The 54988-nt window shown below is 66.4% G+C and carries 60 protein-coding genes, 2 tRNA genes and 1 pseudogene (2 of these 63 only partly in view); 32 read left to right on the top strand and 31 right to left on the bottom strand.

Annotation, left to right across the window (positions count from 1 at the left end):
- The 4 genes from ATO6_RS15740 to ATO6_RS15725 form a co-directional block, all read left to right on the top strand.
- A protein-coding gene (locus tag ATO6_RS15740; protein WP_088624979.1) for a heme lyase CcmF/NrfE family subunit crosses the window boundary here: on the top strand, positions 1–1111 show its 3' portion. 860 nt of this gene lie to the left of the window's left edge; 1111 of the gene's 1971 nt are visible here — the last part of the coding sequence; the start codon falls outside the window, past its left edge; the stop codon is at positions 1109–1111.
- Positions 1108–1620, top strand: a complete 513-nt coding sequence (locus ATO6_RS15735) for a cytochrome c-type biogenesis protein (protein WP_254919175.1) — start codon at positions 1108–1110, stop codon at positions 1618–1620. Before ATO6_RS15740 ends, ATO6_RS15735 begins: the two co-directional genes overlap by 4 nt.
- An 87-nt stretch (positions 1621–1707) precedes the next feature.
- Positions 1708–2484: an enoyl-CoA hydratase-related protein gene (locus tag ATO6_RS15730; RefSeq protein ID WP_088624978.1), complete on the top strand. Its 777-nt coding sequence runs from the start codon at positions 1708–1710 to the stop codon at positions 2482–2484.
- 127 nt (positions 2485–2611) lie between these two features.
- Positions 2612–3772 (top strand): Hint domain-containing protein, encoded by a 1161-nt coding sequence (locus tag ATO6_RS15725; protein WP_141102021.1) that lies wholly within the window; start codon positions 2612–2614, stop codon positions 3770–3772.
- Positions 3773–3788: 16 nt separating this feature from the next.
- Here the strand turns inward: ATO6_RS15725 and ATO6_RS15720 are convergent, their stop codons facing one another.
- From ATO6_RS15720 to gltX, 3 genes are all read right to left on the bottom strand, one after another.
- Positions 3789–4628, bottom strand: coding sequence for a calcium-binding protein (locus tag ATO6_RS15720; protein ID WP_088624976.1), 840 nt, complete (start codon positions 4626–4628; stop codon positions 3789–3791).
- Positions 4629–4774: 146 nt separating this feature from the next.
- Positions 4775–6070 carry a citrate synthase gene (locus ATO6_RS15715; RefSeq protein ID WP_088624975.1) on the bottom strand — a complete coding sequence of 432 codons (1296 nt, stop codon included), beginning with the start codon at positions 6068–6070 and terminating at the stop codon, positions 4775–4777.
- Between the two features lie 84 nt (positions 6071–6154).
- Positions 6155–7555 (bottom strand): glutamate--tRNA ligase, encoded by a 1401-nt coding sequence (gene gltX, locus ATO6_RS15710; protein ID WP_088624974.1) that lies wholly within the window; start codon positions 7553–7555, stop codon positions 6155–6157.
- A 100-nt stretch (positions 7556–7655) separates the two neighbouring features.
- Between gltX and ATO6_RS15705 the strand changes: the two genes are divergently transcribed.
- Positions 7656–9641, top strand: coding sequence for a ComEC/Rec2 family competence protein (locus ATO6_RS15705; RefSeq protein ID WP_088624973.1), 1986 nt, complete (start codon positions 7656–7658; stop codon positions 9639–9641).
- 18 nt (positions 9642–9659) lie between these two features.
- On the opposite strand, the gene lexA is transcribed toward ATO6_RS15705, so the two are convergent.
- Positions 9660–10358 (bottom strand): transcriptional repressor LexA, encoded by a 699-nt coding sequence (lexA, locus tag ATO6_RS15700; protein WP_088624972.1) that lies wholly within the window; start codon positions 10356–10358, stop codon positions 9660–9662.
- Positions 10359–10549: 191 nt separating this feature from the next.
- Here lexA and ATO6_RS15695 point away from each other — a divergent pair, with 191 nt between their 5' ends.
- A complete protein-coding gene (locus ATO6_RS15695) occupies positions 10550–11968 on the top strand; it encodes a TrkH family potassium uptake protein (RefSeq protein ID WP_088624971.1) in 1419 nt (472 codons plus the stop codon).
- Between the two features lie 26 nt (positions 11969–11994).
- Here the strand turns inward: ATO6_RS15695 and glp are convergent, their stop codons facing one another.
- Genes glp through trpD form a run of 5 tightly spaced genes read right to left on the bottom strand, consistent with a single transcriptional unit; the run spans position 11995 to position 16162 of the window.
- Positions 11995–13170, bottom strand: a complete 1176-nt coding sequence (gene glp / locus ATO6_RS15690; protein WP_088624970.1) for a gephyrin-like molybdotransferase Glp — start codon at positions 13168–13170, stop codon at positions 11995–11997.
- The gene (gene moaC / locus ATO6_RS15685) at positions 13167–13643 is read right to left on the bottom strand and encodes a cyclic pyranopterin monophosphate synthase MoaC (protein WP_088624969.1); all 477 of its coding nucleotides are present in this window, start codon (positions 13641–13643) and stop codon (positions 13167–13169) included. The genes glp and moaC overlap by 4 nt, the downstream gene beginning before the upstream one ends.
- Positions 13643–14467, bottom strand: a complete 825-nt coding sequence (gene trpC / locus ATO6_RS15680; RefSeq protein ID WP_088624968.1) for an indole-3-glycerol phosphate synthase TrpC — start codon at positions 14465–14467, stop codon at positions 13643–13645. The genes moaC and trpC overlap by 1 nt, the downstream gene beginning before the upstream one ends.
- 6 nt (positions 14468–14473) lie before the next feature.
- Positions 14474–15139 carry a uracil-DNA glycosylase gene (locus tag ATO6_RS15675; protein WP_088624967.1) on the bottom strand — a complete coding sequence of 222 codons (666 nt, stop codon included), beginning with the start codon at positions 15137–15139 and terminating at the stop codon, positions 14474–14476.
- 3 nt (positions 15140–15142) lie between these two features.
- Positions 15143–16162 (bottom strand): anthranilate phosphoribosyltransferase, encoded by a 1020-nt coding sequence (trpD, locus tag ATO6_RS15670; protein ID WP_088624966.1) that lies wholly within the window; start codon positions 16160–16162, stop codon positions 15143–15145.
- 249 nt (positions 16163–16411) lie between these two features.
- Here trpD and ATO6_RS15665 point away from each other — a divergent pair, with 249 nt between their 5' ends.
- Entirely contained in the window at positions 16412–18175 is a 1764-nt protein-coding gene (locus ATO6_RS15665) for a divergent polysaccharide deacteylase family protein (protein ID WP_088624965.1), read from the top strand.
- Between the two features lie 275 nt (positions 18176–18450).
- On the opposite strand, the gene ATO6_RS15660 is transcribed toward ATO6_RS15665, so the two are convergent.
- From ATO6_RS15660 to ATO6_RS15650, 3 genes are all read right to left on the bottom strand, one after another.
- The gene (locus tag ATO6_RS15660; protein WP_088624964.1) at positions 18451–20289 is read right to left on the bottom strand and encodes a SurA N-terminal domain-containing protein; all 1839 of its coding nucleotides are present in this window, start codon (positions 20287–20289) and stop codon (positions 18451–18453) included.
- 118 nt (positions 20290–20407) lie between these two features.
- Positions 20408–21580 (bottom strand): aminotransferase, encoded by a 1173-nt coding sequence (locus ATO6_RS15655; RefSeq protein ID WP_088624963.1) that lies wholly within the window; start codon positions 21578–21580, stop codon positions 20408–20410.
- Between the two features lie 176 nt (positions 21581–21756).
- Positions 21757–22338, bottom strand: coding sequence for a TetR/AcrR family transcriptional regulator (locus ATO6_RS15650; protein WP_088624962.1), 582 nt, complete (start codon positions 22336–22338; stop codon positions 21757–21759).
- A gap of 51 nt (positions 22339–22389) precedes the next feature.
- On the opposite strand from ATO6_RS15650, the gene ATO6_RS15645 reads away from it, so the two are divergent.
- On the top strand, positions 22390–22836 hold the full coding sequence (locus ATO6_RS15645) for a VOC family protein (RefSeq protein WP_088624961.1): 447 nt from the start codon (positions 22390–22392) through the stop codon (positions 22834–22836).
- Positions 22837–22979: 143 nt separating this feature from the next.
- Here the strand turns inward: ATO6_RS15645 and gpt are convergent, their stop codons facing one another.
- The 3 genes from gpt to fabI all read right to left on the bottom strand — a co-directional run bounded on the left by gpt (position 22980) and on the right by fabI (position 25014).
- Positions 22980–23486, bottom strand: a complete 507-nt coding sequence (gpt, locus tag ATO6_RS15640) for a xanthine phosphoribosyltransferase (protein ID WP_088624960.1) — start codon at positions 23484–23486, stop codon at positions 22980–22982.
- Positions 23487–23591: 105 nt separating this feature from the next.
- The gene (locus ATO6_RS15635) at positions 23592–24191 is read right to left on the bottom strand and encodes a LysE family translocator (protein WP_088624959.1); all 600 of its coding nucleotides are present in this window, start codon (positions 24189–24191) and stop codon (positions 23592–23594) included.
- A 4-nt stretch (positions 24192–24195) separates the two neighbouring features.
- On the bottom strand, positions 24196–25014 hold the full coding sequence (gene fabI / locus ATO6_RS15630) for an enoyl-ACP reductase FabI (protein WP_088625186.1): 819 nt from the start codon (positions 25012–25014) through the stop codon (positions 24196–24198).
- Between the two features lie 98 nt (positions 25015–25112).
- Here fabI and pdxH point away from each other — a divergent pair, with 98 nt between their 5' ends.
- The 7 genes and pseudogenes from pdxH to ATO6_RS25610 all read left to right on the top strand — a co-directional run.
- Positions 25113–25718, top strand: a complete 606-nt coding sequence (gene pdxH, locus ATO6_RS15625; protein WP_088624958.1) for a pyridoxamine 5'-phosphate oxidase — start codon at positions 25113–25115, stop codon at positions 25716–25718.
- A gap of 48 nt (positions 25719–25766) precedes the next feature.
- Positions 25767–26303 carry a cold-shock protein gene (locus ATO6_RS15620; RefSeq protein WP_088624957.1) on the top strand — a complete coding sequence of 179 codons (537 nt, stop codon included), beginning with the start codon at positions 25767–25769 and terminating at the stop codon, positions 26301–26303.
- A 6-nt stretch (positions 26304–26309) separates the two neighbouring features.
- A complete protein-coding gene (locus tag ATO6_RS15615) occupies positions 26310–26777 on the top strand; it encodes a DUF192 domain-containing protein (RefSeq protein ID WP_088624956.1) in 468 nt (155 codons plus the stop codon).
- Positions 26778–26820: 43 nt separating this feature from the next.
- A tRNA-Pro gene (locus ATO6_RS15610) sits at positions 26821–26897 on the top strand.
- 121 nt (positions 26898–27018) lie between these two features.
- On the top strand, positions 27019–27831 hold the full coding sequence (locus ATO6_RS15605) for a TauD/TfdA family dioxygenase (RefSeq protein ID WP_088624955.1): 813 nt from the start codon (positions 27019–27021) through the stop codon (positions 27829–27831).
- Between the two features lie 551 nt (positions 27832–28382).
- Complete coding sequence (locus ATO6_RS15600) at positions 28383–32063, top strand: vitamin B12-dependent ribonucleotide reductase (RefSeq protein ID WP_088624954.1); 3681 nt, start codon at positions 28383–28385, stop codon at positions 32061–32063.
- A gap of 563 nt (positions 32064–32626) precedes the next feature.
- Positions 32627–33532 (top strand): annotated as a pseudogene (locus tag ATO6_RS25610) (Hint domain-containing protein); the annotation flags it as partial.
- Positions 33533–33712: 180 nt separating this feature from the next.
- Here ATO6_RS25610 and ATO6_RS15590 read toward each other — a convergent pair.
- Positions 33713–34177, bottom strand: a complete 465-nt coding sequence (locus ATO6_RS15590; RefSeq protein WP_088624952.1) for a disulfide bond formation protein B — start codon at positions 34175–34177, stop codon at positions 33713–33715.
- Positions 34174–34752 (bottom strand): YqaA family protein, encoded by a 579-nt coding sequence (locus tag ATO6_RS15585; RefSeq protein ID WP_088624951.1) that lies wholly within the window; start codon positions 34750–34752, stop codon positions 34174–34176. Before ATO6_RS15585 ends, ATO6_RS15590 begins: the two co-directional genes overlap by 4 nt.
- 139 nt (positions 34753–34891) lie before the next feature.
- Here ATO6_RS15585 and ATO6_RS15580 point away from each other — a divergent pair.
- Positions 34892–34977: transfer RNA gene (locus ATO6_RS15580), tRNA-Leu, on the top strand.
- A gap of 75 nt (positions 34978–35052) precedes the next feature.
- On the opposite strand, the gene ATO6_RS15575 is transcribed toward ATO6_RS15580, so the two are convergent.
- The 14 genes from ATO6_RS15575 to ATO6_RS15515 all read right to left on the bottom strand — a co-directional run bounded on the left by ATO6_RS15575 (position 35053) and on the right by ATO6_RS15515 (position 42816).
- Positions 35053–36144: a tyrosine-type recombinase/integrase gene (locus tag ATO6_RS15575; RefSeq protein ID WP_254919174.1), complete on the bottom strand. Its 1092-nt coding sequence runs from the start codon at positions 36142–36144 to the stop codon at positions 35053–35055.
- Positions 36145–36314: 170 nt separating this feature from the next.
- The gene (locus ATO6_RS15570; RefSeq protein WP_088624950.1) at positions 36315–36665 is read right to left on the bottom strand and encodes a DUF4326 domain-containing protein; all 351 of its coding nucleotides are present in this window, start codon (positions 36663–36665) and stop codon (positions 36315–36317) included.
- The gene (locus ATO6_RS15565) at positions 36662–36847 is read right to left on the bottom strand and encodes a hypothetical protein (protein ID WP_141102020.1); all 186 of its coding nucleotides are present in this window, start codon (positions 36845–36847) and stop codon (positions 36662–36664) included. The genes ATO6_RS15570 and ATO6_RS15565 overlap by 4 nt, the downstream gene beginning before the upstream one ends.
- Positions 36848–36902: 55 nt before the next feature.
- The gene (locus ATO6_RS24860) at positions 36903–37115 is read right to left on the bottom strand and encodes a hypothetical protein (protein ID WP_141102019.1); all 213 of its coding nucleotides are present in this window, start codon (positions 37113–37115) and stop codon (positions 36903–36905) included.
- A 236-nt stretch (positions 37116–37351) separates the two neighbouring features.
- Positions 37352–37732 carry a hypothetical protein gene (locus tag ATO6_RS15555; protein WP_088624947.1) on the bottom strand — a complete coding sequence of 127 codons (381 nt, stop codon included), beginning with the start codon at positions 37730–37732 and terminating at the stop codon, positions 37352–37354.
- Positions 37733–37793: 61 nt separating this feature from the next.
- A complete protein-coding gene (locus tag ATO6_RS15550) occupies positions 37794–38615 on the bottom strand; it encodes a DUF2303 family protein (protein WP_088624946.1) in 822 nt (273 codons plus the stop codon).
- A 339-nt stretch (positions 38616–38954) separates the two neighbouring features.
- Complete coding sequence (locus tag ATO6_RS15545; protein ID WP_088624945.1) at positions 38955–39278, bottom strand: hypothetical protein; 324 nt, start codon at positions 39276–39278, stop codon at positions 38955–38957.
- Positions 39279–39299: 21 nt separating this feature from the next.
- Positions 39300–39518 carry a hypothetical protein gene (locus ATO6_RS15540; RefSeq protein ID WP_088624944.1) on the bottom strand — a complete coding sequence of 73 codons (219 nt, stop codon included), beginning with the start codon at positions 39516–39518 and terminating at the stop codon, positions 39300–39302.
- A 10-nt stretch (positions 39519–39528) separates the two neighbouring features.
- Positions 39529–39663 (bottom strand): hypothetical protein, encoded by a 135-nt coding sequence (locus ATO6_RS25475; protein ID WP_254919173.1) that lies wholly within the window; start codon positions 39661–39663, stop codon positions 39529–39531.
- The gene (locus ATO6_RS15535) at positions 39660–39944 is read right to left on the bottom strand and encodes a hypothetical protein (protein WP_088624943.1); all 285 of its coding nucleotides are present in this window, start codon (positions 39942–39944) and stop codon (positions 39660–39662) included. The genes ATO6_RS25475 and ATO6_RS15535 overlap by 4 nt, the downstream gene beginning before the upstream one ends.
- Positions 39941–40258, bottom strand: a complete 318-nt coding sequence (locus tag ATO6_RS15530; protein WP_088624942.1) for a hypothetical protein — start codon at positions 40256–40258, stop codon at positions 39941–39943. Before ATO6_RS15530 ends, ATO6_RS15535 begins: the two co-directional genes overlap by 4 nt.
- Positions 40259–40598: 340 nt before the next feature.
- Positions 40599–40961: a helix-turn-helix transcriptional regulator gene (locus ATO6_RS15525; protein WP_088624941.1), complete on the bottom strand. Its 363-nt coding sequence runs from the start codon at positions 40959–40961 to the stop codon at positions 40599–40601.
- A 278-nt stretch (positions 40962–41239) separates the two neighbouring features.
- Positions 41240–42280, bottom strand: coding sequence for a hypothetical protein (locus ATO6_RS15520; RefSeq protein ID WP_088624940.1), 1041 nt, complete (start codon positions 42278–42280; stop codon positions 41240–41242).
- 80 nt (positions 42281–42360) lie between these two features.
- Positions 42361–42816 (bottom strand): hypothetical protein, encoded by a 456-nt coding sequence (locus ATO6_RS15515; protein ID WP_088624939.1) that lies wholly within the window; start codon positions 42814–42816, stop codon positions 42361–42363.
- A gap of 169 nt (positions 42817–42985) precedes the next feature.
- On the opposite strand from ATO6_RS15515, the gene ATO6_RS15510 reads away from it, so the two are divergent.
- The 16 genes from ATO6_RS15510 to ATO6_RS15435 all read left to right on the top strand — a co-directional run.
- The gene (locus tag ATO6_RS15510) at positions 42986–43399 is read left to right on the top strand and encodes a hypothetical protein (protein WP_088624938.1); all 414 of its coding nucleotides are present in this window, start codon (positions 42986–42988) and stop codon (positions 43397–43399) included.
- Between the two features lie 349 nt (positions 43400–43748).
- Positions 43749–44054 (top strand): hypothetical protein, encoded by a 306-nt coding sequence (locus tag ATO6_RS15505; RefSeq protein ID WP_088624937.1) that lies wholly within the window; start codon positions 43749–43751, stop codon positions 44052–44054.
- Positions 44051–44779 (top strand): hypothetical protein, encoded by a 729-nt coding sequence (locus tag ATO6_RS15500; RefSeq protein WP_176440966.1) that lies wholly within the window; start codon positions 44051–44053, stop codon positions 44777–44779. The genes ATO6_RS15505 and ATO6_RS15500 overlap by 4 nt, the downstream gene beginning before the upstream one ends.
- A gap of 123 nt (positions 44780–44902) precedes the next feature.
- On the top strand, positions 44903–45694 hold the full coding sequence (locus ATO6_RS15495) for a helix-turn-helix domain-containing protein (RefSeq protein ID WP_141102018.1): 792 nt from the start codon (positions 44903–44905) through the stop codon (positions 45692–45694).
- The gene (locus tag ATO6_RS15490; protein ID WP_088624935.1) at positions 45691–46308 is read left to right on the top strand and encodes a hypothetical protein; all 618 of its coding nucleotides are present in this window, start codon (positions 45691–45693) and stop codon (positions 46306–46308) included. Before ATO6_RS15495 ends, ATO6_RS15490 begins: the two co-directional genes overlap by 4 nt.
- On the top strand, positions 46305–47102 hold the full coding sequence (locus ATO6_RS15485) for a hypothetical protein (protein WP_088624934.1): 798 nt from the start codon (positions 46305–46307) through the stop codon (positions 47100–47102). The genes ATO6_RS15490 and ATO6_RS15485 overlap by 4 nt, the downstream gene beginning before the upstream one ends.
- 102 nt (positions 47103–47204) lie before the next feature.
- A complete protein-coding gene (locus tag ATO6_RS15480; RefSeq protein ID WP_088624933.1) occupies positions 47205–47549 on the top strand; it encodes an HNH endonuclease in 345 nt (114 codons plus the stop codon).
- 94 nt (positions 47550–47643) lie between these two features.
- Complete coding sequence (locus ATO6_RS15475; RefSeq protein WP_217899017.1) at positions 47644–48165, top strand: hypothetical protein; 522 nt, start codon at positions 47644–47646, stop codon at positions 48163–48165.
- Between the two features lie 3 nt (positions 48166–48168).
- Entirely contained in the window at positions 48169–49878 is a 1710-nt protein-coding gene (locus ATO6_RS15470) for a terminase large subunit (protein ID WP_088624932.1), read from the top strand.
- Positions 49879–49974: 96 nt separating this feature from the next.
- Positions 49975–51135 (top strand): phage portal protein, encoded by a 1161-nt coding sequence (locus ATO6_RS15465; protein WP_254919172.1) that lies wholly within the window; start codon positions 49975–49977, stop codon positions 51133–51135.
- Complete coding sequence (locus tag ATO6_RS15460) at positions 51113–51955, top strand: head maturation protease, ClpP-related (RefSeq protein ID WP_088624930.1); 843 nt, start codon at positions 51113–51115, stop codon at positions 51953–51955. The genes ATO6_RS15465 and ATO6_RS15460 overlap by 23 nt, the downstream gene beginning before the upstream one ends.
- Before the next feature lie 11 nt (positions 51956–51966).
- On the top strand, positions 51967–53244 hold the full coding sequence (locus tag ATO6_RS15455) for a phage major capsid protein (RefSeq protein WP_088624929.1): 1278 nt from the start codon (positions 51967–51969) through the stop codon (positions 53242–53244).
- An 80-nt stretch (positions 53245–53324) separates the two neighbouring features.
- Positions 53325–53711: a hypothetical protein gene (locus ATO6_RS15450; RefSeq protein WP_088624928.1), complete on the top strand. Its 387-nt coding sequence runs from the start codon at positions 53325–53327 to the stop codon at positions 53709–53711.
- 4 nt (positions 53712–53715) lie between these two features.
- The gene (locus tag ATO6_RS15445) at positions 53716–54303 is read left to right on the top strand and encodes a head-tail connector protein (RefSeq protein WP_088624927.1); all 588 of its coding nucleotides are present in this window, start codon (positions 53716–53718) and stop codon (positions 54301–54303) included.
- On the top strand, positions 54300–54653 hold the full coding sequence (locus ATO6_RS15440) for a head-tail adaptor protein (RefSeq protein WP_088624926.1): 354 nt from the start codon (positions 54300–54302) through the stop codon (positions 54651–54653). Before ATO6_RS15445 ends, ATO6_RS15440 begins: the two co-directional genes overlap by 4 nt.
- Positions 54650–54988 carry the 5' portion of a hypothetical protein gene (locus tag ATO6_RS15435; protein WP_088624925.1) on the top strand. It continues 24 nt past the right edge of the window, so 339 of the gene's 363 nt are visible here — the first part of the coding sequence; it begins with the start codon at positions 54650–54652; its stop codon lies off the right edge, out of view. The genes ATO6_RS15440 and ATO6_RS15435 overlap by 4 nt, the downstream gene beginning before the upstream one ends.

Here is a 54988-nt window from a genome sequence, read left to right as displayed (position 1 = left end):
GGTCGGGGCGTTCATCACGCGCTCAGGCGTCCTGACCTCGGTCCACGCATTCGCCAACGACCCGGAACGCGGGGTCTTCCTGCTGGCGATTCTCGCGGTCTTCATGGGCGGGGCGCTGACGCTCTTCGCATGGCGGGCCGAGGCGCTGGTGTCGCGCGGGGTTTTCGGGCTGGTCAGCCGCGAAAGCGGGCTAGTGCTGAACAACATCCTGTTGGGTGTCGCCGCCTTCGTCGTCTTCATCGGCACCATCTGGCCGCTAGTGGCCGAGCTGCTGTTCGACCGCAAGCTGTCGGTGGGTGAGCCGTTCTTCAACATGGCCTTCACACCCTTCATGATCCTGATCGGCCTCACCCTGCCGTTCGGGTCGATGCTGCCGTGGAAGCGCGCCAAGCTGGGCCGCGTGACGCGCGCCCTCGTCCCCGCCGCCGTGCTGGCCGTCGCCGTGCTGGCGCTGAGCTGGGCGATGCAGACCGGGCGTTCGGCGCTCGGACCCGTCGGTCTGATGCTGGGCACGTGGCTGGTCGCCGGTGCGGTCGTCGACCTGTGGTCGCGGACCGGGCGCGGGGCCAACCGCCTTGGCCGCCTGACGCGTCTGCCGCGCGCCGACTGGGGCAAGTCGGTGGCCCATGCCGGGCTGGGGGTCACCATGGCTGGTGTGGCCGCGATGCTGGCCTGGCAGGCGGAGGACATCCGCGTCGTCCAGCTGGGCGACACGGTCGATATCGCGGGCTACCGGATTTCGCTGGATCAGGTGCGCCGGGTCGAAGGGCCGAACTACATCTCGACCACCGGCGACGTGACCCTGTCGCGCGCGGGCGCCGAGATCGCGCGTCTGCATCCCGAGAAACGCTTCTATCCCGTCGCCCGGATGCCCACGACCGAAGCCGCGATCGACATCGGTTTCTGGCGCGACATCTACGTCGTGATCGGTGACCCGCAGGATGGCGGTGGCTGGGCGATGCGGACCTACTACAAACCGCTGGCCAACTGGATCTGGGGGGGCGCGATCCTGATGGCGCTCGGCGGGTTCCTGTCGCTGTCCGACCGCCGCTTCCGCGTCGCCGCAGGTGCGCGCAAGGTCGCGGCGGGCGACGGAGTGCCGGCGGAATGATGTGGCTGGGACGGATCGGACGGGCGGTGCGTGCGAGCACGCACCCTACAGGATGGATCGGCGGGCTGTGCCTTGCGCTGGCCGTGCTCGGGTCGCCGGCGTGGGCCGTGCAGCCGGACGAGATACTCGATGACCCGGCGCTCGAGGCGCGGGCACGGGAGATCTCCAAGGGCCTGCGCTGCCTCGTCTGCCGGAACGAGAATATCGACGACAGCAATGCCGAACTGGCCCGCGACCTGCGGCTGCTGGTGCGCGAACGGCTGGTGGCGGGGGATACGGATCAAGAGGCCGTCGACTACATCACCGACCGCTACGGGGAATACGTCCTGCTGAAACCGACGATGGGCGGGGCGAACTGGCTGCTCTGGGCGGCCGGGCCTTTGCTGCTGGTGACGGGGCTGGGGATCGGCGCGGTCTATGTCCGCCGCCGCGCCACGGCCAGCGCGGCGGGCGAGGGCGATCTGTCCGAAGCCGAGCGCAAGCGGCTGGACGAGATACTAGGCGAGTGAATGACGGGCTGACGCCCGGTCGCTCTTCCACATCCTGCGGAATTGGGTTTCACTGCGCGGCAACCACGCCGAGGCAGGGAGGCTTTCATGGACTACCAGACCATCACGCTCGACATCACCGACGGCGTCGCCGTCATCCGGCTGAGCCGGGCCGAAGTGATGAACGCCCTCAACGGGCAGATGCGGGCCGAGATCACCCATGCCGTCGGCGAAGCGGGCCGCACTGCGCGCGTCGTGGTGCTGACGGGCGAGGGGCGCGCCTTCTGCTCCGGTCAGGACCTGAGCGACCGGTCCTCGGTCGCCAACCCGGATCTGGAGCGGACGCTGCGCGACGAATACCAGCCGATGCTGATGGCCATCGTGAACTGCCCGGTGCCCACGATCTGCGCCGTGAACGGCGCGGCGGCGGGGGCGGGGGCGAACCTCGCGCTGGCGGCGGACGTGGTGATCGCGACGGAAAGCGCCTATTTCATGCAGGCCTTCACCCGGATCGGCCTGATCCCGGACGCGGGCGGCACATGGACGCTGCCGCGCACGATGGGAATGGCCAAGGCCATGGGCGCCGCGCTGTTCGCCGATCGCATCACCGCGAAACAGGCCGACGACTGGGGCCTGATCTGGGAACACGCCCCGGATGCCGAGTTCGAGGCGACATGGAAGGCGCGTGCCGCGCATCTCGCCAAGGGGCCGACGCTGGCCTATCGCCACGTCAAGACGATCATCCGCGCCTCGTTCGAGAACGATCTGGAAACCCAGCTGACCGCCGAGGGCAAGGCGCAGGGCGCCTGCGGCCAGTCCCGCGACTTCAAGGAGGGCGTCGTCGCCTTCATGGAGAAGCGCCCGGCGCGGTTCGAGGGGCGCTGATCGCTGTCGCCGAACTGAAGACAATCTGGCGGCGCGGATGATATTCAGCGCCGTTTAACGCTATTTCCATACTTTTGCCCCAATTCTGCCGCATACAGCGAACCGCTTGCAGGTGTGGGTATGTGCCGTGGCACTTAATGTAACGATTTCCGTCCTTTATCTGGGCAATCTGGCCGATCTGGATACGAATGAATCCACCCTGGCCATGGAGACGCCCGGACTGCTGATCGGCACCTACGGGTCGGCCTCTGACCCGCTTTACAAACAGCGGACCTATATCGAAACGGACAGTCCGATCGGGGACGGGCCGGGGGATGCCGGTGATCAGGACGATGACGGGTCGGTCTCCAGCAACAACACGGATCTGGGCAGTCCGGACACGCTGACCTACGACATCGGCGCGGGCACCGTGACGACCCGGATCGACTCGATGGCGGCGGTCAATGGGACGATCACCTTCTGGGACGGCACCACCTACACCGCGACCTTCGCGGTCTTTCAGGACACCAACGGCGAACTGTTCCTTGCCATCAGCGACAGCCAGACCACGCTGGACGACAAGGCCGTCCGCAGTTTCCAGATCACCAGTGTCGTCAAGCACGACTACACCGGTCTGGATCAGGCCAGCCGGAACGATCTGCACTTCGTGGCCTGCTTCACGGACGATGCGGCCCTGCTGACCCCCGATGGTGAACGGCCCATCACGGAGCTGAAGGCCGGCGACCTGCTGATGACGCGGGATCACGGGGCCCAGCCTATCCGCTGGATCGGCGCGGCGACGGTCGAACTGGACCGGTTGCAGCGGCACCCGTCACTGCGGCCCTATCGCGTGGCATCGGGAACCTTCGGACCCGGCCTGCCGACACGGGATCTTGTCCTGTCACCGCAGCACCGCCTGCTGACCACCGGCAAGATCGTGGAACGTCAGACCGGCCAGCGCGAGGCATTGGCGGCGGTAAGGCACTTCCTGCCTCTGCCGGGGATCGAGCGGTTGTGGATGAACCGTGCGATCACATACCGGCATGTCCTGCTCGACCGGCACGAGGTGATCTTTGCCAACGGCCTGCCGACGGAAAGCCTGTTTCTCGGCCCCGGCGCGTTCATGGCGATGGATGCCGGGCAGAAGTCTGAGATCGCCATGATATTTCCGGACCTCACACCGGGGGCCATGTCCCTGCATCCGGCCGTTCCGCTGGCCTCGGGCCGCGACATGCGCGGGATCGTCCGCCGCCTTGAACGGCGTGGTGCGCGCGGGCAGGCGGCCAGCCCCAGCTTGATCCTGGCCTGACCCGCCCGCGGCCGCGTCAGTAGCCCGCCATCGCGATCTCGCTCAGCTGAAGCCTGGCCGCGCCGGGCGCGTTCTGCACCTGAAGGATCAGCCGGCCGTCGGCAAAGAGGTTCGAAACTCCCTCAGCGTCGTCATGTTCCAGCGACAGGATCGGGGCAGGGCCCGAGGCATCGTATTCGAACATCAGGATGTCGCCCGAGGTCGTGGCGTCGCGCAGATCGGTCACAACCGCGTGGCCCGCATCGGTGTTCATCCAGTCGCCGACGATGACCAGATCCTCGCCCTCGCCGCTGGTGCCGGTGTCGTTGGCGCCAAGGATCAGCGCATCCTCGCCCGCACCGCCGAGCAGCAGGTCCGCCTCGCCGAAATCGCGGGTTGCGACGACGTATTTGTCGGAATCCAGCAGGTCGCTGACGTCCTGCGTCTGCTGCGCCGCGATGATGTCGTTGGCCAGGTCGATGTCGCGGATCCCGTCGGACCCTACCAGGAGGTCGTCCCCCGCACCGCCGTCCAGCGTGTCCTCGCCACGGCCGCCGACCAGAACGTCGTCGCCAGTGACGCCCTGCAGCAGGTCGTCGCCCTTGCCGCCAAGGATGGCGTCGCCACCGGCATTGCCGTCCAGCTGATCGTCGCCTTCGAGACCCAGCAGGACGTCGTCGCCGCCGAGACCGGTCAGCAGGTCGATCCCCGAGGTGCCGACGAGGATGTCGTTGTCCTCGGTGCCTTCGACCTTTTCGGCGACTTCGGTATCGTCGTCACCGCCGCTGTCGTTGCCGATGAAAATGAATGCGCTCAGCCCGATAAGCGCGAGAAAGGCGATGATCATGGTGCCACCCAGAAGGAAAACCTGGCCCATTTAGAAATGAATTCATCCGCCGCCAAATAGCATCGTGATGGAATTGTTGCGTCTAAGGAGACAGTGATTTTCCGGACGCGCAATTGGTGCCGAAGGAATGAAAAAAGGCGCCCTGAGGCGCCTTTTTCGTTGCGTATCGGCGTCGATCAGCGGTTTTCGACTTCGACGTATTTCCGCTGCGACGGGCCGGTATAGAGCTGGCGCGGACGGCCGATCTTCATTGCCGGATCCTCGATCATTTCCTTCCACTGGGTGATCCAGCCGACGGTCCGCGACACGGCGAAGATCGGCGTGAACATGGAGGTCGGGAAGCCCATGGCCTCCAGAATGATGCCCGAATAGAAATCGACGTTCGGGAACAGCTTGCGGTCGATGAAGTACTGATCTTCCAGCGCGCGCTTCTCGACTTCCTTCGCGACGGCGAGGATCGGGTTGTTCTCGACCCCCAGCAGGTCCAGCACTTCGTCGCAGGACTGTTTCATCACGCGGGCGCGCGGGTCGAAGTTCTTGTAGACCCGGTGGCCGAAGCCCATCAGACGGAACGGATCGTCCTTGTCCTTGGCGCGGGCGAGGTATTCGTCGATCCGGTCGACGGTCCCGATTTCCTTGAGGCTTTCCAGCGCCGCCTGGTTCGCGCCGCCGTGTGCCGGGCCCCAGAGGCAGGCGATGCCGGCCGCGATGCAGGCGAACGGGTTCGCGCCAGAGGAGGACGCCAGACGCACCGTCGAGGTCGAGGCGTTCTGTTCGTGATCCGCGTGCAGGGTGAAGATCCGGTCCATCGCGCGGCTCAGGATCGGGTTCACCTGGTATTCGGCCGCCGGAACGGCAAAGCACATGCGCAGGAAGTTGGACGCGAAGTCCAGATCGTTGCGCGGATACACGAAAGGCTGGCCGATCGAGTACTTGTAGGCCATCGCCGCGATGGTCGGCATCTTGGCGATCAGGCGGATCGAGGCGACCTCGCGGTGCCACGGATCGTGGATGTCCAGAGAGTCGTGGTAGAACGCGGACATCGCGCCGACCACGCCGGTCATGATCGCCATCGGGTGCGCGTCACGACGGAAGCCGGTGAAGAACCGGTGCATCTGTTCATGCACCATGGTGTGGTTGGTCACCCGGCTCTCGAAATCCTCGAGCTGCGCGGCGGTCGGCAGTTCCCCGTAGAGCAGGAGGTAGCAGACCTCGAGGAAATGCGATTTCTCGGCCAGTTCGTCGATCGAGTAGCCGCGGTGCAGCAGGATGCCTTCGTCGCCGTCGATGAAGGTGATCGCGCTGTCGCAGGACGCGGTCGAGGTGAAGCCGGGATCGTAGGTGAACACGTCGGCCTGACCGTAGAGCTTGCGCACGTCAATGACGTCCGGGCCCTCGGTCGGGGACAGGATCGGAAGATCGTAGCTCTCGTTGCCGATCGTCAGCGTTGCTTTCTTGTTCGTATCCGCCATTCTCTTCCTTCCTCTGTTGCCTGCCGGGTGTCCCGGCCTCGTATCTGTCGCGCCTTGCGCGTCGGTTAATTCCGCGCTGCCATGTCAGGCGGCGGCGTCGGAGATGCGGGCGAGGGTTTCATCCTTGCCCAGTACAATCATCATGTCGAAAACGCTGGGGGTGGCGGAACGTCCTGCCAGAGCGGCACGCAGAGGGGCCGCCAGTTTGCCGAATTTGGTTTCCCTGTCCTGGGCAAACCCATTCAGTACGTCCTCCAGCTTGTCTTTCGACCAGCTAGCATCTCGCAGGTGCGGCGTCAATTCCGAGAGCCATGTGCGTGCCTGCACATCCAATGCACTTGCCGATTTTTCATCCGGTTCTATCGGGCGCTCGGTCGTTGCGAAATGCGCCTTTTCAAGCAGTTCCGGCAGGGTCTTCGCCCGTTCTTTGAGGAAGGGCATCGCTTCACGCACCCGGTCGCGCGCCGCGCCGGTCAGGGCGGGCTGGCCGGTGACGGCCAGAAACGCCTCGAGTTCGTCCATCAGCGCACCGTCTTCGGTCGCCGCGATGTGCTGGCCGCACAGATGCTCCAGCTTCTTGAAATCGAACCGCGCTGCGCCCTTGCCGATGCCGTCCAGATCGAACCACTCCATCGCCTGCGCATCGGTGAAATATTCATCGTCGCCGTGGCTCCAGCCGAGGCGGGCGAGGTAGTTGCGCATTCCCGCGGCCGGATAGCCCATGTCGCGGTATTCCTCGACGCCGAGCGCGCCATGCCGCTTGGACAGCTTCTTGCCGTCGGGCCCGTGGATCAGGGGAATGTGGGCATAGACCGGCAGGGGCCAGTCCATGGCGCGGTAAATCTGCATCTGGCGCGCGGCGTTGTTGAGGTGGTCGTCACCCCGTATCACGTGCGTCACCCCCATGTCGTGATCGTCCACCACGACCGCAAGCATGTAGACGGGATTGCCGTCGGACCGCAGCAGGATCATGTCGTCCAGCTGGTCGTTGCGGATCGTCACGTCGCCCTGCACGCGGTCCGCGATCACCGTCGCGCCCTCCTGCGGGGCCTTCAGGCGCACCACGTGGGGCAGGTCGGGATGGGTGGCGGGATCGGCGTCGCGCCACGGGCTGCGGTAGAGGGTCGACTTGCCCTCGGCCTTGGCCTGATCGCGGAACGCCTGGATTTCCTCCTGCGTGGCGAAGCACTTGTAGGCATGTCCTCCGGCCAGCATCTGCAGCGCGACCTCGCGGTGGCGGTCGGCGCGTTCGAACTGGCTGACGGGTTCACCATCGTGGTCGAGGCCGAGCCACGCCAGCCCGTCGAGGATCGCCTGCGTCGCCTCGGGGGTCGAGCGGGTGCGGTCCGTGTCCTCGATCCGCAACAGGAATTTCCCGCCCCGGCCACGGGCATAGAGCCAGTTGAACAGCGCCGTCCGGGCACCGCCGATGTGCAGGTAGCCGGTCGGAGAGGGGGCGAAACGGGTGACGATCTGGTCGGTCATGCGGGGGGATCGAGGCTCCTCGGCGGGCGGATTAACCACTTGCTAACCGTGAGCGGGCTAGCGTCGGGGTCTGTCTACCGACGCCGCCGGGGGGAGACAAGTGCCGGGCCTTCTCAGCGTTCCGGGCGCCGTGCTGACGGCGCAGCGGGGTCACCTGTTCCCCTGGGCGCCCGTCGCCTATGGCGCGGGCATCGCCGGGTATTTCGCGCTGCCGTCCGAACCGGGGTCTGCTGTCGTGGCGGGGCTGGTTTGCGGGGCGGTGTGCCTTGGATGGCTGGCCCTCCGCGCGGGGGCGGCGGGCGGGCCGGTGCTCTGGGCCGCGGCGCTGGCGCTGGCGGGCGTGGCGGTCGGCGCGGGACGCACGGCGTTCGTCGCCGGGCCGGTGCTGGGCTTCCGCTATTATGGCCCGGTCGAGGGGCGCGTGGTGGACATCGACCGCTCGGCCTCGGACGCGCTGCGGCTGACGCTGGACCGGGTGCGGCTGCTGGACTTCGGCGCGGACGAGGTGCCGCGCCGGGTGCGCATCTCGCTCCATGGCGACCAGCGGTGGCTGGTGCCCGCGCCGGGGATCACGGTCGTCGCCACGGCCCATCTGTCGCCGCCGGGCGGGCCGGTGGAGCCGGGCGGCTTCGATTTCCGCCGTCACGCATGGTTCGAACGGCTCGGGGCGGTCGGCTACACCCGGACGCCGGTGCTGGAGTACGCACCCGCCGTCGCCGGTGAAGACCGCGTTTTCCGCTGGCGCATGGCGCTGGCCGACCGCATCCGCGAAGGGCTGCCGGGCGAACGGGGCGCCGTGGCAGCGGCGCTGATCGCGGGCGACCGGTCGGCGATGCGCGAAGAGACGGTGGTGGCGCTCCGCGCGGCGAACCTCGCGCATCTGCTGGCCATTTCGGGCCTGCACATGGGGCTGGTGGCGGGGTTCGTCTTCGGCACGGTGCGGCTGGCGCTGGCGGCGGTGCCGTGGGTCGCGCTGCGCTGGCCGCTGCACAAGATCGCAGCCGTCGCGGCGCTGACCGCATCGGGCGGTTACCTGATCCTTTCGGGCGGCAATGTCGCCACCGAACGGGCCTTTGTCATGGTCGCCGTCGCGCTGGCGGCGCTGATGGCCGACCGACGGGCATTGAGCCTGCGGGCGGTGGCCGTCGCGGCGCTCATCGTGTTGACGCTCCGGCCCGAGGCTTTGCTGGGGCCGGGCTTCCAGATGTCCTTTTCCGCCACCGTCGCGCTGGTCGCGGCCTTCGGATTGCTGCGCGACCGGGGTGGCGGGCGGCTGCCGCGCTGGATCGCGCCGGTGCTGGCGGTCTTCCTGTCGTCCTTCGTCGCGGGGCTGGCGACGGCCCCGGTCGCGGCGGCGCATTTCAACCAGATTGCCCGGTTCGGGCTGGTGGCGAACCTGCTGGCGGTGCCGGTCATGGGCGTGCTGGTGATGCCCGCCGGGGTGACGGCCGCCCTGCTGATGACGGTCGGGGCCGAGGGTCCCGCGCTGTGGATCATGGGGCAGGGGATCGGATGGATCCTGACCGTCGCGACACGCGTCGCCGATCTGCCCGGCGCGTTGAGCCATGTGCCCACGCCGGATGCGCCGGTGCTGCCGCTCTTCGCGCTCGGCCTGCTGATGCTGTGCCTGTGGCAGGGGCGGCTGCGGGCCGCAGGGATGGTGCCGCTGGCGCTGGCCGGGTTGCTCTGGTGGGGCACGGAGCGGCCGGAGGTCCTCGTGGCCGAGGGCGGGGCGCTGGTCGGCGTGATGACAGAGGAAGGGCGGGCGCTGTCGCGGGCGCGGGGCGGCGGGTTCGTCGCGGGGACGTGGCTGGAGAACGACGGCGACCCGGTCCCGCAGGAGGAGGCGGCGGCACGCTGGCGGCTGGTGCCGGAGGGCCTGGCCCGGCATGTCACCGGGCGTGTCCGGGTGTCGGAACTCACCGAGTGCGGGGCCGGGATCCTCGTGGCGAACGCGAAGGCCCCGCCGCTGGAGGGCTGTCTGATCTTCGACGCCGCGACGCCCTCGGCCGCTCTGACCCGCAGCCCGGACGGCTGGATCGTTACCCGCGCAAACGAAAAGGGGCGCCCCTGGACGCCCCCCTGAAACCGCTCCGCCGGATGCTCAGTAGGTCCGGATCAGCCCGACCAGACGGCCCTGCACCTTGACCATGTGCGAGGGCAGCACCCGCGTCTCGTAGGCAGGGTTCGCGGCCACCAGTTCGATCTGGTCGCCCCGGCGGAAGAAACGCTTCAGCGTCGCCTCCTGATCCTGCACCAGCGCCACGACGATGTCGCCGTTGTCTGCCGTCGACTGTTCGCGGATCACCACGACGTCGCCGTCATTGATCCCCGCGTCGATCATCGAGTCGCCCCGCACCTCAAGCGCGTAATGCTCGCCCCGGCCCGAGATCATCGCGCCGGGCACCGCGACATGGTGCGACACGTGGTTGATCGCCTCGATCGGGACACCGGCGGCGATACGGCCCATGACCGGCAGTTCCAGCGCGTCGACGGCCACGGCCTGCGCGGCAGAGGGACGGTCGGCCGGGTCGGGCGCACCGCCCTCGATCACCTTGGGCGTGAAGGTCCTGGCCTCGCCCCCCAGCGTTTCGGGCAGGCGCACGATCTCGATCGCGCGGGCCCGGTGCGCGAGGCGGCGGATAAAGCCGCGTTCCTCGAGGGCGGTGATGAGCCGGTGGATGCCGGACTTGGAGCGCAGGTCGAGCGCCTCCTTCATCTCGTCGAACGAAGGCGGAACGCCGTCGCGCTGCATCCTTTTGTGAATGAATTCAAGCAGGTCGAGCTGCTTCTTGGTCAACATGGCCCACGCCCCTTGAGGTTGTTCATCTGCTTTGTTCTACACCTGTTCACTATTTGTGTCAACGCGCTGTTCCGCCTTGGGCTTTGACTCGGCTGCGAAATCCGGCGGCGCGGTAATTTTGACGCGCCCCCCTGTCCAATCCCGCCGGGTTGCGCCATGTAGTGCGCCTGAGCCAATACGGCGGGCGGGACATGCCATTCGTCCTTTTCATCAACGGGGCCCTTCTGGGCGTCATGGCGCTGGCCATGGCCCTGATCGCGGCGCTGTTCCCGGAAACCCGGCCGGAGTTTCTGGAAGGTGCCATGCTGGCCGGTCTCCTCGGGGCGGCCATCTGCCTGTCGGTCGTGAACCGCCTTGGGCCACCGCGCCGGGTGCATGCCTTCCTGCTGACCGCGAGCGTCTGGATCACCGGAGCGACGGCGGGCGCGTTTCCCCTGTGGATCTGGTATCTCAGCCCCACCGACGCGTTCTTCGAGGCGATGTCTGGCATCACCACCACCGGGGCCACGATCCTGTCCGGCCTCGACACGATGGAGCCGGGGGTGCTGATCTGGCGGGCCCTGCTGCAGTGGATCGGGGGGATCGGCTTCATCGTCACCGGCATCGCCTTCCTGCCGATCCTGCGGGCCGGGGGGATGCAGCTGTTCCGCACCGAAAGCTCGGAAACCGGGGACAAGGAACTGGCCAGCGCCGCGCGGTTCGCGGGCGCGACGGTCTGGGTCTACCTCGGGCTGACGGGGGCCTGCGCCTTTGCCTACGAGCTGGGCGGGATGACCCCGTTCGAGGCGGCGGCCCATGCGCTGGCGACGGTTTCGACGGGGGGCTATTCGACCTCGGACGCGTCGTTCGGGCATTTCGACAGCGCGTTCCTGCAGTGGTCGGCGGTGGTCTTCATGCTGGCGGGCGGGCTGCCCTTCGCGTGGTACATCCGCCTGATCTATGGCCGCCGCGCGGTCAGCGAACAGGTGCGGGCGATCCTGATCTTCTTTGCCGTCGTGATCCTGTCGATGTCGATCTGGCTGTCCCTGTCGCACCGGATCCCGCCGTTCGAGGCGCTGCGGCTGGTGGCGTTCAACGTCGTCTCGGTCGTCACCACGACGGGCTTCGCAACGACGGACTACACGCTCTGGGGGCCGTTCGCGGTGGCCGTCTTCTTCTTCCTCACCGCGCTCGGCGGCTGCACCGGCTCGACCTCGGGCGGGGCCAAGGCGATGCGGTGGATCATCCTCGCCCGGTCGGTGCGCCACTACGTCCGCATGATCCGCGCGCCGCACCGGGTCGACGCGATCCGCTACGAGGGCCGGGCGGTGGCGCCCGATGTCGTGCAGGGCGTGCTGGTGTTCTTCACGCTCTACACCGCGACGATCGGGGCGCTGGCGGCGGTGCTGGCGCTCTACGGGCTGGACATGGACACAGCGATCAGCGGGGCGCTGACCAGCGTGGCGAACGTGGGGCCGGGGGTCGGCGGGGTCATCGGGCCGGCGGGGAACTACGCGCCGCTGCCGGACGGTGCGAAATGGGCGCTGGCACTGGGCATGTATGCCGGGCGGCTGGAGCTGATGACGGTTTTCGTGCTGTTCATGCCCGCGTTCTGGCGCGAGGTGTTCTGAGGGGTTCGCCCGGACCGGGCGACCACCTAGCGCGCCAGGAGGTAGGGCACCGTCGCACCCGCCTCGAGCGCCGGGGCGTTCGGTTCGCGGATCAGGAAGCAGTCGGCACGTGCCAGCACGGACAGCAGCGCGCTGTCCTGACGGTCGAAGGCGCGGATGCCGTCCGGGGTCATCTCGGCCCGCATGTAATGCGTGCGCGGCCCGTTCGCGGCGACGGGGGCGGCGAGGCGGGTGTGCTCCGGCGCGAGGCCGGCGGCAGGCAGTCCGAGCATCGCGCGGATGACGGGGCGCAGGAAGACATGGCCGCAGAGCATGGCCGAGACCGGGTTGCCGGGCAGACCGATCATCGGCGTGCCGTTCAGCCGTCCCGCCATCAGCGGCTTGCCCGGGCGCATCGCCACTTTCCAGAACTGCCGGTCGAGGCCCATGTCGGACGCCACCTTGCCGACGAGGTCGTGATCGCCGACCGACGCGCCGCCGATGGTGACGATCAGGTCCGCGCTTTCGGCCAGCGCGAAAGCGTGGCGCAGGCTGGGTTCGTTGTCGCGGGCGGCGGGCAGCAGACGCGCCTCGGCCCCCTCGGTCTCCAGCAGCGCCTTCAGGCCGAAGCTGTTCGAGGCGACGATCTGGTCCGGCCCCGGTTCCTCGCCCGGCATGACCAGCTCGTCGCCGGTGGCGATCAGGGCCACCGCAGGGCGGCGGGTCACGGTCAGGGCGGGGTGGTTCATCGCGGCGGCCAGCGCGATGTCGGCGGGGGTCAGGCGACGGGGCGCGGCGATCCGGTCGCCGATGCGGAAGTCGCCGCCTGCGGCGCGGACATGGGGGCCTTCGTCCAGCGCGTCGGTCAGGCGGATCGTGTCGCCGTCGCGCTCCGTATCCTCCTGGATCACCACGCGGTCCGCGCCCTCGGGCATCGGCGCGCCGGTGAAGATGCGGACGGCCTCGCCCGGCCCGACCTTGCCTGCGTGGCGGGCGCCGGCGGCGGCCTCGCCGATCACGCGGAAGGTGGCGCCCGGCACCGCCTCGGCGGCGATCACGGCGTATCCGTCCATGGCGGAGGCGGCGAAGGGCGGCTGGTCGCGGCGGGCGACGATGTCTTCGGCCAGAACGCGGCCCGAGGCGCGGGTGAGGGGCACCGTTTCGGACCCCAGCGGGGTGACGAGGCCGAAGAGACCGGCCAGCGCCTCCTCGACCGAGATCACCGTGCGGCCTCGTAGCGGCCGGACTTGCCGCCGTCCTTCAGCAGGACGTGGATGCCGCCGATCTCCATCCCCCGGTCCACGGCCTTGGCCATGTCGTAGACGGTCAGCAGCGCCGTCGAGACCGAGGTCAGCGCCTCCATCTCCACCCCGGTCTGGCCGGTGGTCTTGACGGTCGCCTCGGCGCGGACGCCGGGCAGGTCGGGGTCGAGTGTCAGTTCCACCGCGACCTTGGTGATCGGCAGGGGATGGCAGAGCGGGATCAGGTCCGCCGTCCGCTTGGCCCCCATGATCCCCGCCAGCCGCGCGACGGACAGGACGTCGCCCTTCTTGGCGCGGCCTTCAGCAATGATCTCAAAGGTCTCGGGCAGCATCCTGATCCATCCACCGGCGACGGCGACCCGGTCCGTTACCGCCTTGTCGGTGACGTCGACCATGTGGGCGTCGCCCTTGCCGTCGAAATGGGTCAGCGGCATCAGAGACCGCCTCCCATCCCCGGATTGGCGGGGGGCACGTCGAGCAGCGCCTTGGTGGCGGTGGCCACGTCGTCCTGCCGCATCAGGCTTTCTCCGATCAGGAAGCAGCGCGCGCCGTAGCGGGCGAGATCGGCGAGGTCGGCGGGGGTGGAGAGCCCGCTTTCGGCGACGATGATCCGGTCCTCGGGCACCATCCGCGCCAGCCGCCGCGTGGTGTCGAGCGTGGTCTCGAACGTGCGCAGGTCGCGGTTGTTGATGCCGATCAGGCGCGACTTCAGCAGCGCCGCGCGTTCGAGTTCCTTGTCGTCATGGACCTCGATCAGAACGTCCATGTCCCACGCGAAGGCCGCCGCCTCCAGCTCCGCCGCCTGCGCATCGCTGACCGAGGCCATGATGATCAGGATGCAGTCCGCCCCGAGCGCGCGCGCCTCGGCCACCTGGTAGGTGTCGTACATGAAATCCTTGCGCAGCGCCGGCAGGTCGCAGGCTTCGCGTGCGGCGGTCAGGAAGCTCTTGTCGCCCTGGAAGGAGGGCGTGTCGGTCAGCACCGACAGGCAGGCCGCGCCGCCCTCGGCATAGGCGCGGGCCAGGGCTGGCGGGTCGAAATCGGGACGGATCAGGCCCTTGGAGGGCGAAGCCTTCTTGATCTCGGCGATCAGGCCATAGCCCTGCCGCGACGCCTCGTGCAGCGCGTCGGCAAAGCCGCGCACGGGCGAGGCCTCGCGCGCCTCGGCCTCGACGGCTTCCAGCGGCTTGGCGGCCTTGTCCGCCGCGATCTCGTCCAGCTTGTAGGCCTTGATCCGGTCCAGCACGGTTTCGGTCATGATACCTCACGCCCCGTCGGGGTCGGTCCAGTTGATGTCTTTTTCGCCCCTTGCTGTAAGCCACTTGTTCACCGATGAAAATGGCCGCGACCCGAAAAAGCCGCGCCGGGCGGAGAGCGGCGAGGGGTGGGCGCTGGCGAGGATCAGGTGATCGTCGCCGGTGATCGCATCCCGGAACTTCTGCGCGTGGCCGCCCCACAGGACGAAGGCGCGGGGGCGGTCGGACAGGCGCTGGAGGACCTGCCGGGTCAGCCGGTCCCAGCCGAGCTTCGCATGGCCGCCGGCCTCGCCCGCAGGGACGGAGAGGGCGGTGTTCAGCAACAGCACACCCTGCCTTGCCCAGAACCTGAGATCGCCGTTCGGCGGGGCCGCGCCGAGATCGTCCTGCATCTCGCGGTAAATGTTGCCAAGCGACCGGGGCAGGGGGCGCACGTCCGGTTCGGCGGAGAAGGCAAGGCCATGCGCATGGCCGGGCGTGGGGTAGGGATCCTGCCCGAGGATGACGGCCCGCACCGCGTCGGGCTGCGCGGCCTCCAGCGCGGCAAAGCGCTGGTGGTCGGGCGGCAGGATGACGCGCGTCTCGGCGGCGAGGCGGTCGCGGATCGCGGGCAAGTCACGGGCGAAGAACGGCAGGTCGGACCACGCGCCGAGGGTCGGGGGCAGGTCCGGCACGGCCTATTTGCCCGAGGTGACCCGCGCCAGCCCCTCGACCTTTTCGCGGGCGCGACCGCTGTCGATGCTCTCGCGCGCCATCGCGACGCCCTCGCGCAGGTCGGCTGCCGCCTCGGCGACCACCAGTGCTGCCGCGGAATTGAGCAGCACGGCGTCGCGATAGGCGGAGGCCGCCCCGTCCAGCAGGGCGCGGAACGCGCGGCCGTTCTGTTCGGGCGTGCCGCCGACGATGTCCTCGAACGGATGCACCGGCAGGCCCGCGTCCTCGGGGTGCAGTTCGACCTCGCGGACCGAGCCGTCGCGTTCCAGCGCGGCGACCCAGCTGATGCCGGTGATAGTCAACTCGTCCGTCCCGTCCGAGCCGTGGACAAGCCACGCGTGTTCGGACCCGAGCGCGCCCAGCGTCTCGGCCATTGGCCGGATGATCGCGCGGGAGAACGCGCCGGTCAGCTGGCGCTTGACGCCCGCGGGGTTGGTCAGCGGGCCGAGGATGTTGAAGATCGTCCGGGTTGCCAGCTCGGTCCGGGTGGGCATGACATGGCCCATGGCCGGGTGGTGCATGGGCGCCATCATGAAGGCGATACCGACCTCTTTCAGCGCCCTTTCAACGACATTCGGGCCGACCATCACGTCGATTCCCATCTGGGTCAGGGCGTCCGCCGCGCCGGATTTCGACGACAGGTTGCGGTTGCCGTGCTTGGCAACCGGCACGCCCGCGCCCGCCACGACGAAGGCGGCGGCGGTCGAGATGTTCAGCGTGCCCTTGCCGTCGCCGCCGGTGCCGACGATGTCCATCGCGCCTTCGGGCGCGGTCACGGCGTTGCACTTCGCGCGCATCGCGGCGGCGGCGGCGGCGATCTCGTCCACGGTCTCGCCCCGCGTCCTGAGCGCCATCAGCAGGCCGCCGATCTGGCTGGGTGTCGCTTCGCCTGCGAACAGGATGTCGAACGCGGCGCGGGCCTCTTTCCGGGTCAGCGAGCGTTCGGCGGCGGCGGCGATCATCGGCTTGATGGCGTCACTCATGTGCGGTCTGGTCCCCTGGCCGGTAAAATGCCGGTCTTTTGATTGGCCGTGGGCACTGTGCAGTCGCCCATCTTGTGGTAAGCTGCGCCGAATACGCAAGCCCCGGTGAGCAGCCTGTCGCGGGTGCGGCAGGTGCGGGGCGGGACATACATGCTCCGACCCCGTGCGGGCCGTCAAGGCCGGACCGGGGTGGTGCTGGGGAATATCGCCGGGCGGCGGAACGCCCGCAGAGCAAGAGGCGCAGCGCACGTGAACCGGGGATTCATTTCGGGACTATTCTGGGGAGTCATCATCTCCTTCCTCCTGCTGGCGGTGGTGTCGCTGAACGGAACGCTGCCGGGCGACGCGCCCCCCGCGACCGGGCAGGCGGATGTCCCGCCGGGATCCCAGTTCCACCAGTCGCGCGAGGACGCGCCGGCGGCCCTTCCCGGCGCGCAGGCTGTCAGCAAGCCGCCCGAGGCCGCAAGCCCCGCCGCGCCCGAGCCGGACGGCACCGAAGCGGTCGGCAGCGCCGCCAAGGCCCCCGGCGTCCGGCCCGAGACCGGGGCCCCCGAGAGCACCCTGACTGCTACTCCGCCCGCCGCCGGTGACAGTGGTGCGCCCGAAGCGCCTGCAGTGGCCGAGGCGCCGGTTCAGGCCGTGCCGGCCGATGGCGCACCGGACGCGCCCGCGGGCGAGACGGAACCGGTGCTTGTCACCGAATCCGCCGCGCCGCCGTCCCCGCCCGCCGCAAGCGCCGAAGCGCCGGTCGCACAGGCGGTCCCAACCGCCGAGGATCCCTCCGCCGGCTTCCCGATGGGCGACCTGGTCGCCGCCGCCGAAGCGCCGCTGGCCGTGCCGGGAACCGATGGCACGCCGCAGCCGCCCGCCGCGGGGCAGGACATGCCCGCGATGCCGGGCGAAGTGACGGCCGAAGCCGCGCCCGACGTGCCCGCCACGGTCGAAACGCCGGTCGCCGAGGAGGCCCGCGCCGCCGTCGAAACCGCGCCGGAAGCGCCGCGGCCCGAGGCCACGCCCGACGCCAGCCCTGCGCCGGAGGCCGCGCCCGCCCCCGAACCTGCCGCAGTGGCCGAGGCGCCCGCCGACGGGCAGGACGCCGCGGAACAGGACAGTGCGCCGGTCGATACCGCCGCGGCGGAGGCCACGCAGGGCGATGCGTCGGCCCAGGGCGCGATCCCCGGCCGTCCTGCCGGGCGCCTGACCGAACGGGGCGGCGACACCCGGCGCGGATCGCTGCCGTCGATCGGGCAAGACCAGCCCGCCGGAACCGAGACGGCCGCACCTGCCGAAGCGATGCCCGCGGCAGACGACCCGAGCCTGCCGCCGATCCGGCGCTATGCCGCCGCGTTCAGCAATCCCGAGGACAAGCCGCTGATGTCGATCGTCCTGATGGACGACGGCACATCGGCGACCGATGCGACGGTGCTGTCGGGCTTTCCCTATCCCCTGACCATCGCCGTCGACGCGGCATGGGACGGCGCGCCCGAGGCGCTCGCCGCCTACCGGGCCGCCGGGTTCGAAACCGCTCTGCTCGGATCGCTGCCTGAGGGCGCGCAGCCACGGGACGTGGAGACCTCGCTGGAATCGTGGTTCAGCGCGCTGCCCGAAGTGACCGCGGTGGTCGAGAAACCCGGTCTGGGCCTGCAGAAATCGACCTCGGTGTCGACGCAGCTCGCCTCGGCGCTGATGCAGTCGGGCCGGGGGCTGGTGCTGTTTCCCAACGGGTTTGACACGGCGCGCAAGCTGGCCGTGAAGGTGGGCGTGCCCGCCGCGACCGTGTTCCGGGATTTCGATTCGGACGGGCAGGACGCCGACGTGATCCGCCGTTTCCTCGACCATGCCGCGTTCCGCGCGGGGCAGGAGGGGGGCGTCATCATGATCGGCCGCCTGCGCCCCGAAACGATCCAGGCGCTGCTGGTCTGGGGGCTTCAGGACCGGGCCAGCCGGGTCGCGCTCGCGCCGATCTCGGCGCTGCTGCTGGACGGGGCCGGGGCGGACGGCGGCGACGGCTGAGCGCCCGGAGGTGGTTGTGAGACAGGCGGCGGAGAGGGGGACCTGTCCGCCGTTTCTTTTTGTGCCTTCGATGAACACGGCAGGACCGCGCGAGGCGTGTCCTTGCCGCGAACGCTGCGGCGGCCGTTGGCGTGCCTTCCCCGTATCGGAAGCTGACCCGCTACTCAGGCACAACGCGGTTCGGGGATCGTGAGGGCAGGGCGGCAGGCAAAGAAAAACGGCGGAAGGGTGATCCCCTCCGCCGTTTTCTCGTTCTGCCGGTGTCCGTGCCGATGTCAGCGGAAGTTCGCGTGGACCGCGTTGAGCGCCGACTGGTCGATGTTCACGCCCAGCCGGGTGCGGATATCGGATGCGACGGCGCGGAACAGGTCCTGCCCGACGCTCTGCGAGGCCGCGTCGGTGATACCGCCGGTCAGCTCCGCGACCTGCGGGTCGTCCTCGGAGGGCGGCAGGATTTCGTCCAGACGGAACAGCTGCACCCCGCCGAAGCCCTCGGTCGTGGCAACCTCGCCCGGTTGCATGGTGAAGAGCTGTTCCACCATGGCCCGTGGCGCGCCGAGCGCGGAACCCGCGCGGGTCAGCTCCTCGGTCTGCGGCTCCAGCCCAAGGGATTCGAAGGTGGCGGCCTCCTGCAGCTGTGCACGCAGGGTTTCCGCCCTGGTCCGCAGCCGGGCCATGGTTTCACGGTTCTCCCACCCCGCGCGGACGCGGCTGGCTTCTTCCTCGTAGGGCGAAGGTTCGGCATCCAGCGTGCCGTCCAGCCGCATGGCGACGAGGCTGCCATCATCAAGCTGCTGCAGTTCGGGATAGGCGCCGTCCTCGAGTGCGGCGGCAGCGGTGTCGAAGCCGTCATAGGCCGCGACGCCTTCGCCAAGCCCTTCGTACCAGTCGATGGTGCCGAGCTGCATGCCGGATTCCTGCGCCAGGTCCTCCAGCGTCGCGCCACCGGCCAGCAGGTCCTCGATCGCCTCGCGCTGGCTGTCCACCTGACGGCGGGCCCGGTCGGCGACCAGATCGTCGCGCACGATGGCGATGGCGTCCTCATGGGCGGTGGTCTGGGCCGGGAAGATGCCGTTGATGCGGAACAGCGCGGGCCCGAGGTCGCTGGGCAGCGGGCCCACGACCTGACCGCTTTCGGCGGCAAAGATTTCGGCCCCGGCGGAACCGAGTTCGGGTTCCGTCACATCGCCAAGGTCGACATCCGACAGCGACAGGCCGCGTTCCTCGACCAGCGTGTCGAAATCCACCTCGCCCGAGTCCAGCCGGTCGCGCGCGGCCTGCGCGGTGGCCTCGTCGGAAAAGATCAGCCGTTCGACCAGACGCCGCGCCGGACGTTCGAATTCGGCGCGCCGGTCCTCGTAGGCGCGGCGCAGCGTGTCCTCGTCGATCTCGACCGCGTCCAGCACCATTTCGGGCGAGAGCAGCGCATAGGTGATCTGTTTGCGTTCGGGGATCATGTAGCGGTCGAGGTTTTCGTCGTAGAAGGCGCGCAGCTCTTCCTCGGTCGGTTCGGGCAGCGGCGCGTCGAGGCTGTCCTGATCCAGTTTGACCCAGCTGACTTTGCGCTTTTCCGTCACGTAGTTCAGGATCGTCGCGGAATAGGCGGCGGGCATCTGGATACCGGAAACGACGGCGCTCTGCAGGATGGTGCGCGCGGTTTCCTCGCGCAGGCGGTCCTCGAACTTGCCGTCGGACATGCCGATCCGGTCCAGCGCGGCGGCATAGGCGTCACGGTCGAAATTGCCGTCCAGCCCCTGGAACGCGGGGATCTGGCGCAGCTGTTCGGCCAGCGTAGCGTCGCCCACCGAAATGCCGAGGCGTTCGTTCTCCGCATCGAAGGCGCGGTTGGTGATGACCTGCGACAGCGTCGCCTCGACCAGACCCATCTGTTCGGCATCCTCGAAGGACAGCCGCTGGCCGGTCTGCGCCTCGATCGCGCGCAGTTCCTCCTGCAGGGCGCGGGCATAGGCATCGACGTCGATGTCCTTGCCGCCGACCGAACCGATCGAGGTGATCTGGCCCGAGAAGTTGGTCACGCCGAAGCCTCCCAGCCCGACGATGAGTAGCGCAATGACTATCCACAGCGCTGCCTGTCCCGCCTTCTTCGCCGCCATTGCGTGCTCCCCTTGCTGTCCTGCCTGTTCCGGTTGGCGATGTCTAATGCGCGCGGGCCCGTGTCACAAGCCTGCGTCGCCGCCGGGCCCGAAGTTGACGGTGGTCAATTCCGCGCGATCAGGGGGCGAAACCCGCCAGCCGGTCGATCAGCCGCCCGATCCCCGCGACGTCGACGTTGGCGAAGGCGATGCGCAGTTGCCTTGCGCCTGCCGGATCGCCGGGCGGCGTGAACATGGTGCCGGGCAGCAGCAGCACGCCCGCCTCGGCCACCAGCCGCTTGGCCAAGACGTCCGAGGGGAGGTCGAACGGATGCTCGACATAGGCGAAATAGGCGCCGCAACCGAGCAGGCGCCAGCCTTGTGCCGCGAGAGGGGCGAAACCGGATTCGACAGCGGCGCGGCGGGAGAGGGTCTCTTGCCGTTCGCCTGCCAGCCATTGCGAGAGGTTGCGCATCCCCCAGAGCGCCGCGAACTGGCCGATCTGGGCGGGGCAGATGGTGACGGTGTCGAGGAATTTCTCGACCTCGGCCAGCCGCTCGGCGGATGTCACCATCGCGCCGACGCGGTGGCCGGTCAGGCGGTAGGCCTTGGAGAATGAATAGAGCTGGATCAGCGTGTCCGACCAGTCGGGGTCGGTGAACAGGTCGTGCGGGGCCTGCGGCGAGGAGTGGAAGTCGCGGTAGGTCTCGTCGAGGATCAGCGCGATGCCCGCATCGCGGCAGAGGTCGTAGAATCCGCGCAGCACCGCGGGCGGGTATTCGACTCCGCCGGGGTTGTTGGGGCTGACCAGCGCGATGGCGCGGGTGCGGGGCGTGATCAGTGCGCGGGCGGCGGCCGGATCGGGGATCAGGCTGTCGTCCGTGGGCAGCGCGACGGCCACGGCGCCGGCCATGTCGAGCCACATCTTGTGGTTGAAATACCATGGGGTTGGGAGAATGACCTCGTCCCCTTCGGCGGTCAGCGTCTCGATTGTCGCGCAGAACGCTTCGTTGCAGCCCGAGGTGATGGCCACCTGTCCCGGCGTGACCGCGCCGCCATATGCGTCGGACCATTGCGACGCGATTTCGCTGCGCAACTCCGGCAGTCCCAGGACGGGGCCATAAAGGTGCGCCTGCGGTTCCTCCATCACCAGCCGCGCCATTTCGCGGCGGAGCGGTTCGGGGGGGACTTCCACCGGGGCGGCCTGGCTCACGTTGATGAGCGGGCGGTCGTTCGTGAAGGTCACGCCCTCGAGCCAGCGGCGCGCCTCCATCACCGGGGGCGGGAAGGTGGTGGCGGTGCGGGCGGTCATCGGCGTCTCCGGATGGGCATCGGTCCTGCGTCGGTCTTACGTCGGTATCATGGCGGTGCCAATGTCGGTGTTGCGACGGGCGGGGCCCGTCGCGCGGGTTGCGCCGCTTTCGGGCATCGAGCCCGAACGCGGCGGCCTCCGGCGGGAGTTTTCCCGGCCAGATGAAGCGGGTGGGGTCAGCGCGACGGGAAGATGCGCGCGGTGACCGTCTCGGCCAGCGTCGCGTCGAGCGGCTGGTGTCCGGCGAGCAGGCGGAAGAAGACCGGGCCGTAGATCATGTCGAGCAGCGTCTCCATGTCGTCCTGCGGCGGCAGGAGGCCGGTGGCGATGGCGCGGGTCAGGATGGCGCGGCCGGCCTCGCGGCTTTCGAAGATCACGCGGTTGCGGAAGGCGCGGGTGAATTCGCTGTCGGGATCGGCGGCGGCGAGGGCCTGCGCGATCTGGCGACCGCGGGTCGAGGCGAAGGCCGCGCAGATCCGGGTCAGCTGATCGGTCAGGGCGCGGTCCGGGGGCAGGTCCGGTTCGGGCGCGGGATCCGGGGCCTCGTCGATCAGGGCGGCGAGTGCGAGGTCCTGCGCGTTGGCCCAGTTGCGGTAGATGGTGGGTTTGCCGACCCCCGAGGCCTGAGCGACCTTTTCCATGGTCAGGCGGCCAAAGCCGTCCTGCAGCAGGATGGCGCGCGCGGCGGAAAGCGCCTTGCGGCGGGCAGCGGCCGAGGGCGGGCGGCCGCGACGGGGTTTCTCCGGGTCTTGACTCATTTTCTTTACTGATCGTAACGTAAATAAAATTCACCGGCAAGGAGGATCGGCATGGACCGTGACCAGACCCTTACCCCGTATCTTGTCGCGCGCGGCGCGGCGGAGGCGATCGGTTTCTACGTTGCCGCCTTCGGCGCGCGGGAGCTGTTCCGGATGACCGATCCCGGCGACGGGCGGATCGGCCATGCGGAGGTGGAAATCGGCGGATCGGTCTTCTATCTTGCCGACGAATACCCCGATTTCGGCGCGATCGCCCCGGACACGCTGGGCGGGACGGCGGTGTCGTTGCATCTGCGGGTCGGGGATTGCGACGCGGCGACGGCGCGGGCCGAGGCGGCCGGGGCACTGGTGCTGAGGCGGCCCAAGACGCAGAGTTTCGGGGATCGCAACGCGGTGGTGCAGGATCCGTTCGGTCACCGGTGGTTCCTCGGGCAGGTGGTCGAGGACCTGCCGCCGGAGGAGATGCAGCGTCGGTGGGAGGCGGAGACGGGCGGCTGACGCCCGTGATCGCGGTCAGCGGGGAGGGGGGCTGTCTGCCCCCCATCGGCCCGTGCCGGGCCGATTCCCCCCGAAAGTATTTCAGACCAGAAGAAGCAGGGGACCTGCGCGAAATGACTTAGGCCGGGCGGGTGAGGCGGGGGTCAGTCGGATCCGCGATAGGGTTTGACGTATTGCATCGCCATGTCCCAGGGGAAGAAGATCCACGTGTCCTGGCTGACCTCGGTGATGAAGGTGTCGACCTGCGGACGGCCCTGCGGCTTGGCGTAGACTGTCGCGAAATGCGCCTTGGGGTAGAGGCGGCGGATCAGTTCCAGCGTCTTGCCGCTGTCGACGAGGTCGTCGACGATCAGGATGCCGGTGCCGTCGCCCATCATTTCCGCGTCCGGCGCCTTGAGGACCTTGGCGTCCATCTGGGCCTGGTGGTTGTAGCTTTTCACCGAGATCGTGTCGACGATGCGGATGTCGAGTTCGCGGGCCACGATCATCGCGGGGGCCATGCCGCCGCGCGTTACGGCGACCACTGCCCGCCATGCGCCGTCGTCGGGGCCGTGCCCGTCCAGCCGCCATGCCAGCGCGCGGCTGTCGCGGTGGATCTGGTCCCAGCTGACGTGAAAGCCCTTTTCGTGCGGCAGTAGGGTCTCGGGCATGGGTCTGTCTCTCCTGTCCCTATGCAGTGCTTGCGCCGGGTACGGTCCGGCGGATGGCGGGTCTGATAGCCCGTGCGGGGCGGTCCTGTCGAGTGAATGCGTGCCTCATGCGGCGACCTTGACGGCAAGGAGGCCCAGGACCCCGGCCGTAATCCGGTCGATCCGCGGCTTGAGCGCGAGGTAACGGCGGGCGACGGCGCCCGAACTCATCACCAGCACGATGGCGGGCTGGACAACCAGCTCGACCACGAACTGGTTCAGCGCGATGAGCGCCTTGTCCGCGGCGGAGAGGTCGGGCGGGAAGATGACCACGATCACGGCGGCGGCGAAAAGGACCGACTTCGGATTGCCGAGATTGACCAGCAGCCCGTTGAGGAAGGCGCTGCGGGTGGAGGGGCCGCCGGCGGGGCTGACCGGATCGGCGGCGTGTTTCCATGTCTGCCAGGCGAGACGGATCAGGTAGGCCGCGCCGAAGAGCTTAAGCGCGAGGAAGAGGGCGGGGAACAGGCGGAACAGCGCGTCAAGGCCGAGAAGCGCGGCCACCGTCCAGAGCACCGCCATGACGACGAGGCCCATGGCGGTGGCAAGGCCGGTGCGGCGGCCATGCACCAGCGTGGTGCGGATCGAGTAGAGCAGCGAAGGGCCGGGGCTGGCTATGGCCGCCAGCAGGGTGAGGTTGAACGCGATCAGGTGCGCCGCGTCCAAGAGGTCAGTCCCCCTGGCCGCCCTTGTGGATGTCGGGAGCGTCGACGGCCTTCATGCCGACGACGTGATAGCCCGCGTCGACATGCAGGTTCTCGCCCGTGGTGCCCGAGCCGAGGTCCGACAGCAGGTAGAGCGCGGCCTTGCCGACCTCTTCCTGCGTGACGTTGCGGCGCAGGGGCGAGTTCAGCTCGTTCCACTTCAGGATATAGCGGAAGTCGCCGATGCCCGAGGCCGCGAGCGTCTTGATCGGTCCGGCCGAGATCGCGTTGACGCGGATGCCGTCCTTGCCCAGATCCTCGGCCAGATACTTGACCGACGCCTCGAGCGCGGCCTTGGCGACGCCCATGACGTTGTAATGCGGCATCACCTGTTCGGCGCCGTAATAGGTCAGCGTCACCATGGAACCACCCGGCTTCATGAGCTTTTCCGCCCGCGCCGCGACGGCGGTGAAGCTGTAGACCGAAACGTCCATCGTCATGACGAAATTGGCGCGGCTGGTGTCGACATAGCGGCCGCGCAGTTCGTTCTTGTCCGAGAAGCCGATGGCATGAACGAGGAAGTCGAGCCCGCCCCATGCCTCGTCGATCCCGCGGAAGCAGGCGTCGATCGACTCTTCGTCCGAGACGTCGCAGTCGAACAGCTGCGTGACGCCCAGTTGCGCCGCAAGCGGTTCGACCCGTTTGCGGAACGCGTCGCCCATATAGGAGAACGCCAGTTCTGCCCCGGCATCGGCGCAGGCCTGCGCAATGCCCCAGGCGATGGACTTGTCATTGGCCAGGCCCATGATCAGCCCGCGCTTTCCTGCCATCAGGTTGTTTGACATCGGACGCACCCCGCCTGATCTTTGCTTTCGTGCAAATCCTTTAGGCGATTGGCATCAGGTCATCAAGGCCGGGCTGGTCCCGGCGGCACGGAGGTCACATGGCAGACAGGGACGGGATATTCGCCGGGGAGGATCCGTTCGCGATCGCCCGCCGGTGGCTGGCAGAGGCCGAGAAGACAGAGGTGAATGACCCCAATGCCATTGCTCTTGCAACAGTAGACAAGGCGGGTTTGCCCAATGTCCGTATGGTTTTGTTGAAAGAAATTGAAGCTGAGGCTTTCGTTTTCTATACGAATTACGCTAGCGTAAAGGCGCAGGAGATCGAAGGCACGGGGATGGCCGCTTTCGTGATGCACTGGAAAAGTTTGCGCAGGCAGATCCGGGTGCGTGGCACGATCACGCGCGAGGAAGGTACCCAGGCAGATGACTATTATTCTTCGAGATCGCTCAAGTCGCGGCTCGGAGCCTGGGCATCGAAGCAGTCCCGACCGCTTTCTTCGCGGGGGGCACTTATGGCCGAGGTCGCAAAGGTGACCGCGGCCCATGGGCCCGATCCTGCGCGTCCCCCGTTCTGGGGCGGGTTCCGGCTGTCGCCGGTTGAAATTGAGTTCTGGGCCGACGGTGCATTCCGGTTGCACGACAGGTTCCGTTGGGTAAAGCGGGAGGAAACAATGGGTTGGGACGTGGAAAGGCTCTACCCGTAATGTGGCTCTTTCATTAGACCGGTCGATAACACAGGGCTGGGTGAATACGTGTTCGACAAGAAGGGCGTTACGAGGGTCAGGGGTGTTGTGAAATGGTTTGATGTGGGCCGTGGGTTTGGGTTCGTCGTCGGTGATGATGGCGGGCCTGATATCCTGTTGCACATCAACGTGCTCCGGAACTTCGGGCAGAGTTCGATCGCCGACGGCGCAAAGGTGGACATTACCGCGCAGCGCACCGACCGCGGTGTGCAGGCGCTCGAGATCCACGCGATCGACGCGCCGCGTCCCGCCGGGCCCGCGACGCTGGCGGATTTTCAGGAAATCGACGAGTCTCAGCTCCGCGCGCTTCCACTGGAGCCCGCGCGCGTTAAATGGTTCGACAAGGGCAAGGGCTTCGGCTTTGCCAATGTGTTCGGGAGTTCGGACGACGTGTTTCTGCATATCGAGGTTCTGAGGGCCTCCGGCCTTGCCGACCTGTCGCCGGGCGAGGCGATCGCGATCCGCCAGATGGACGGTCGCCGGGGCAAGATGGCGATGGAAGTCCGCCAGTGGGAAGCCGCGCTCGAACCCGAGCCGGAGGTTTGAGGCGCGATGCGGACCCTGTTTGCCTCGGTGCTGTTCCTGTTCGGGCTGGTTTCCGCCACCGCAGCCGCCTGTCGCCCTGACGTGGTTGAGCTGCGCGGCGACTGGGGCAACGCCCGTTTCCGTGTGGAACTGGCTGAAACGGCGGGGGAACGGTCGCAGGGCCTGATGTACCGCGAAGAGATGGCCATGGGGGCGGGCATGCTGTTCGTCTATCCCGCGCCGCAGGCCCGGATCGCGTTCTGGATGCGCAACACGCTGATCCCGCTGGACATGCTTTTCTTTGACGCCACCGGCACCCTGCAGAAAATCCATGTCAACGCCGTTCCCGGTGACGAGACCATGATAGATGGCGGGACGGACATCCAGTACGTGCTCGAGATCAACGGCGGCGTCGCCCGCGATCTGGGCATTACGGTCGGCAGCCTGTTGCGCAGCCCCTCCATTCCCGCCGAGTCCGCCGCCTGGGCATGTTAGGCCTTTTCAACCGGGCGCACTGGCGGTAAGCACCGCCTCGGTCCGGGGCGTGGCGCAGTCTGGTAGCGCACCTGTTTTGGGTACAGGGGGTCGTGAGTTCGAATCTCGCCGCCCCGACCATCCTCCTTTCCATTTGCACCCATTCATCACGCGCGATCACGTCGCCGTGATATTTGCGGTTCCCTCAACGCGATCCGTGATCTAGACTGTTCAGTATAGTTCTGATGTGGAGACGGTTTTCATGTCTCAATTTGATCTCGATACAGCCCTTTTGAACGGGGTTCTGGCCGGAGATGCCGAAGACCGGGCGCGGTTCGCGCAGGACGTGACGGCACGGATCGCTGCAGATGATTTCTTCGTCCTGCCACTGGCCCGGCATTGTGATGGATACGAGAGCTTCAAGGCGGCCTGCATGGCCATCGCCGAAAGTCTTGGCCAGCCGATGGTCCAGAACGAGGCGGGGGATCGCGTGATCGAGGTCTACGACCGCAACGTCGGCCGGATCGAGGATGGCGCGCGGTATCACCAGACGCGGCAGGGTGGCGACATCCACACCGACAGCGTCAACCGGCCCGAGCCGATGCGCTTCCTGATTCTCGCCTGTGCCTCGCCCGCCTTTCTGGGCGGCGAGTCGATCCTGATCCGCGGCGACGAGATACTGGCGGCCATGCGGCGCATCCCCGGCGTGTTGGAAACACTTTCACAGCCCTTCTTCTTCGAAGGGCGCGGCATGACAGCGGAGCCGGAGCTGTTCCGCATGCCGGTCCTGAGCGAGACCACCGATGGGCCGTCCTTTCGCTACCTGCGTCCATATATAGAGAGCGCACATCGCCGGGCGGGCCAACCGGTCACGCCGGAGCAGACCTATGCCTTTGACGTGCTCGACGCGCACCTGGAGCTGTCCGAGCTGCAGCACCGGGTGACGCTCGAGCAGGGGGACCTGCTGATCGCGGATGACACGCGTGTGTTCCACGGGCGCACCAGCTTCATCGACGGGACAATTCCGGGTGGCTGGACCAGCGGGCGCTGCATGCTGCGGTATTGGATCGAGTGATCCCCGGGCGCTATCCGATGCCTGTGGACGAATCCTGAGCCACTACATCTAGGGCGTTAACCTTCGCGTAACACACATTGTGGGGTCAAAAAGCAGGCAATCGGCGTTCTTCGGGTGCTGGAAAGCGCCTCCGGAGGAGGCATGCAAAGGGTCTGCCGGAATGCGGGAACGGCGTTGCAGGAATCGCTGGTTCGCAGAAAACGATGACAAAACAAACGGTTTCGCGCGGACGCCTGACCGGACTCGGGCGGGGGTCTACAACAGGCAGCGCGTCAAGAAGATTTTGCTACAAAATGTTGTTGACCCTCACCGGTGATTTACCTCAGATTGTGATGGTCGACGGGGGCTACCACCAAATCTAGTGGCCCAAGAGAGCGGCAGGGGACAGTAACGAAACTCACCACTTCGGACCGGTTTCACCGGGCTTCGGCGACCACCACCGCCGGGGGACAGACCTTGCACGCCCTCGCGTCGGCACGAAACACTCCGGTCCGGCAAAACGCCGGAACAGGCGCGGACCGGGAGAGCGACAAGATCATGGGGCCGTTTCAATGAAGATCGAACGCAAATTCACCAAAGCCGGGCAGGATGCTTACGCGGCGCTGGACTTTGTCACCACCACCTCGGAAATCCGCAATCCGGACGGGACCATCGTGTTCCGCAACGAGGCCGTCGAGGTTCCCGCCAAGTGGAGCCAGGTCGCATCCGATGTGATCGCACAGAAATACTTCCGCAAGGCGGGCGTTCCGGCCGAGCTGAAGCGCGTGAAGGAAGAGGGCGTGCCCGAGTTCCTGTGGCGCTCGGTCCCGGCTTCGGCCAAGACGGAAATGGGCGGCGAAACCTCGTCCAAGCAGGTCTTTGATCGCCTTGCCGGCGCTTGGGCCTACTGGGGCTGGAAGGGCGGCTACTTCACCACCGAAGAAGACGCGCGCGCCTATTACGACGAAATGCGCTACATGCTGGCGGCCCAGATCGCGGCCCCGAACAGCCCGCAGTGGTTCAACACCGGCCTGCACTGGGCCTACGGCATCGACGGCCCGTCGCAGGGTCACTACTACGTGGATTACAAGACCGGTGAGCTGACCAAGTCGGCCTCGGCCTACGAACACCCCCAGCCCCACGCCTGCTTCATCCAGTCCGTCGCGGACGACCTGGTGGGCGACGGCGGCATCATGGACCTGTGGGTGCGCGAGGCGCGGCTCTTCAAGTATGGCTCGGGCACCGGCACGAACTTCTCCTCGCTCCGTGCGGAGGGTGAGAAGCTGTCGGGCGGCGGCAAGTCGTCTGGTCTGATGGGCTTCCTGAAGATCGGCGACAGGGCGGCGGGCGCGATCAAGTCGGGCGGGACGACCCGGCGGGCCGCTAAGATGGTGATCGTGGACGCCGACCACCCCGATATCGAAGAGTACATCAACTGGAAGGTGAAGGAGGAGCAGAAGGTCGCTTCGATCGTCGCCGGCTCCAAGATGCACGAAAAGCAGCTGAACGAGATCTTCGCTGCCATCCGCACCTTCGACGGCTCCGAAGCGGGCGCCTACGATCCCGCCGAGAACCCGGCACTGAAAAAGGCGATCCGCGCGGCCAAGTCCTGCGCGATCCCCGAGACCTATATCAAGCGGGTCCTCGACTACGCCAAGCAGGGCTATGCCAGCATCGAATTCCCGACCTACGACACCGACTGGGACTCCGAGGCCTACGCCACCGTTTCCGGCCAGAACTCCAACAACTCGGTCCGCGTGACCGACGCCTTCCTCAAGGCCGTCGAGAACGATGAACCGTGGGAACTGATCCGCCGCACCGACGGCAAGGTCGCCAAGACCATCAAGGCGCGCGAACTGTGGGAACAGATCGGCCACGCCGCATGGGCCTGCGCCGATCCGGGCATCCAGTACCACGACACCGTCAACGCATGGCACACCTGCCCCGAGGACGGGGCGATCCGCGGCTCGAACCCGTGCTCGGAATACATGTTCCTCGACGACACGGCGTGCAACCTCGCCTCGATGAACCTGCTGACCTTCCTCAAGGACGGCAAGTTCCAGGCCGAGGACTATATCCACGCCTCGCGTCTGTGGACCGTCACGCTGGAAATCTCCGTCCTGATGGCGCAGTTCCCGTCCAAGGAAATCGCGCAGCTCAGCTATGACTTCCGGACGCTGGGCCTGGGTTATGCGAACATCGGCGGCCTGCTGATGAACATGGGCTACGGCTATGACTCCGACGAGGGCCGTGCCCTCTGCGGCGCGCTGACCGCGATCATGACCGGCACCTCCTACGCCACCTCCGCCGAGATGGCGGGCGAGCTGGGCGCCTTCTCGGGCTACGAGCGGAACGCGGACCACATGCTGCGGGTCATCCGCAACCACCGCAACGCCGCCTACGGCGCGACGGAAGGGTACGAAGGGCTGGCCGTCAAGCCGGTGCCGCTGGACCACGCCCGCTGCCCCGACTCCTCGCTGATCGACCTCGCGATGTCGGCATGGGACAACGCCCTGAAGCTGGGCGAGGCCTATGGCTACCGCAACGCACAGGCCACCGTGATCGCGCCGACCGGCACGATCGGGCTGGTGATGGACTGCGACACCACGGGGATCGAACCGGACTTCGCACTGGTGAAGTTCAAGAAGCTCGCCGGTGGCGGCTACTGGAAGATCATCAACCGCTCCGTCCCGACGGCGCTTGAGGGGCTGGGCTACACCTCGACCCAGATCGACGACATCATCGCCTACGCCGTCGGCCGCGGCACCCTGTCGGACGCACCGGGCGTGAACCACACCGCACTGGTCGGCCACGGCTTCGGCGCGGCGGAACTGGAGAAGATCGAGGGCGCGCTGGCTTCGGCCTTCGACATCCGCTTCGTCTTCAACCAGTGGACCCTGGGCGAGGCGTTCTGCACCAAGACGCTGGGCATCCCGGCGGCCAAGCTGAACGACCCGACCTTCGACCTGCTGCGTCACCTCGGCTTCTCCCGCCGCGACATCGACGCCGCGAACGACTACGTCTGCGGGACGATGACGCTGGAAGGCGCGCCGCATCTGAAGACCGAGCACTACAAGGTCTTCGACTGCGCCAACCCCTGCGGCAAGAAGGGCAAGCGGTTCCTGTCGACCGACGCGCATATCTACATGATGGCCGCGGCGCAGAGCTTCATCTCGGGCGCGATCTCCAAGACGATCAACATGCCCAACAACGCGACCATCGAGGATTGCCAGAAGGCGTATGAGCTGTCCTGGTCCCTCGGCGTCAAGGCCAATGCGCTCTACCGCGACGGCTCCAAGCTGTCGCAGCCGCTGGCGGCCGCGCTGGTTGAGGATGACGAAGAAGCGGCGGAAGTGCTGGAAACCGGCACCCCGCAGGAAAAGGCCACCGTTCTGGCCGAGAAGATCGTCGAGAAGATCGTCGTCAAGGAGATGATCCGCAGCCACCGCGAGAAGATGCCGGAGCGCCGCAAGGGCTACACCCAGAAGGCGGTCGTCGGCGGGCACAAGGTCTACCTGCGGACCGGCGAGTATGCCGACGGGACGCTGGGCGAGATCTTCATCGACATGCACAAGGAAGGCGCTGGCTTCCGGGCGATGATGAACAACTTCGCCATCGCGGTCTCGGTCGGTCTGCAATACGGGGTGCCGCTGGAGGAGTTCGTCGACGCCTTCACCTTCACCAAGTTCGAACCCGCGGGCATGGTGCAGGGCAACGACAGCATCAAGAACGCGACCTCGATCCTCGACTACATCTTCCGGGAACTGGCAGTCAGCTACCTCGACCGCACCGACCTGGCGCATGTGAAGCCGGAAGGGGCGTCCTTCGACAGCCTCGGCGGCGGTCAGGCCGAGGAAGGCGTGTCGAACGTCTCCGAGATCAGCGAGAACGCGGCGCGGGCATCGCTCGACGTGCTCAAGCAGATCAGCTCCACCGGCTACCTGCGCAAGCGGCTGCCGCAGGAACTGGTCGTCCTGCAGGGCGGCGCGTCGATGGGGGCCACGGCCCTGACCGGGACGGACCCGGTCGCCGCGCTCCGGACGCTGGTGCCTGAAACGGCGATTTCGCCGATGGCGTCTGCGGGCGGCAGCACCGCGATGGCATCGGGCACCGTGTCGCTGGACGCGCGGACCAAGGCCAAGATGCAGGGCTACGAAGGTGAAGCCTGCGGCGAATGCGGCAACTACACGCTGGTGCGCAACGGCACCTGCATGAAGTGCAACACCTGCGGCGGCACGAGCGGCTGTAGCTGAGCGAATTCCGGGGGGCGGTGGTTCCGCCCTCCGAAAGACACGGACCGAACCGCAGGCAGAAACTCGGGCGGTACGGAACTACGGGTTCGGTTCGACACTCAAGGGGCGCCACGTGCGCCCCTTTTTTTGCCAATTCTGGGGATGCGGTCTGGATCACCCGGCGAGGAAATATTTCTGTGAACGTGCTCGTTTGGACACAGAAAAAAAATTGCAAATGTCAATTATGATCTACCTAACCCGCACGCGTGGGGCGCGCAAGTTTGCTTGCAGATAATTAGATATATTGCAGAGCTTTCCGTGCCTTGAATTCGAAAAACACGATTATCCCCATTTATGGCGGCGGCAAATGCCATAAAAACATGGCGCATTTCCGATGGGAATATATTATTTGAACATTCGGTAAGTTGGGTTTCCCTCTCTTTGAACTTTGAGGGCTGCTCCTGTTCGCTGGTTTCCGTTCCGGTGCCTGAGTGCGGGTCGCGGGCCAGCGGTTTTCCCGGAAAAGCAGAAACAGTCGGGCCCGGAAATGTGCCCAATTCCTGCCACATTTGGACGGCTTCCTGATGGGGTATCCGAAGAGGAACGGATGCCGGGTCAGGTCCGCCCCATGTACTCAGGACTGTGTGCGACCCGTGTTAACGAGTAGGAGGGTTACGATGTCGAGCTCCGACATTGATGTCATACCGTACAATGGATCTTTGGCGGCGCTCGATTTGCTGTCCGGGACACAGACGCTGGTTCTGTCGGCCTTCGGGCCGGCAGAAAACCAGCAGCTGATCGACTCGGACGGCACCCTCGGGGTATCCGACAACGGGGTTTCTACCCTTGACGGACAACCACTTACCTATATCGGCTCGGGCACGGCGCGGGCCGGTGTCGATGCCCTCGGCGTGACCGTGCCCCTCGGTCCCGCCTATGATGTCGTGGTGTTCGAGGCGGGGGGGCAGGTCTATTTCCACTATCCCGCCGGGATGCCGAATGAACTGGGCCAGATCGCCTTGGTGGTCGATCTGACCACCGCCCCCTACGAGGTGATCGCGCCCGTCTGTTTCGTGCGTGGCACGATGATCGACACCCCTGCGGGACCCCGTCCGGTCGAGACGCTGAAGCCCGGTGCAAAGGTGCTGGACCGTGACGGCACCAGCCACAGGATCCGCTGGGTCGCTCGCCGCAGGGTTGCGCTGACGGACGGCGGGCTGGCTGCCCGGCAGAAGCTGCGGCCGGTGGTCATACCTGCTCATGCCCTGGGTCTGAACCGGCCGGCGCGACCGCTCAGGCTGTCGCAGCAGCACTGCGTCCTGATACGCCATCCGCTGGTCCAGCTATACTTCGGCGTGCCCGAGGCATTGGTGCCCGCCCGTGCGCTGATCGACAATGTCATTCAGCTGGATTGCGAAATGCGCAGCGTGGAATATTTCCACATTCTCTGCGACCGGCATGTCGTGCTGACGGCGGACAATGTCCCGGCGGAAAGCCTGCGCCTGTCACGCGGCGGCCTCGCCGCGTGCGTGGCGGCGCAGAAATGCGAAAACGCGCCCCCGCCCGAACTGCTGGCCGCGTTCACCGGGCCGATGCGGTCCGCCGCCCCGGTGCTGACCGTGACCGAGGGCCGACTGCTGCGCGTCGCGATGTTCGGCCCGCGCGTCCCGTCAGACGCGGCGCGTCGCGGCCATCACCCAGATCGCCGCCAGTCCGAAGGACAGGATCGCGTTCCAGCCCGCCATGGAGATACCCGCCAGCGACCACGCCACTACATCGCACATGACGATATCAAGCGGGCCGTCGGTGGACAGAAGGTCCGAACCGCTCAGCCCGCCGAGGCTGCCGTTGCCGGTGCAGGAGGTCGGGCCCTGCCACAGCTTCATCTCCACACCCGCGTGGTAGACGCCGATGACCGCCGTCGCCGCCGCCGCGGCGGCCCCGAGCCACGCAAGCAGGCGTGAGGGCAGGGCGAGGGCGATCAATCCGATCACCACCGCCGCGACATGCGGGTAGCGCTGCCAGTAGCACATCTTGCAGGGCGCGATCCCGCCCAGGAACTGGAACGCCAGCGCCCCCAGCAGGAGGAGGGCGGAACCGCCGGCGGCGGCGGCGACATAACCGCGATACGTCACAGGAACCTCACAAGGTAGAAGCCGCCGACGAGAAGCACGAAGAAGACGGTGGTGACAAGAGCCAGACGCCGCTCGATGAAGTCACGAATTGGTGCGCCGAATTTCCACAGCAGGGCGGCGACGAGGAAGAAGCGGATCGCACGGGCGATGATCGCCGTGACGATGAACGTGGCGAAGGGCATCGCCGTCCAGCCGGACATGATGGTGATGACCTTGAACGGAAACGGCGTGATCCCGGCGCCGAGCACGGCCCAGAAGCCGACATCGTTGAACCGGGTTCCGAACTCGGCCATGGCATCCGCCTTGCCGAGCGCTTCTAGGATCGGCTGGCCGAGGGTGTCGAACGCGAACATCCCGATGCCGTATCCCGCGACGCCGCCGACGACGGATGCCAGCGTGGCGACCGCCGCGATCAGCCAGGCGCGCGAGGGGCGGGCGAGGATCATCGGTATCATCATGACGTCGGGCGGGATTGGGAAGACCGAGCTTTCCAGGAAAGCGACGAACGCCAGCACCCACAGAGCGCGCGGATGCGCCGCCATGCCGATAGTCCAGCCGTAGAGCCTCTGGAGCATTGTTCCGCCTCGTCCTGCCTCAGCCCTTAGTTCGGCCTGCGGGTGCGAAGGTCAAGGCGACATTTGCCCATCCTCCGGCGCGGCACGTAGTTTTGCCCTTTCCCGGCCTCACCGAATTGGCTATTGCTCTGCACCGGTTGCCCAAGTGGCGGAATGGTAGACGCAGGGGATTCAAAATCCCCCGGCCTAACGGTCTTGTCGGTTCGAGTCCGACCTTGGGTACCAACGCAAATCTATATAGTTGAAATTCTTATTTTATTTGGCGTTTATGGACCATGCCAAACGGGCCGTGGTCCACTTTCACCATTCCAGGCCCTCGGCGGCAGCCATTGCCTGCGCCGCCATCCGCGCCCGATCGGCGCGCCTCGTATAGATCGCGGACGTGCTGGGCTGTGTGTGGCTCGTCACCGCCATGATCTGGTGTTCGGAGCATCCGGCCTCGGCAAGGAGCTCTGACATTGCTTTCCTGATGCCGTGGCTGGACCGGTCCACAAGCCCGGCTTCGTCGCACCAGCGCCGAAAGCGCATCCGGTAGCTCTCGGGGTTCCGGTAGGGCCGGCCGTGCTCGCTCAGGACGTAGGACGGACCGATTCTTCCGGCCGCCGCGATTGACGCCCGGAGCTGCGGCATCATCGGTATCTGAACGAAGGCCGACCCTTTCTTCCGCGGTTGGAATTCGAGCCAGCGCACGCCGTCTTTGATGAACTCCTGATCTCGGCCAAGCCATATAGCATCGCTTGACCGGCAGGCCGTGAACATGTGCAGGGTCAGTGCGAGGTGGGCCATCGTACCGGGCGGGTGCGCCTTCCTGAACTTCAATAGGTCCGCACCGGTCCACGGTTTCGCGCCGCCCCTGCTCTTGTGGATCCTCGATATTCCGACGACAGGGTTCGCGTCGGCATATCCGCTGCTGTCGGCCCACGCGTACATGGACTTCGCCGCCTTCATCATATTGTCGGCCTCGGCCGGCGTCGCGGCCATTGCGTCCCGGACCCGCACGAAGGCGCTCTGAGGGGCTTCCAGCGTCTTCTCCCCGTACCGGTCACCGACGTCTGTCTTGTGGGCGCATAAGCGCGTGAGAAGGCTCCTGCGCTGGCGTAGCGTGGACGGGGACGCCTGACCGGCAGCAACCATGCGCTCAAGGTGGGCGAGGTACTTGTCTTTGAGCCAATCCAGCGACCGGGGCACTGCAGCCGTCTCGGCTTTCGGATTGATCTTTTGGCCTGCCCTGGCGGCGTAGTAGTGCTCAGAGAAATGCGGATGATCGAGCCCGATCGACAAGACGATCTTGCGGTTCGGGTTTCCCTCAACCCGGACGCGGATGCGCTTTGCGCCCGATGGTAGGGTCTCGACGGTCAGGCCTGGGAAGTTCTTCCGCATGTCGGTCACCATTGCTTAGGCTCCCGAGGTTGCGGCGATTCAGCTGGCTTGTCTACTTGGCAGCGGATTTCGATGCTGCCATCGGGTCCGATCCTGAGGCCGGCGACGACGAGCCCGCAGGCCTCCGCCGCCTTCACTGCCCTTGTGATCTTGGCCTGCGTCAGCCTCGGCGCGCCCATTCCTTAACTCCGGTTCGCCATCTCGATCAGCACGTCCGCATGGCACGGCGCACCAGGTGCGCACCAGCAGGCAAGGTCATGGCCACGCAGCTCGCGAAGGCGGCGCAGCAGTTCGACGCGCGCTGCATCACTCTCGGGGCCCTGCCAGTCGGCCTCGGACCCGTTCAGCCATTGCCGGAAGGCCTCGACGCACTGGCGCTGAAGGTCCGCGTCAGTCCCTCCCCAGCCAGCATCGCGCGCGGCTGCGACCGTGAACGGGTTTCCGAACGCAGTCGGCCGAGCGACCACGACGGCGCCCTCCGGCTTCCGCCAACCCTTGCGACGGCTAAGTTGAATGCGGCGGGGGCGGGTCACAGGCTGCTCTCCAGATACCGGACAAGCGCACCGTGCAGTTGGTACTCCTCGTCGTCGAGGGCGCTGCCTTCGGCTTGCGCGTCGAGGACCAGGCGAAGCGCGTCCGCCAAGAGCGCCGTGGTTTCTCCAGACGCGATGTTGTCGGCCGGCACGATCTTCCCGTCGCGCGCGATCTCGATCATCGACGCGGTCGCGGCTGCGGCTGAGCCCGCGGCGGCCATCAGGAGCGACGACACATTACACATCGCCGGTCTTCTCCTCTTTCAGGGTGGTGTGCAGCACGGCTAGGAGGTCGCCGCGGTGCCGTTCGCAGAGATCTCCGGCCAGGTCGACGAACTCCACGTGCTCGATGTCGTCGTGTCGGATCGCCCGGTCGAGCCGAGTGTGGACCAAGAGGTGAACGCGCATCGCCGGTTGACTGCAGCCGGGGTGATCACAGGTCATTGCCATGTATCAGCTCCACGGGTTCCGCGGCACGGACACGGCCGCGCGGGTAAGGCTCGTCGTGTCGGTGCCGCTGTAGGGAACATGGATGGTCATCACCGAGGGCTGGCGCCGGGCGGTGCGCGCTGCGCCACAGCGGCGGCAGGCGCAGTGCTCCGGGTCGTGTAGGTGCGCGCGGCAGACGCCCGCCAGGCTGTTCCCGTGAACCATTCGGCTGCAGTCGGGGGCGCGGCAGTTCTTGTTCATACGGATCGTCCTTGCCGTTGCAGGGCCCGGTGGAAATCCGGCGACGGTCCGACACACGGGTCGATGATCCTGTCTGCGGCCTGTATCGGGTCTGGCGCCCCGGCAATGACCACCTCGATCACTTCGCGGGGAGCAAATGTTCCCGGGTCGGCCGGCGTCCAGCGCAGCATCCAGTGGCGGGTCATGCCGTTGTGGCAGTCCACCATGGCGCCGTTGGCCTCGCCGGTCCGAAAGCGTTCGCCCTCGATCACCGACCAGGTGTGGCCGGCTTCGGGAGGCTGAATGGCCTGCAGCTGCGCTGCGACCTCGGCGGCGGTCAACTCGGCCGGCGCGCAGACGGTGCAACGCGTCACTGTGTGGGCGATGATCTCGATCATTGGCTTCTCCTGCTGTCCGTCGCTGCCCCCGGAGGTCCCGGGGGCAGAAAGAGACCGCAGGTCAGGCGCGTCCGAACATCACCAGTAGGCCGGTTTCCTCGGCAGCCTGGAAGGCCATCGCCCGGAAGGTCGCCTGGCGCTGATACTCGACCCGATGCCAGCGGAACCCGAGGAGCAGGCCGTCGCCGCTCACCTTGAAGCGGAACTTGGCGCGGATCGTTACCGGATCCTCGCCGTGATAGAGCGGGATGGCGAGCGTGATCTCGGTCGGCACCGAGAGTGTGCCCTTCACCTTGGTCTCGGTTTCATAGGTGAAGCTGCGGTCGCCGTTCTCGAGGCGAACCCCGCTGCGGAACACGGTCCCCTGCGTCGCCTCGAGGTCCCGGCAAATCTCGAGCAGGGTGCTGTGATCGGGGTCTTCCACGTCGGCGACATTTTCCTCGATGAACATCGCGAAATCCGCCTGAGCGTGCATCCCGCCTTCCATCTTGTCCCAACGGGCGTATTCCTCACTGTCCTGAAGCTTGAGGGTGACCGAGTGCTTGCCGGGCTGCGCGGCGTTCGGCGTGTCGCCCTGGTTCGCGGTGTGCCAGTCCAGGCAGGCCTTGATCGTGCCGGCGTTGATGTCGGCGAGAATGATCGAGCGATCGTCGCTGAACCGGTTCGCGTAGGCGACCAGCGACGCGCGATCGTCGACCACCACCTGCTGGTGGATGTAGGGCGGCATGCGGAACGGGTCGGAGTGATCGATCAGCTGATGCCCCGCCGGCACGAAATGAAACTCACGGCCGTCGTCCGTTTTGATCACCGGCTGCGCCAGCCGGGCGGCGTCGATCGCCGCGTCGAGGGACCCGCGCGGGTCCGCAAAAAGTTCGTCGGTCATTCTGTCCTCGCTTTGTGAGCGCGTGTGGTGCGCCGGGTTTCCCGGCGGTGCTCGGCATCCCAGTGATTGTGGCACCGCTGGCAGAGGGCCCGGCACCGTGCCGGGTCCGCATGGGTTTCGTCGTGGTCCATGTGTGCGATCGTCAGGACCACCCGCGCCCCGGTTTCGGGATGCGGGGCGCCGTTTGCGGCGCGGCAGAGTGGGTGTTGGGGTGTGCCCTCGCAGCGATTAGCGGCGCGGAAGAGCACGAACGAACGGAAGGCACGCCATTCAGGCGAGCGGGTCGAGCCGCCCGGGTAACGCGCCATTCTCTCCGCCGCGATCGGCACCGTCTGTCTCCTACTCGGCCGCGCGCCGGCGCTCGATCTCATCTTCGATGTCGAGTTGGTTCGGATCGCGGCGAGTCAGGTTGCCATCGTCGTCGGCGAAATAGATCCCGGTCCCCATGGCCGGGTCTGGCGCCTTGGAGCTGATCTTCGGCGTGATCTCGATCTGCATCGCCTTGTTGAACTTCAGGGGTAGCTTGATCGTGATCTCGCCGTCCTGGCCGGTTTCTCGCATTGCGGTGACCACCTTGGTTAGGTGGGCGTCGGCCTGGCGCAGCAGTTCGCCGCGGCGGAAGCTCTGCAGGAATTCGAGGAAGTTCAGTTCGTGGCGCTGCATGGCCGATCCTTTCGGTAGGGGTCAGAACAGCCCGTGATCGTTCAGCCGATCAGTCGGGCGAAACACGTCGGTGCAGGTCAGGACCGCGAAGTCCCGCCCGGTGTTGCTGGCCATCTCGATCGCTGCGCGCTTGGCGGCGAGGTAGCTGAGGTAGCGTTTCTTCGGGGAAGGCTGCGCGTTCGGGTGCATCGGCTTCTGGCAGATCATCCAGAACGTCTCTTCTGGCAGGGGCGCGGCCATCAGTACGGCCTCACCATTTCGCGGCGCGGACGGTCGCGGGGAAATCCGCCTCGACCTGCGCGACACGGCGCCCGGTGTCGCCGGCGACGGCGACGGCAAAGAACCCTGCGGCCATCCAGCCGATGGCGATCGCGACGTGTTTCATGCGGCTTTCCCTTCCTCTTCCTGCATCGCGCGCTCCATGCGGATCACGCTGCAGATCCAGTGCTTGATCGCCGCCTCGGCGGTGTCGCCGCTTTGGGTGATGCCGAGGAGCGAGACGGTGAAATCGTGCGGCCCCCATCCGTTCTTGGACGGCGGAACGACCGAGCCGCCGCTGTCGATCGCGGCCATCTCGACGGCGTCGAGGCGGCTCTCGGTCGACAGGGTTTCGAGCTCAGCGGCGAGGGCGAGGCGCTCGGCGCGGATGCAGGCGAGGAGGGTCATGCCGCATCACCTCCGGTCGCTGCACTCCGCTTGGCGAGGATCCTGAGAACCGCCTGGCGGGCGCGGGCGATGTGCGGCGCGATCTGATGGCCGACGTGCGGTGCGGCGTTCGCACCGGTGACGGCGGCGACGCGGGCGCGGACGGCAGGGGCGGTGCCCGCGGTCAGCTGCAGCGTCCGCAGCCGATCAGGGCTGATCGGGGCGCCTTGAGCTTCCTTCAGCAGGAACCAGCTGTCCTCGACGACGACCGGCCGGGACCGTTCGGGGTGCGTGACCGCGTGGCGCGCGGCGGCGATCATGTGGGCTGTGTGCATCTGCGGCCTCCATCGGGTGTCGATGGTGGCAGTATGTGACCAAAACGGTCATTGTCAACTGAATGAATGACCCGATTGGTCACTGTCGCGGTATGGCGTCAATTAATACTTGATTAACCCAAGGGACCGGTCTCACTATCTGTTTCCGGGGGTGGCCATGCGCGTAGTGAGCATCAATAGCGATCCGGATGCCCGGAAAAGTCCGCTTCGTACAAGGCTTTATCGCCGTGCAGTGGAGGCGATTGAAAGTGGCGAGAGCCTCGACCGCTTGATGTGCGAAGTGGATCCGCGAGCACCATTCAAGGAGTTGGTCGTGGAGGCGGCTCTGACCGGGGAGAGTCTAGATTTTCTGGTCTCCGGCGGCGACTGAGCGCATTTTCTCCGCCAAATCTAACGGCAGGCCACCCCACCTGTTGAGGATGAGGAAGTCCAGCGTCACACCGAACCGATCAACCAGGAGTGCGGCTACAGCCTCAGTGACTGGTCTCTTGCCGTTTTCGAAACGCGACCAATATGTCCGTTCGATGCCCAGCGTGTCGGCGATCTCCGCCTTCTCCATGCCGACTGCTCGCCTCAGCAAGCTAAGGCGATACCCTATGCGATCGGGGCGCATCTCAAAGGAGAGTGTGGCTGGGACCAGCTTTTTTGGTGCATCGGACATGGGGGGATACTGATCTGTGACCATTTTGGTCTCAATCGCCATTTCGGTCCTCTTGACTGATGACCGAAATGGTCATTAATTGAAGGTATGAATCACTCTTCAGTTATAGCTCTCCTTCAGCGTTGGCCTTCGCGCCAAGCGATCGCAGACGACTGCTGTGTTGATCTCTTTGCGGTTCATCGCTGGTTTCAGCGCGGGCGCGTCCCGGGGAGACATGACATTGCGTTGCTGGACGGGGCAAATCGGCGTGGGATTTCGCTCGATGCACGTGAACTCGCAGCGGCACGAGCCGGGAAGGCTGCCGCATGACCGAGACACTTTCAGTGAAAGTTCCTCATGCGGGCCTCAGCAATCAAATCGACAATGTTATCGGTCTGAAGGTCGCCGATCTCAGCATAGAACCGGGCTTCGTCAATGTGCAGCGCGCCATCAGCTACGATGACGTCCCGCAGCGCCTTTGCAAGCCGACGAAATCGGATGCTGTCCATCCGCCGCACGTTCATGAGATGGGTCGTCAAGCTGGCGCGGGTCGGGTGCATCTTGGCGACCAAGCTGGTCATCGCGTCGATCTCAGCCAAGCCCACAGCGCCTTGCATAACCATGTCGTCAACCTCGTCCTCGATCCAGCGGCAGATCACGTCGAGTTCCTCGGGGTGGAAATGTCCATCCGAAGTCGCGGCGAGCACCAGCATGGAAAGCGGCGCACGCAGACGCTCGCGCATTTCCCGAGCGCCGATGAGCGTCAGCTTATCCGATCCGGCGGCGTGATCGCCGATGTGTGTCTGAGGTCGATCAGAGGGTGTAACCTCCAGAAGGTTAATCAGCAGCACCTCTCGCAAGAAAATATCGGGGCTGGTCACCTCGCCATCCGCGCAATCAATGAAGCACTGGATGCGATCGTATCGAAAAGACCGCAGTGCCTTTCGTTCGTGGCAGATCGCCCGGACGATTGGGCCGTGACTTCCGGCCACGAGCTTCCGCATCGTGATCCGGCGGCGGCTCGCTTGACCCCGCGCATCGAGGTAGTCGATCATCACGTATACATCCTCGAGATCCGCGATGACCTCGGCGGAGGGCTGTGCCTTTTCCGTTCTTGTCGTTGCCGCCAGTTGGGTGCGCGGTGCTGCATTGGCATTATTCAGAACCGCATGCCGCCATGCCGGCAACTCTTCCTTCGTCAGAGTGTCCGGGTCGGGGATGAAGATGTCTTCGTCAAGGTCGTCGTCGTCGAGCAGCTCGTCGTCATCGAAACTGCCTTCCGATGGAGGATGCACATCGATGCGCGTCGTGACGACGGGAGGCGGCGGTACCGTGCTGCCGCTGTGGCTTGCCCTGGAATACAGCCAGTCCAGAAGTCGCATCGTCACCTCTCCCCCTGCGTGGGATCGAGGATGAAGCGATTCCGCGTCACCTGCAAAGACGAAAGGGATGCCGCTTGATGTCAGTTCTGCCAGAGACCGCAGCGGTCTGGTCTGGAGTAAACGGTCACAGGAAAGTCGGTGAGGTCGAAGATCAGCGCCTGCCGAAAGGACGGATGGCCCAAATACTCGACCAGCATGAGGTGGTGGGACATCAACGCATCGAATGTCATGTTTGCAGCGTCTCCGAAAACAACCGTCGGCGCGCGCTCCTTCGTCAATGGGCCGTGATCGCCAAAGTAGGTGCGATACTCCCCTTCGGCGCATGTATTGATCAACTTGACTACGCGGGATGGCAAACAGCTGGCGCTGAGGACAGGCGTGTGCATGGTACCGTCTTTGCAGACCATCTGACCGTTCGGATGTCCGCCAATTGTGAACCCGGACGCATTCATCTCCCATACAGTCTCCTGGGGATGTGCACATGCGGTCGTTGCGGAACAGACGACTATCAAAAGCATGCCCATGATCTGTGGCATTCCGCACCCCCTTCAAAGACCGCCACCCTGCCGCGATTCCGCGTCACCTGCCAAGATGAAAGGGGTGCCGCGTGATGTCTCCGTGCCTCCTGTTTTCGCCTGCGGCATCCCTCTCATGCCGTCACAATGCCATCGGTCCCCGATCCGGCAAAGGAAACGAGGTTTCCACATGAAGCGCCCCTATGATGGTCCGGCCATCCGCGCCCTGTTCCGCCAGTTGGTCGAAGACTTCGGGGGGGTGGAGGCGGCGGCTTCGTTTCTTCGCTGCACCAAGGGCACGATCTCGAAAGAGATGGCCGGGCATATGCAGATCCCGGTCGAGCATTGGGCGGCGCTGGAGGATGAGCTTGAGCACTGGCCGATCACCGGCCTGTTGCATGGGCGTCGCGAGGGACGTGGGGCTCAGGGCGAAGTCGAGGCGCTCGCGGCCCGTGTCATCGCTGAGAACGGCGATGTCGCGAATGCGGTCCTGCGCCACCTGACGGCCGGGGATCGGTCCGGTCTGATCAAGGAGCTGACCGAGGCGATCGCCGCGGAACAGCGCTTCCTCGCGCATCTTCAGGCCGAGGGGGCATCGGATTGATCCGCATACACCACTCACCGAACGCCGCGCGCCTGTGCGGCACTGCCGGGTCTGCACATGGGGATGCAGTGCCCGAGGGGCGCGGTGCCTGCCCGCGTCGCGCCCCGATCCATCCCGTGTCGCGCCGGGTTTCGCGTGGCACCTCCCTGAAACTGGGGCGCGGGCGACACCCAAGCTCGTGCCCCTTTTTTCGGTCAGGTCAGCACCGGCAGGGGTTCTTCGCCCTTCCTTCAGCCGTACCGCAAGGGGCGCGCGGCCGCCGGTCTCGTGAGTGTCGCCCCGCCATGCCTGGCGGGTCGCAGATAGGTCTCCTCCCATCGTTGCGGCCCGCCCAACCGGAGGCGTGCGCATGACCGTGATCGCCCCCGTCTTTCATCCCCGCGCCAAGGTCTCCGCCCATGTCGAAGTGGCGGTGGCGGCAGTTATGGCAAAGGCGGCGCGCGCGGAAGGGCATCGCGCGAAACATGCAAAGATCAGGCCACCGAAGCCGCTGACGGAGATCGAGTTGGGCTACGTTCGCTTGGCGCGCGAGAAACTCGGGCAGGCCATGTCGGCCTCTGCCGTCGCCCGCGAGCTCGGCATCCGCCACAAATATATGTCCGACCTTCTTGCGCGATCCGGAACGGGGCGGGATGGAACGGAGGTGGTTCGTTGACGCAGAACCGATCCTCCGCCGTCATGCAGCAGCGTCACACCGCGATGGATGCACTCGATGACTTCCCGACGCCACCCTGGGCCACGCGCGCGCTTTGCGAAGCGCTGATCGGGCAGGGGCATCCGCTACACCTGCAGCATGCCTGGGAACCGGCCTGCAACCGGCTCTTCATGGCCCGGCCTTTGCGTGAGTACTTCGACCAGGTTCTGGCCACAGACGTGCACGACTACGGCGATCCAGCGCAGGACGGTGTGGCCGATTTCCTGATCGACTGGGCGCAGGATGTGCCGGACGTCGACTGGGTGATCACGAACCCGCCCTTCCGATTGGCGGCCGACTTCATCGACGAGGCGCTGCGTCACGCGCGCGTCGGTGTGGCCGTATTCGTCCGCTCGGCCTTCGCCGAGGGTCTCGATCGGTATGACACGCTGTTCCGAGACCGGCCCGAGGCCATGGTCATGCCGTTCGTCGAGCGGGTGGTTCTGTGGGAAGGCGTCCTCCTCGATCCGGATGTGAGGATCTGGCGCGAGGGCAAGGACGGCAAGCCCGGCAAGATGGAAAAGCCGACCTCGGCCACGGCCTACGCCTGGCACGTCTGGTTGCGGGGGCGGAACGCGCCACCGGAGCTGCACCGTGTTCCCCCGTGCCGCCAGGAGCTGACCAGGCCGGGTGACTATCCGCCTGTGCCTGAGCACCTGCGAGCGCCCGAGGGCGCGCTGATATGATCGGTCAGTTGGCCGGTCACTGATCCTTGCCACCACGGGCGCGACAGACGTCTGGGTGGCCAACACGAGGCGGCGCAAAGGCCGCAAGCGGTTCCGAGGCGGGGCCGCGCCATTCAAGGCAACTTGGCGCTCGGCGATTTCGCCGGCGCTACAGGCATGGAGGCAGAGCAGGTGCAGAAAGCGGCTGAGACCGCTCGATCGGAGGTCCGCACGGACGATGTGACGGCGCCGGAAGGGCGCAGTCTGATCGCCGATCGGGACTGGAAGGTCGAGCGCCATTCGTGGCTGGAGGGCATCCGCAGGGATCCTGACCTGAACGCGATGACGAAGGTCGTGGCACATGCAATGGCGCTTGGCCGTCTGGCGAACCGCGATGTCGCGCGCTGTCATGCGACCAAGCCGGAGCTGGCGAGCGCGTGCGGGACATCCGTTGACAGCGTGAAGCGGGCCCTGAAGGAACTCGAGAACGCCTCTCTGATCGTCAAGCGCAGCGGGGCCGGGCGGGGCAAAAGCAACGTCTACGGCTTCCTGATCCGCGCCCGGATCGTGCCGCTAAAAGGGGGCGTGGGTGCCCCGTCGAAAGGGGGCGCTGGTGCCCCCTTTTCGGGATCTGAAAAGGGGGCGCAGATGCCCCCCCCACGGTGCACCGGTGCACCCTTTTCTCCATATATAGGAGATTACCCAGATCTTTCCCATAACGCCCGCGCCGCAGACGCGGTCCGAAATGGCACCCCCTCGGATAACCCGATGGTCCGGTCTGAAGCCGAGGCGGCCGTCCGATCGCTGCGCTCCGGTCGGCTGTCGGCGCTGGACGGGCTGAAGCCCTGGGTGCTGAACCACATCCTCGCCGCTGACCTCCTGACCGCCGAAGAGCGGCAGGCGGCGGGCCTTGCCGAGAAAGGGGACAGGCCATGACCGAAGAGCAGACCACGACCGCAGAAACCAAGCGGGGCCGCGTGCGCCGGCTGGTGATCCATCCCTGCCAGGAGGCGGGCATCCGCTTTCCGGCCCGGACCGACGAGGCGAAGAACCGGGCGTTCCTCGCCCGGCTTTGCGACGAGCTGGACTACCTGACCGATCAGCACCTGACGCAGGTCGCCGACTGGATCACCCGAAACGGCGACGGCTCCGCCCGCTGCTTCTGGCCGGCAAGGGCTGGGATCCTCGGGACCGCCCATCGGTATCAGCCGCGCCTCCTCGAGGAGACCTCGTTGGGTGGGTATCTCCAGTCGCGGGCCGGGGAGGACGCGGTCGCTCGGGGCGATCTGGTTGAGGTCTTCCTCTACCTCGAAAAGCACCTGCGCCCGCCGCGCAAGGATGGACCCGATCCGGCATGGGACCTGCTGCGCGGCCGGATCGCCGAGGTGCGGCGCGAGGTGATCCTGACGCGGGATCGCGCGGCGCGGGGCTTCACCCCGAACGCAGGCGAACGACGGCAGGTCGAGTGGTTCGAGGGTGTCGAGGCGCGGGCGATGGCATTGGTCGAAGCGGGTCGCGCCAAGCGGGACGGGCAGGGGGAAGCGGCATGAGTGGCCGGATCGCAGTGCGCCATGCGGATGATACCGATCGGCAGCTGATCGATGCTGCGATCGCGGCCGGGAAGGTAACGATCTGCCCGCCGGCCATGCCTGTCCTTCGCTCGATCTGTTCATCCTCACAGCCTGCGGAGGGAGCGGCGCGGGAAAAACGGGTGGGACCGGAACCCAGAACGAGACGCAGGCTCGGGATTGCCGGCGCGCTGGAATGGGCGTTCGGTGTGGAGCGGGCCCAACTTCGATTTGACGAAGACAGCGACGGGTTCGGCGGCCGCATCGGGATCGAGTACGTGCTGATGCAGCGTGGACGCCTTCGGGCCAAGATCGATGGCGGTGGCCGGTCTCCGATCGACGTCGACGCAGACCTGATCGCGGATGCTGTCCAGTGGGCTTTGCCTCGTTCGGCGGCGCTGAGGGTGCAGGACATGGCGCGGTCCATGTCCATGCCATGGTCCTCGCCGGTGGTTCCGAAGGTGGAGCCGGCGGACTGGGTGTGTGGCCGCGGCGGTTGGCGCGGCCGGACGGCTGACGCTCGTCGCTTGGGTTCCGAGGGATGGATGCCGGCTGAGCGGGTGAACAGGCTGGGCCGCCACATCCGAGAGGCGGTGAAGTACACGCCGATCACCTGGGCTGTGACGCCACAGCAAGTGGCCAGACGGCGCCGTGATCATCTCGACTGGTGGGGCGATCTCCTGACTGTCCGAACGGCGCTCAGGTCGGTAGAGCTGCGGTGGACTGAGATCACTGACGCCATGCCTCCGATGCAGCCTTGGCAAGATCCTGCTTGACCGCGAATCAGAAAGGGGTCTAGACATACCGCCAAGATCACACGTGCGCCCGGAGCTGACACCAGCTGCCGGGCGCTTTCAATTCCAGCCACGGACAGGACGATGGGACGACTGAAGTCGCTCGGCGGTCAGATCGACCGCCTGAGTTCCCGTGTCCGCTACCTGCCGCGCGATCACGACCTCGAGCGCAAGGCGCGCAATCCCGGACGTGCCTGGTACGGCACCGCTAGATGGCAGCGCCTCCGGTGGGCCGTGCTTGTCCGCGATCTGTTCACCTGCGCGAAGTGCGGCAGGGTCGAGGGCCAGACATCGCAGCTCGTTGCGGACCACATCGAACCGCACCGTGGCGATCCAGCGCTGTTCTGGGATGAAGGCAACCTGCAGTGCCTCTGCAAGCCCTGTCACGACAGCGAGAAGCAGCGCGAGGAGCGGGGCGGGCGGCGCTGAACCAACCACCAGAGGCAGGGGGGGCGGTCCAATCTCTGGGACCCCGCCGGCGCTAGACCGGCACCCTCCCTCACGCGGAGAATTTTTTTGGGCCATGGAAGATTCCGAAGCTGATCTGATCCAGTTTTCCTTCTGGGGCGACCCCGTCTATGTGCGCCCCGGCAAGCGCGGGCGGCCCCCGTTTGAGCGGACGCCGGAAAATGCGAACAAGGTCAGCATGTTGCTGGCGCTCGGATGGTCGAATGCGCGGATAGCTGGCTGCATCATCGATCCCCGGACCGGCAAGTCGATCTCGGAGCCGACCCTGAAGCGGCATTTTAGATCCGAGCTGCAGGTTCGCGCCGTCGCACGCGACCAGCTTGAGGCCTGGCGCTTCATGCAGACCAAGGCGCTGGCTGACGAAGGCAACGTCTCGGCTCTGAAGGAACTGGGCAAGATGCTGGAGCGGAATGACCTGATGGGCGTCAAGCGCCGGCACGAGAAGGTGCAGAAGGACGGGGCGGACGAGGCCATTGCCCTGGGAAAGAAGGAGGCGGCACAGCGCGCCGCCGAGGCGCCTGCGGCCGACGACAGTGGCTGGGGCGAAGACCTCGAGTTTCCTGGACTGGCTAACTAAACGATGTCCGCGCCGTTCGGGTCCGACCAGTTCCGCGCCGAGTGGTGCACGGCGGTTCCGGACTGGGAAGACCGCATCCGCGATGGCCGCCCGCTGATCCCGGACCTGCCGCTCTTCGATGAGCCGGCTGATAAGGCGCTCCGGATCTTCAAGCGTCTGCGGGTCCCGGACCTGATCGGCACGCCGACATACGGCGAGGTCTGCGAGCCTTGGGTTTTCGGTTTGGTCCGTGCCATCTTCGGGAGCTACGACCCCGAGACGAAACGCAGGATGCTGCGGGAATTCTTCCTGCTGATCCCGAAGAAGAACGGCAAGTCGGCGATCGCCGCGGCGATCATCCTGACCGCCTGCATCATGAACGAGCGGCCTGAGGCCGAGCTGCTGCTGATCGCGCCGACGATCAACATCGCCAAGATCGCCTTCAAGCAGATGTGGGGGATGATCCGGCTCGACCCCGAGCTCGACAAGCGGTTCCACGTCCGCGAGCACCTGCGAACGATCACCCACCGGGTGAGCCGGGCCGAGATCGCGATCAAGGCGGCCGACAGCGACGTTATCACTGGCGGCAAGGCAGCCTATACGCTGATCGACGAGACGCACGAATTCGCCCGGAAGAGCCGGGCGGACGGGGTGTTCCTGGAGCTGCGCGGCGCGCTCGCCTCGCGGCCCGAGGGGTTCCTGATGCAGATCACGACCCAGTCGAAGGAACAGCCGGCCGGGGTGTTCAAGGCGGAGCTCGACCAGGCCAGATCGGTTCGGGACGGGCGCCTGCAGCTGCCCATCCTCGCGGTGCTCTACGAGCTGCCGCAGAAGATGGCCAAGCGATGGCAGGACCCGAAGACTTGGGGACTGGTCAACCCGAACCTCGGCGTGTCGGTCGATCCGCACTTCCTAGCGGACGAGCTGGTCAAGGCGAACGAGAAGGGACCAGCGGCGCTTGCGTTGCTGGCCTCACAGCACTTCAACGTCGAGATCGGCGTCGGCCTGGGTGGTGGCTGGACGGGCGCCACGCTCTGGTCGCGGGCGGCCCGGCCAGGCCTGACTCTGGACGAGCTTATCGCTCGCTGCGAAGTGGCAACGGTCGGCCTCGACGGCGGCGGCCTCGATGACCTCTTCGGGCTCTGTGTCACTGGGCGCGAACGGGATACGCGGAACTGGCTGCAATGGTATCACGCCTGGGCGCATCCCGAGGTGCTGAAGGCGCGGAAGGAGATCGCTCCGAGGCTGCGCGACTTTGCTGCCTCAGGAGACCTCACCCTCCTCGGTGAAGATGAACCCACCGGAGATGTCGAGGGCGCCGCCGACGTGATCGAGCAGCTGCTCACGGCAGGCTTGCTGCCGGAGAAGGATGCGATTGGCCTCGATACTGCGCAGGTGTCAGCGATCATCGACGAAGCGATCGGGCGCGGCGTGGCGGAAGAGCAGATGCGTTACATCGGGCAGGACTGGCGGCTCTCCCCCGCGATCTGGGGGATGGAGCGGAAGCTGAAGGACGGGACCCTACTGCACGGCGATCAGCCGATGATGGACTGGGTCCTGGGCAACGTGAAAGTCGAACAGAGAGGGTCTGCGGTGCGGATGACGAAGGAAGCGGCGGGCCGCGCAAAAATCGACCCGCTGATCGCTGGCATGAACGCGTTCACCCTGATGAGCCGAAACCCGGTTGCGAACGGTCCATCGGTGTACGGGACGCGCGGGCTTCTGGTGGTCTGACACATGGGGTTCTGGAATCGGCTCTTCGGGGTCAGGTCCGCCGCTCAACCGAGCGGAGGCGGAGAAATAATCTCGGGGCCAGACGATCTGGAGCGGGTGATCCGCACCGCCGGCATGGGCACGCTGTCCGGCGTTTCGGTGACAGCCGACACGGCGATGCGAACCGCTGCGGTCTACGCCTGTGTCCGCCTGCTGTCCGGCACCGTCGCCAACCTGCCCCTTCACGTGAAGGAGCGGGTTGACAGCCTGACACGCGAGGACCGGCCGGATCACGCGTTGTGGTCGGTGCTTCGGCGGTCCCCGAACGGATGGCAGACGCCATCGCAGTTCCGGCGGATGATGCAGGCGCACCTGCTGCTTCGCGGGAACGCCTATGCGCAGATCGTCCGGTCGCGCGGCAGGGTGATCGCTCTGAACCCGCTGCACCCGGACCGGATGGAGGTCAAGCAGGGCGACGACCTGGAGCTCGCCTATACCTACCTGCGGCGCGACGGCCGCAAGGTCCGGCTCGATGCGAAAGAAGTGTTTCACCTGGTTGGCCTGACGCTCGACGGAGTGAAGGGGGTCTCGGTCATCACCTATGCCCGCGAGACCATCGGCCTGAGCCTCGCGCAGGAGCGACACGGCGCCACGACCTTCAAGAACAGCGCCCGACCGAGCATCGTGCTGAGGCATCCCAACAAGCTCGGCAAGGAAGGGCTTGAGTTCCTGCGATCCAGTCTCGACGACTATCGCCAGGGCGGAGAAGCCGAAGGCAAGGCGCTGATCCTCGAGGAGGGCATGGAGACCTCTCAGCTGTCGATGACGGCGGAGGATGCGCAATGGATCGAATCCCGGAAGTTCTCGCGCGGCGACATCGCGATGTTCTTCGGCGTGCCGCCGCACATGATCGGGGACACCGAGAAGTCGACGAGCTGGGGATCGGGGATCGAGCAGATGGGTCTCGGCTTCGTGACCTACACGCTCGAGGATCACCTGACGACCTGGGAAGAGACCATCAACAAGGCCCTGATCGTCGAGCCGGACGTCTACGCGCGTTTCAACCGCCGGGCGCTTCTGCGCGGTGACACCAAGGCCCGGCAGGGGTTCTACACCTCGATGATGCAATGGGGCGCCATGAGCCCGAACGAGGTGCGCGCGCTCGAGGACATGAACCCGCGCGAGGGCGGCGACATCTACTATCCGCCGCCGAACACGGCCGGCACATCGAAACCCGACGACGAGGACGACAGCAATGACGCTCCGAAAGCTCCCTGAGATCACCGCCGGCAAGCTGCCGGAAGCCTTCGCATTCGAGCCCGACTCCGATGCGCTGGAGAAATGGAACGCCGGCATCCGCGCCGAACAGACCACCGAAAACACGATCACGATGCTGGATGTCATCGGTGAGGACTGGTGGACCGGTGGCGGTGTCACGGCCAAGCGTGTCGCGGCCGCACTCCGCCAGATCGGCGACCAGGAGGTCTTCGTCGACATCAACTCGCCTGGCGGGGACTTCTTCGAGGGTGTGGCGATCTACAACATGCTCCGGGCCCACAAGCAGAAGGTGACCGTCCGGATCCTCGGCTTGGCGGCTTCGGCCGCGTCCGTCATCGCGATGGCTGGTGACGAGGTCCAGATCGGCAAGGCTGGTTTCGTCATGGTTCACAACGCCTGGGTGATCGCGATCGGGAACCGGCACGACATGCGCGATGCGGCCGACACGCTGGAGCCATTCGACGACGCGATGGCCAGCCTCTACGCGGAGCGTGCCGGCGTCGAGAAGAAGATCGCGGCGCGCTGGATGGATGACGAGACCTGGTTCAACGGCGAACAGGCCGTCGACAAAGGCCTCGCCGATGCCTTCCTGACCGTCGACACGAAAACCGACAGCACCGCGGCCGCCGCCGCGACGCCCGTGAACGCGACCCGCCGCATCGACGCGGCGATGGCACGCGCAGGAATTCCCCGCTCGGAGCGCCGTAGCCTCCTGGGCGAGGTTAAGGGGGGCAAGCACGACGCTGCCCCTAACGTCACGCACGACGCTGACGACTGGACGGCCGCCGCCCGGCGGCTCACCGAAACCCTTCGCTCATAAAGGAGATATCCATGAGCAAGCACTTCACCCCGCCGGCAAAGACCCGCGGGATCGTCGCGGTGCGTGCGGACGCATCGAACCCGGGGCAGATCCTGGCGGACATGAATGCCGCCTTCGAGGCGTTCAAGGCCGAGAACAATGCCCGCATTGCCGAACTCGAAAAGGGCCGCGAAGACGTGGTCCGCAACGAGAAGATCGAGCGGATCAACGCCGAGATCGCCGACCTGAACAAGGCGATGGACGACGCCAACAAGATGATGGCGGCGCTGAAGACCGGCGGCGCGGGCGGTGGTGACATCGACCCGGCGAAGGCGGAGCACGCGACGGCGTTCAACGCGTTCTTCCGCCGCGGTGTCGATGCCGATCTGCGCGAACTCGAGGTCAAGGCGGCCCTGTCGACGGACAGCGATCCGGATGGCGGCTACCTCGTGCCCGAGCAGATGGCCAACGAGATCGATCGTGTCGTCGGCACCGTCTCGGCCATGCGCGACCTGTCGACCGTGATGCCGGTCGGCACCGACACCTACAAAAAGCTGGTGAGCATGGGCGGCGCCGGTTCGGGCTGGGTCGGCGAGAAGGAATCGCGGCCCGAAACCACGACGCCGAACCTCCGCGAGCTGATCTTCAACACGCAGGAGCTCTACGCGAACCCTGCCGCGACCCAGAAGGCGCTCGACGATGCCCGTATGGACATCGCCCAGTGGCTTGCGAACGAGGTCTCGATCGAGTTCGCGGAGCAGGAGGGTGCGGCCTTCATCAACGGTGACGGGGTCAACAAGCCGCGCGGCATTCTGGGTTACGACAAGGTGGCCAACGCGTCCTATGCCTGGGGCAAGATCGGCTTCAAGGTGACGGGTGTTGCAGCCGCCCTCTCGGATGGCAGCAACAACGGCACCGATGCGATCATGGATCTGCACTTCTCGCTGAAGCAGCAGTATCGCAACGGGGCCTCCTACCTGATGTCCGACGCCACCATGGGGGCAGTGCGCAAGCTGAAGGACGCCGACGGCAACTACATCTGGGCGCCGCCGACTGCTCAGGCAGAGCTCGCGACGATCCTCGGCAAGCCGGTCGTGACCGATGACAACATGGACGCCATCGGCGCGAACGCATTCCCGATCGCCTTCGGGAACTTCAAGCGCGGCTACCTGATCATCGACCGCTTCGGCATCCGGGTGCTGCGCGATCCGTTCACCAACAAGCCCTACGTGCACTTCTACACCACGAAGCGCGTCGGTGGCGGCGTCCAGAACTTCGAGGCGATCAAGCTGCTGAAGTGCAGCACCTGATCGGCCTGAAGGCCTGATGGACGACAGGCCGGGCGGGTGAGCCGCCCGGTCAGACCCCCCTCATTTCCGGAGACGGACAGATGAAAGACCTCTACTCGAAACTGGCGCTCGCCCAGTCCCTTGTCCCGGCGGTGCAGTCCGCCACCGACACCGGATCGGCGATCGACCTGCAGGGCTACAAGGGCGCGCTGGTGTGCCTGGCCACCGGCGCCATCGTCAGCGCCGGCGACTTCTCGTTCAAGATTCAGGAGTCGGACACGACCACCAGCGGCGATTTCGCCGATGTCGCCGCCGCCGACCTGCAGGGCACGATCCCCGCGACCCTCGTGGCGAGCACGACCTACAAGCTCGGCTACACCGGCACCAAACGCTACATCCGGCACGTCCTGACCAAGAACGGCGGCACCTCGATCGCGGCGGGCGTGACCGTGATCAAGGGCCACGGCACGGACAACCCGCAGGCCTGACGCAGTGATCCCTCCTGTCCAGGTCACTCCGCCGGCGGCGCTTCCCGTGTCGCCGGCGGAGGTCAAGCTTCAGGCGCGCCTCACGCACACAACCAGCGCGGAAGACACCCTTATCTCCGCGCTCATCGCGACAGCCGTGGCACATCTCGACGGCTTCACCGGCATCCTCGGGCGCTGCCTGGTCGATCAGGTATGGGAGCAGGGATACCGGTGTTGGGGCCGGGTGCTGCGGTTGCCGTTCCCGGATGTCTCTTCGGTGACGGTCACGTATTTCGATACCCTCGCCATCGAGCAGACTGTCTCGGATGACCTTTACGAACTGGTCCGTGGTGTCTCGGGATCCGAGATCCGCTTCAAGGATGCCTTCACCGCCCCCGCACTCGACACCGACCGGTTCTGTCCGGTGCAGGTGAACCTGACCGCAGGATATGGCGAGACGGCCGCAGATGTTCCCGCACCGATACGGACAGCAATCCTGCTTCTTGTCGCGCACTGGTACGAGCATCGCGAAGCCGTGGCCGAAGGACCGGTCGCCGAGCTGCCGATGGCGGTCCAGAGCTTGATCACGCCCTACCGGAGGGTCGGCGTTTGAAGATCGGCAACCTCCGGGACCTGGTCACGTTCCAGCGCCGCGGCGCGACCGATGACGGCTACGGCAACGTCACATCCGGTGACTGGGCCGACATCGAGATCGATGATCAACCCTTGACCGTCTGGGCGGACATGCTCGAGCGGCTCGGCGGCGAGAAGCTGGCGTCGGGCGCGCAGGAGGCGAGCCGCGCCGCGACAATCCGCGTCCGCAGGACCGATGCTGTCCTCGATGTCACCTCCTCGGACCGGATCGCTGCCCGGGGCGAGTACTGGAACATCCGCTCGATCGCCACAGTCGGCCGCAAGGGCGAGGTGCTCGAGTTTCTGTGCGAGGCCGGGGGGCCGACATGACCAAGACAGTGATCGGCGCGGACCGGTTCCGGCACAAGCTCAGGAAACTCGAGGACACCATGCGGTCCGAATTCGCCAATGCCAACCGCCTGAACGGGCAGGATATCCTGCGGCTGGCGCATGTTCTGCACCCGGGGGACGGCGAGACGCGGGCGGACATGAGCGGCACGGTGGTCGCAGATGATACCGGCGGCATCCCCGCCTACCTGGTGGACTTCGGAGCGAAATCCAAGGTCACGGAAGGTGACAGCGGCCCGAGACCATTCGTCAACCCCGCGCTGAAAGTGTCGTCGAAACGGCGTCGCGCACGCAGTCGGCGTGCGGCCAGCCGGGCC

The organism is Oceanicola sp. 22II-s10i (assembly GCF_002210105.1).
Classification (GTDB): domain Bacteria; phylum Pseudomonadota; class Alphaproteobacteria; order Rhodobacterales; family Rhodobacteraceae; genus Pseudooceanicola.
This window is presented reverse-complemented; position numbering and strand designations above follow the sequence as displayed.

Coding starts and splice junctions, on each gene's coding strand:
- ATO6_RS15605 (WP_088624955.1), top strand. CDS start 27,019: ATGTCTCAATTTGATCTCGATACAGCCCTTTTGAACGGGGTTCTGGCC.
- moaC (WP_088624969.1), bottom strand. CDS start 13,643: ATGCCGCTGACCCATTTCGACGGCAAGGGCGACGCCCACATGGTCGAC.
- ATO6_RS15585 (WP_088624951.1), bottom strand. CDS start 34,752: ATGCTCCAGAGGCTCTACGGCTGGACTATCGGCATGGCGGCGCATCCG.
- ATO6_RS15505 (WP_088624937.1), top strand. CDS start 43,749: ATGACCGTGATCGCCCCCGTCTTTCATCCCCGCGCCAAGGTCTCCGCC.
- ATO6_RS15720 (WP_088624976.1), bottom strand. CDS start 4,628: ATGGGCCAGGTTTTCCTTCTGGGTGGCACCATGATCATCGCCTTTCTC.
- ATO6_RS15485 (WP_088624934.1), top strand. CDS start 46,305: ATGAGTGGCCGGATCGCAGTGCGCCATGCGGATGATACCGATCGGCAG.
- ATO6_RS15460 (WP_088624930.1), top strand. CDS start 51,113: ATGACGCTCCGAAAGCTCCCTGAGATCACCGCCGGCAAGCTGCCGGAA.
- ATO6_RS15535 (WP_088624943.1), bottom strand. CDS start 39,944: ATGACCCTCCTCGCCTGCATCCGCGCCGAGCGCCTCGCCCTCGCCGCT.
- ATO6_RS15540 (WP_088624944.1), bottom strand. CDS start 39,518: ATGGCCGCGCCCCTGCCAGAAGAGACGTTCTGGATGATCTGCCAGAAG.
- pdxH (WP_088624958.1), top strand. CDS start 25,113: ATGGCAGACAGGGACGGGATATTCGCCGGGGAGGATCCGTTCGCGATC.
- ATO6_RS15525 (WP_088624941.1), bottom strand. CDS start 40,961: ATGGCGATTGAGACCAAAATGGTCACAGATCAGTATCCCCCCATGTCC.
- ATO6_RS15510 (WP_088624938.1), top strand. CDS start 42,986: ATGAAGCGCCCCTATGATGGTCCGGCCATCCGCGCCCTGTTCCGCCAG.
- fabI (WP_088625186.1), bottom strand. CDS start 25,014: ATGTCAAACAACCTGATGGCAGGAAAGCGCGGGCTGATCATGGGCCTG.
- ATO6_RS15530 (WP_088624942.1), bottom strand. CDS start 40,258: ATGCACACAGCCCACATGATCGCCGCCGCGCGCCACGCGGTCACGCAC.
- ATO6_RS24860 (WP_141102019.1), bottom strand. CDS start 37,115: ATGGCAATGACCTGTGATCACCCCGGCTGCAGTCAACCGGCGATGCGC.
- ATO6_RS15545 (WP_088624945.1), bottom strand. CDS start 39,278: ATGCAGCGCCACGAACTGAACTTCCTCGAATTCCTGCAGAGCTTCCGC.
- ATO6_RS15695 (WP_088624971.1), top strand. CDS start 10,550: ATGCCATTCGTCCTTTTCATCAACGGGGCCCTTCTGGGCGTCATGGCG.
- ATO6_RS15575 (WP_254919174.1), bottom strand. CDS start 36,144: ATGGTGACCGACATGCGGAAGAACTTCCCAGGCCTGACCGTCGAGACC.
- ATO6_RS15470 (WP_088624932.1), top strand. CDS start 48,169: ATGTCCGCGCCGTTCGGGTCCGACCAGTTCCGCGCCGAGTGGTGCACG.
- trpC (WP_088624968.1), bottom strand. CDS start 14,467: ATGACCGAAACCGTGCTGGACCGGATCAAGGCCTACAAGCTGGACGAG.
- ATO6_RS15655 (WP_088624963.1), bottom strand. CDS start 21,580: ATGACCGCCCGCACCGCCACCACCTTCCCGCCCCCGGTGATGGAGGCG.
- gpt (WP_088624960.1), bottom strand. CDS start 23,486: ATGCCCGAGACCCTACTGCCGCACGAAAAGGGCTTTCACGTCAGCTGG.
- ATO6_RS15565 (WP_141102020.1), bottom strand. CDS start 36,847: ATGATCGAGATCGCGCGCGACGGGAAGATCGTGCCGGCCGACAACATC.
- ATO6_RS15735 (WP_254919175.1), top strand. CDS start 1,108: ATGATGTGGCTGGGACGGATCGGACGGGCGGTGCGTGCGAGCACGCAC.
- ATO6_RS15450 (WP_088624928.1), top strand. CDS start 53,325: ATGAAAGACCTCTACTCGAAACTGGCGCTCGCCCAGTCCCTTGTCCCG.
- gltX (WP_088624974.1), bottom strand. CDS start 7,555: ATGACCGACCAGATCGTCACCCGTTTCGCCCCCTCTCCGACCGGCTAC.
- ATO6_RS15520 (WP_088624940.1), bottom strand. CDS start 42,280: ATGCGACTTCTGGACTGGCTGTATTCCAGGGCAAGCCACAGCGGCAGC.
- ATO6_RS25475 (WP_254919173.1), bottom strand. CDS start 39,663: ATGAAACACGTCGCGATCGCCATCGGCTGGATGGCCGCAGGGTTCTTT.
- ATO6_RS15475 (WP_217899017.1), top strand. CDS start 47,644: ATGGAAGATTCCGAAGCTGATCTGATCCAGTTTTCCTTCTGGGGCGAC.
- ATO6_RS15645 (WP_088624961.1), top strand. CDS start 22,390: ATGGACCGTGACCAGACCCTTACCCCGTATCTTGTCGCGCGCGGCGCG.
- ATO6_RS15515 (WP_088624939.1), bottom strand. CDS start 42,816: ATGCCACAGATCATGGGCATGCTTTTGATAGTCGTCTGTTCCGCAACG.
- ATO6_RS15550 (WP_088624946.1), bottom strand. CDS start 38,615: ATGACCGACGAACTTTTTGCGGACCCGCGCGGGTCCCTCGACGCGGCG.
- ATO6_RS15455 (WP_088624929.1), top strand. CDS start 51,967: ATGAGCAAGCACTTCACCCCGCCGGCAAAGACCCGCGGGATCGTCGCG.
- ATO6_RS15555 (WP_088624947.1), bottom strand. CDS start 37,732: ATGATCGAGATCATCGCCCACACAGTGACGCGTTGCACCGTCTGCGCG.
- trpD (WP_088624966.1), bottom strand. CDS start 16,162: ATGAGTGACGCCATCAAGCCGATGATCGCCGCCGCCGCCGAACGCTCG.
- lexA (WP_088624972.1), bottom strand. CDS start 10,358: ATGTTGACCAAGAAGCAGCTCGACCTGCTTGAATTCATTCACAAAAGG.
- ATO6_RS15490 (WP_088624935.1), top strand. CDS start 45,691: ATGACCGAAGAGCAGACCACGACCGCAGAAACCAAGCGGGGCCGCGTG.
- ATO6_RS15650 (WP_088624962.1), bottom strand. CDS start 22,338: ATGAGTCAAGACCCGGAGAAACCCCGTCGCGGCCGCCCGCCCTCGGCC.
- ATO6_RS15615 (WP_088624956.1), top strand. CDS start 26,310: ATGCGGACCCTGTTTGCCTCGGTGCTGTTCCTGTTCGGGCTGGTTTCC.
- ATO6_RS15480 (WP_088624933.1), top strand. CDS start 47,205: ATGGGACGACTGAAGTCGCTCGGCGGTCAGATCGACCGCCTGAGTTCC.
- ATO6_RS15715 (WP_088624975.1), bottom strand. CDS start 6,070: ATGGCGGATACGAACAAGAAAGCAACGCTGACGATCGGCAACGAGAGC.
- ATO6_RS15600 (WP_088624954.1), top strand. CDS start 28,383: ATGAAGATCGAACGCAAATTCACCAAAGCCGGGCAGGATGCTTACGCG.
- ATO6_RS15660 (WP_088624964.1), bottom strand. CDS start 20,289: ATGGCGGCGAAGAAGGCGGGACAGGCAGCGCTGTGGATAGTCATTGCG.
- ATO6_RS15730 (WP_088624978.1), top strand. CDS start 1,708: ATGGACTACCAGACCATCACGCTCGACATCACCGACGGCGTCGCCGTC.